The organism is Bacteroidota bacterium (genome assembly GCA_016706255.1).
Classification (GTDB): domain Bacteria; phylum Bacteroidota; class Bacteroidia; order Chitinophagales; family BACL12; genus UBA7236.
The window spans coordinates 1-41,893 of record JADJJZ010000027.1 but is presented as its reverse complement, the minus strand read 5'-3'; the positions used below and the strand labels follow the sequence as shown (position 1 = coordinate 41,893).

The window sequence follows — 41,893 nt, the reverse complement described above, 5'->3', positions numbered from 1 at the left end:
CTATGAAACAAAAACCATCGGTGCAATGATTTTCAGAATTGCGTGTAACGCTTGTAATTGCAATCATTTCATTTTCACTATCAACGAACAATTAAATAAAAATCATAATGAATAAATTAATCTTAACTTTGCCGTAGGTCTTATTGCTATATAGTTGCTGGCATCCACAGACGAGAAATTAAGTGCTCAAACCAGAAATTGTTGAACGTCATGATCATCATCACGATGACGAAAGTGAAGCCATCGAACTTAAATTGGTGAAAATAGCAAGTGGATGCCAATAAGCTAACTCATATCAGAAACCTGGAAAATGATGTTGTTTTCCTTAGGGGTCGAGCAAAAAGGTTACAAATCATTATCGAAAAACTACAATCAAACATTGACGTTTACTCCTCAAATGCACTATGAAAGGCAAAGCCCACGATGAATTGCAAAAGTTTCTTTTCCATATTTGATTTGGTAAGAGAACTTTCAGAAGCTAAAACGGAACCGAAGCAACTCAAGCAATTTGAAAATATTCAAATTTCATTCACAACATTTAATCAATACTTCCAATGAACATAAAAGAATTACATACACAAGAAAAACCAGTTTCCAGCAACTCTTTCAAAAGTGAACTGGGTAACGCAACAGCTATTCAAATTTTGCAAAGCGAAAAATTAAAAGGAGCATATCACCAAAACACCAGCACTTTGATTTGCGTTGAGGGGGAAGTGATTTTGAAAAATGAAAAAGGAATAAAAGAAACACTATTATCAGGCGACTTTGTAACATTGAACCAATGGTAAAACATTGGGTTGAAGGAACAATTGAAAGTCAATTAATTCTCATTAAGTAAAAAATTTGACAAATGAAGTTAGCGAATATTCACAAACATTATGTTGCTCGTTATTGTAATAGAGGCTTTCAATCTGCACAAGCACAAACTTGGACTTTGCAACAATGTATTGACACCGCACAGGTTCATAACAAAATCTGCAAATGAGCAGAAACAGTATGGCTATTGGCGAACAAAGAGAAAAGAAGCCAAAGCCAATTTAATCCCAAAAGTAACAGCCAATGCGGATTACAAGTATTTTACAAACCTGCCTTATCAGCTTTTACCTGTGAATGCTTTTAATCCTGCACTACCTGAAGGTGAATACAGAGCAATGCAGTTTGGCGTTCCGCACAACATCAACGCAAACTTGCAACTCTCAATGCCATTGTATAATCCACAAGTTTATGGTGCTATACAAACAACAAAAATCGCTTCGGAATTGACCGACTTACAGTATCAAAAAACGGAGGAGCAAATCTATTTTGAAATTTCCAATTTGTATTACAATGCCCAAATCTTGCATCATCAATTGGCATTTATTGACAGTAATCTGATTAATGCAGAAAGACTTAAAAAATATGCAATTGCTCAATGAACAATTGCTTGCCAAAGGAACAGATGTAAGCAAGGTAAAATTGCAAGTATCACAATTAACCACCCAAAAGGAAACCATCAAAAGCAAATACGAGCAGGTTCTAAATGCGTTGAAATTTGCTATGGGTATTTCCATTGAACAAAATCTGCAAATTGAAGCAAACATTCAATATCAAAACACAAATGAATATTCAACTTCATCAACCTTAGATATTCGAATAATAAAAACTCAAAACCGCTTATTGTCGAGTGAACTCAACACACTCAACAAATCAAGGTATTTGCCATCGCTAAATCTGGTTGGAATGTATGGAACAACGGGCTTTGGTTATAACGGACAACCTGCTTCTTTTCTTGATTTTTATCCGATTGGTTTTGCAGGTATTCAATTGTCCTATCCACTATTTAACGGAACGGTTACACTTCGAAAAATAAATCAGAAAACGCTTGAACTCCGAAACAATGAACTTCAATTTGGATTGCTTACCGAGCAAAACAATATGCAAGTTGAAAATGCCAAAATACAAAGAGAAGTCGCTAAAAAAACGGTAGAAACCACAACCGAACAAATACAATTGGCACAAACAATCTATGAGCAAACCGTTCTTCAACAGAAACAAGGAACGGCAAGTTTAACCGATGTTTTGCTTGCAGACAATGCTTTGCGTGAAGCACAACAAACCTACCTATCTGCTGTAATTGATTACCTAAAAGCAGATTTAGAACTAAAAAAACTCACAGGAAATATTTCAACAACCAAATAATTATCACAATGAATACAAAATCATCAATCCTAAAAAAAGCACTCTACGTCATCATTCCGTTGGCGATAATTGCCATTGTGGTAATTAAGTTGAAAACAAACAAGGAAATTACGCAGAGTAAAGTCTATCAATACGATAAAGAAGAAGCTATAAATGTTCAAGTAGATACATTGCAACTTGAAAATGTGAATGCAGAATTTTCTTATTCAGGCACATTTGAGCCCAACAAGGAAACAAAAATAAGTGCCGAATTACAAGGGAAAATTAACACCATTTTAGTTGATGCTGGAAGCGTTGTAAGTAAAGGTCAAACTTTAATTCAATTGGATAATTCATTGCTGAAATTGCAACTGCAAACTATTGAAGTGCAAATAGAAGGATTGGAAGCAGATGTAAATCGCTATACCATTTTGGCTAAAGCAGATGCCATTCAAGGTGTTCAATTAGAAAAAGCAGAATTAGGTTTGAAATCTGCAAAAGTTCAGAAAGCGACTTTGTTGGAGCAGATAAACAAAACGACCATCAAAGCACCTTTTAACGGAGTAGTTACTGCAAAATTAAGTGAAGAAGGAGCTTTTGCTGCACCGGCGTTCCATTGCTCCAAATAACGGACATTACAACTTTAAAATTCACCGTAAATGTTCCCGAAAAAGATTTAAGTCAGTTCAAATTAAATCAAAGCTATTCGCTTACGGCAGATGCCTATTCTGAAATTCTATTGACTGGAAAAACTACTATGATTGGCAGTAAAGCCAATATGGGCAGTAGTTTTCCTGTTCAGTTTACGGTAAATAACACATCGGACTTGAAAATAAAATCTGGGATGTTTGGTAAAGTTTTACTCAAAAGCGAAACGTCTGGAAAGGGAATTATCATACCCTCATCTGCTATACAAGGCACAGATAACCAACCACAGGTTTATGTTTTGCAAAATGGCAAAGCAATTTTGCAAAATATCACTATTTTAAAAAAGATACAGAACAAAGCAGTTGTTTCAAATGGATTAAATGAAGGTGATGTAATTGTAACGAATGGCTTCATCAATCTTTTTGATGGGGCAAATGTAACTGTTAAATAAAATCAGCGAAAAATGAATATTACAGAAATATCAATCAAACGTCCTTCGCTGATTATAGTGCTTTTCAGCGTATTTACTTTATTAGGATTTATCGGGTATAAAAATTTGAGTTACGAATTGATGCCCGACTTTAATCAGCCCGTAGTTGTAATTAAAACTGTTTACCCTGGTGCCGAACCAAACGAAGTAGAAACATCCGTTTCACGAAAAATAGAAGATGCTTTATCCAACTTGGAGGTGTAGATTACTTGGTTACAAAATCATTGCCCAATGCTTCTATCATCATAGCCAATCTAAAATATGGGACAGATTTGGATAAGTCAATGCAAGATGCACAACGCTACATTGACAACATTCGCAAAGATTTACCACAGGATATTTTAAGTCCTGTAATGAGTAAAGTTTCGCCAAATGATTTGCCGATAATGTCTATCAGTGCAACAAGTGATTTGTCTGCCACAGAGTTTTATCAAAAAATGAAAGATGATTATCTGCCCCAAATTCAACAAATAAAGGGTGTAGCAGAGATTACTGTTTTAGGTGGAGAGGAAAGAGAAATACAAGTAAAAATAAATCAGGACAAACTGAAATTGTATAAAATATCAATGGTTCAGGTTGTTGAAGCAATTAATCGTTCTGGTTTAGACTTGCCTGCTGGAAAGGTGCAAACCGAAAAAGAAAGTAATTCAGTTCGTTTAACGGGAAAATTCGCATCTATTGAGGATATTAAAAATGTCCAAGTCGCTATGCCTGTTTTAGGAAGTCCAGTTTATGTAAAAGACATAGCAGATGTAATTGATGGTATAAAAGAAACAACTTCCATCAGTCGCTACAACGGTAAAAACGGCATTGGTTTAATGCTGAAAAAACAAGGAGATGCAAACGCAGTAGATGTTTCAAAAGCAGTTCGGGAGAAATTTCAATCTATCGAACAACAAAATGCCAGTTCGGGTGTAAAATTTATTATTGCAGACGATAGCACCGATAACACGATTGCAGCCGTTAATTCCGTTGTTTTTGATTTAATCTTAGCGGTATTATTGGTGTCGTTAGTGATGCTTTTATTTCTGCGAAGTTTTAGAAATTCTTTAATCGTTTTGGTAGCTATTCCAACATCTTTAGTTACCGCATTCGCTGTGATGTGGCTTTTGGGTTACACCTTAAACTTAATGACCTTACTGGCAATGTCTTTAATCATTGGTATTTTGGTTGATGATGCCACCGTAGTTTTAGAAAACATACAAAAGCACTTAGACAAAGGAAAAGACAAACGAACTGCTGCAATGGATGGTCGTATGGAAATTGGCTTTGCGGCATTGTCAATTACATTAGTTGACGTAGTGGTATTTTTACCAATTCTTTTTTTACAAGTGTTTGTTGCTGATATGCTCAAGCAGTTTTCGGTTGTAGTAGTAACTTCTACTCTCACCAGTTTATTGGTTGGTTTTACTTTAACGCCTTGGATGGCTTCTCGTATTGGCAAAAAAGAAGACTTACAACCTACCAATTTTTTCAATCGCTTTTTACTATGGTTTGAAATTCAATTAGAAAACTTTAATGAATGGTATGGTCGAAGATTAGAATGGGTATTGAGCCATAAATTAGCTTTTACAGGTATCGTTATTGTGCTTTTTGCAATGACTTTAGGCATTATGAAACAAGGAATTATTGGTAAAGAATTAATATCAACAGGAGACCAAGGTAAATTTAGAATGGCTTTAGAGTTTGATAAATCCACATCTATACAACAGAACAACTTAATTGCTCAAAAAATTGAAACATACATTATTCAACAACCCGAAGTAGCAACAGTATTCAGCAATATTGGCGGACCAAGCACTGGGATTGGAAGTTTGGGTGTAGGTTCTGCAAACAAAACAGAATTTACCATTCAATTAAAATCTAAAAAGGAACTTAAAAATGTGCCGACCGAAACATTTATGAAAAAACTTAGAGAAGACCTAAAGTTAAAATTTCCAAGTATAAATTATTCAATGGCAGCTTTAGGTTTAATACCTCGTTCAGCTCCTATTGAAATTACATTGAGCGGAAGCAATTTAGATTTGGTGATGAAAACGGGTGATGAATTGAAATCGGTAATTGAAAAAATTCCCGGAGCAGATAATGTTCGCTTGTCCGTTGAAGCAGGTAGTCCCGAATACAAAATAATTCCAGACAAAGATAAAATGCAACGATTAGGTTTAACAACCGCTTATGTTGGATTGAACCTAAGAACTGCATTTACAGGTAATGAAGATGCAACGCTTACTGAGAACGGAACAGAATATCCTGTAAGAATTTGGTTAGACGAATTTAACCGACAAAACTTTGAAGATGTTCAACAACTTTCGATCATTAACCCAATGGGAATACCAGTTGAAGTTTCACAGTTTGCAAGCGTAGAGCAAGACAATTCTCCGTCATTGTTAGAACGAAAAGACCGACAACCAGCAGTTACTTTAACAGCAGACGCATTAGGCAGACCATCAGGAACTGTAGCAGACGATGTAGTTGCTTATCTAAAAGAAAATCCATTGCCAAACGGAATACAAATGACTTGGGGTAGCGACATCAAAAGACAGAATGATAGTTTTGGAGCATTGGGTTCCGTTTTACTCATTTCATTTTTGCTGATTTACTTGATTATGGTAGCACTGTATGACAGCTTTGTTTATCCATTTGTGGTATTGTTTTCTATACCAGTTGCAGCAATTGGTGCGTTTTTCGCTTTGAATTTGTCATTAAGTAATTTGAGTTTATTCGCCTTACTCGGTTTAATTATGCTAATGGGCTTAGTGGTAAAAAACGCTATTCTAATTGTGGATTTTACTAATCAATTAAAAGCAGAAGGTAAACATTTTAAAGAAGCCTTAATCATTGCAGGAAAAGGTCGTATGCGACCAATCCTAATGACAACTCTTTCAATGGTTGTTGGTATGCTTCCCATTGCAATGGCAACAGGAACAGCAGCAGAATGGAAAAACGGTTTGGCTTGGGTAATCATTGGCGGACTTCTATCATCTTTAATTTTGACCGTGTTTTTAGTGCCAATGGTCTATTATTTAGTTGACACAGCGAAAGAAAAATTAGCAAAAGAAATTAGTCATCGCACAGGTGTAAGCACATTTGCAATTCGCACAAGCCAACGCACAGATCAAAAATTGCAAAAGAGCTTACACCTTTATCACCCAAAGAAAAATTATTTTTTAAAATTTCCTTCCCTTCTAAAATTTTTAAAACCGCTACTCACAGCCGACACAAACAGGCCCATTCGCAACTCGACAATGACAGCGAAACTCACAGCGGACAATGACTTTACAACCTCGACAGACAGAAGGCCAGCTTATAACAGCGGTTTGGCAAAAGTGGCGGTTCAGTGCTTCGTATGACATTTTTTCGTATAATTGAAGTGAGGTTCTTCGTATGAAGTTTGGTGGTAAAAATCGCCACCTTCGCCAAGCCGCCAACCGTTAAAGACTTACCTTCAGGTTGTTACATTATTTCAATTACAAACCCTTCTGGTAAAAAATACATTTCACAATTTATCAAAATGCAATGAAAAAAATGATTAATATTTCCCGAATTATTGAATATTCAAAGTTTTCTGCAATTTTCATTTTATTTAAACCGGATGCAAATGCGCAGGTAATATACACCGATATTGACCCTGACTTTATATTTGATGAAAGCCCTGAAGGAAGCTGGTTGGATATTGATAATAACGGCAGTTTGGATTTTGGACTACAGAATTATTCATTTACGGTTTATTCGTTCTCATTGCAAGAAACCTACACATTCAAATTCTTGCAGGTGTTTAGATATAATTCAATGAATGGCCTAGCGGGTGATGAAAGTAATTATCCATTTGCCTTATACGGTGGCGAAATAATAAATTATGAATTAAATTGGCAAAATTCCTTAATTCAGCTTCTAGCTACAAATCGATACCACTCTGGTATTCCATTTGACAATTGTTCAAATTGCAATTGGTATAATGAATCTATTATAGAAACTATAGATCACTATTTAGGGATACGATTTATTGACTTCGACAGCAATTTACATTATGGCTGGATTCGTTGCGATGTAATTGACTCTGGCCGGACATTAATTGTAAAGGATTACGCCTACGAAGTTGAACCTGATTATCCAATTGTTGCAGGTGCGACATGGCATTATACTGACATTCATGACGCATTTAGTTCTGGTTCATATTCAATTTATAGTTGGGGCAAAAACGTTTATATTCATTCGACAGAACAAACATTTAATGAATTTAAAATTGAAAACCTGACGGGAGAATTAATATTGACCGGAATAATTAATAATCAATATCAGATAGTTGAATTAAATCATTTACCAGCGGGAGTTTATATTGTAACAATTCATAATAACTTTAAACAATATACTGAAAAAATCATACTCTAGTAGCCTGTAAACCACAGGTTATAACATAGGCTTTGACAAAATTTGTTTTTGTGGGGCAGAGAGGTAGAATAACCTTTCTGCCCTTATCAAAGGTTTAATAAAATAAGAACCGGGACTTTTCCTCTCCCACAAAAACAAACTTCGCAAAGCCCCGGTCGTTAAAGGCAATTTTAAGACCGAGTGTAACCGAACTAAACTGAATAAATATGGGAATGTTTTTATCATTATCAAGCGTTATTGGAAAGACACAGAACGAAGTTTGTGCCAGCTTGACGAATTATGCAAAATCAGTTAATGGTGGACTTCAACAAGAAAACCTCACTACCGACAATGACAATTGTTGCGTAATAGAAGAAGGTAATAATAACGTGACCGTTTTTTATCCGAACGGTTACCTTGAATGGGACAATTCATCCAAGTTTATATCCAAAGAATTAAAGACATCTGTTTTTTCATTTCATATTCACGATGGCGACTTGTGGATGTATGTTCTTTATTCTGACGGTGAAATTGTTGACCAATTTAATCCTATCCCTGACTATTGGGACAATGACATAAGTGACGAAGAAATTGAAAGTTGGAAAGGCAACGCTTTTGAAATTGCGAAATATATTCCAGGACTGAACTCAAAAGAAATTGAGAACTATATAACAAGATGGGACTTGGACAGCGAAGAAAATAATAAAGCATATCCTGACGATGAGTTTACAAACGAAGATTGGCAATTACTTGACTTTATGAAAAAATTAAAACTGCCTTATCCTCTTGACGACAACTTTCAACCCAAAGGACAAGTATATAAGCTGTGGACAAAAGAACTTCCTTTAAGACCAATTAGTAATTCAACAACATCATCAAAGACAAGAGAAGCAAACATAAACAAACCTTGGTGGAAACTATGGTAATCACTGATGAACAAATACAAAACTGCCTATAACACAACCTAAATCCCATTTGGGCATTCGGCTTCGGCTTTTGCAAAAGCGGTAGACAATTAGTTAATTTTCGCTTTGCAAAAGTCTATTAAACATTTATCTTTAAACTAACATTTCGGTAGACAAAGTTTCAAACTCCAAACGGGAATTTAGCTTGAAACCGTTAACGGTTATTGTAACGACACAAACCAAGAATAAAAATGCCAAGACTTTTGAAAATAATTTATCTCTGTTCAATAGTTCCCCTGCTGACTGGCAGTGCGACTTTTTTTTATTGGTTTTATAAACGGACTTGGTTTGCAAGAAATGTAGACATAGAATTATTTGCTTTTTTCACAATACTCGGATTTTTATTGCTTGCTTTAGTAACCATTATACTTTGTATTGTTTTTATAGTTAAAAATCGGACTGACTGGAAAAAGATAATGATTCCTATTGTAATTGTTGGGCTGACTGTTCCTGTAATTGACCTCTATGGAACATTGTATACTTCTCTTTCCGACCAAGCATTTGTTCGCATAATTAACGACACCGACAAACAAATCAATAGAATTTGGTCAGACAATTTTGAAATGACCTATTTTGAAAATAAACAGAATGATTTTGTAATATCATTTTATCCCGTTTACACATACGACTGGACAACTGAGAATTCACTTGGGTTTAATTATTATATTAACACAGTCAACATTGACTTAAAGCAAAAAAACGACTCCATTGTAACATATAATTTGCCAGAATTTTCAAAGGGCGACTGCGAGACAATTAAACTGACTGAAATTATCAATGGTAAATAAACAACGAACCGCTAACAAGCACATTTGCGACAGCGGGGCGACGCCCACCTCAGAATAATTTTCGATAACCTAAAACTTCGTATTTTTATTAAAGATTTTCGATTGCCTTCCCCGCCGTCGCAAATCTGCAAAACGTTAAATCCAATTTTGTGTATAGAGAAGCAGAATTAAAAATATGGTAGTGAAAAGCAAAAGGAAGCCCTGGTTAAAATGGTTAATCATTTTTTTAGCAATTATTTTTGCGATTATAGACTTTTATCCTGAATTTAATGTGCCGCAATTTAGGTATACAGGCTCTGATCCAAATCATTTTGTTTGGAATATTGGTTATCCTTTGGCTCTCTTTATTTTTGATAATGAAAATTCTCCCTTTATATTTGCTGGGCCTGTGTTTTTTATTGCTTTACCTATACAAATCTTAATAATAATGGCGGTGCATTTTGCAAGAATTTTAATCAAGAAAAACAACCGCTAACAAGCACATTTGCGACAGCGGGGCGACGCCCACCTCAGAATAATTTTCGATAACCTAAAACTTCGTATTTTTATTAAAGATTTTCGATTGCCTTCCCCGCCGTCGCAAATCTGCAAAACGTTAGCCGTCATTGTACCGAAACTGACGACAGAACTAAAACTTACAAAATTTATTGATAAGTATAAAGAAATGGAAAATAAAAAACTTGATATAAAATTAAGGCCAACAGAAATTGAAGATTTGGACACTTTATTTCTGTTTCAAACGGACACAGAAGGTGGATATTTAGCAGCATTTATGTCAAAAGACCCAACAGACAAAACAGCATATATCGACAAATGGTCATAGTTATTATCCAATCCAACAATAAATAGTCAGACAATTATTATTGACAAAACTATTGTTGGAAGTATTGCAAAGTTTGTAATGGAAGGCGACACCGAAATTACATATTGGATAGACAGGAAATTTTGGGGCAAGGTATTGCAACAAAAGCATTAAACGAACTTCTTACAATTGAAACAATTAGACCAATTTTGCCTCACAAAAGGTTTTAGAAAAAAATGGATTTGTAAAAGTTGTCACTGACAAAGCTTTTGCAAATGCACGACAAGAAGACATTGATGAGTATATTTATAAATTGACTGAATGAAAACCACACCAGTTTTTTTACAAGAACTAAAAACATCGTTGCCCAAAAGCTCTTATGAACAAAGAAAAATGTGGGCAATCTATATTTTAGAGAAGAACATAGACTTAAAAGAACTAGCAGAACTATTAAAGTACGAAAAAGAGATTGCTACTAAGTTTTTATGGATGCTTAGTGATATTGGAATTTTAAGCCCTAATAGATTATTGAGTGAGCTTTCTTATTTATTGACTTTATGTAGTACCATTAACCAAGATTACAAAACTTATTTTGCCTCATATTGGTTATATGTAGGTGTTCCATCTGAAAATGAAGGTGAAGCAATAGACTTATTATTTCAATTTATAGTATCACCCAAAACGAATATAACTGTTAAGTCAAGGTCTGCTTTAGTTTTGTTTAATCTTACAAAAAAATATCCTGAACTCAAAAATGAGTTGAGGTATTCTTTAAAAGACCAGTTAAATAAATACTCAAAAGACTTTGACAAAAGAGTTGCAAGAATATTAAAGCTAATAGATGAATGACAAAAGAAAAACAACGAGCCGCTAACATCGGTTTTGCGAAATTGGGGCTGATGTACTAAATTTTAGCATTGGAATTCTATTGAGCATTTGTGCTAATTTGAACATTTGTACTTTGAATTCCCCAACATCGCAAAGTTGAGAACCGTTACCGGTCATTGTATGGCAACATAAACAGACAGAAAATAATAATAACTAAAAACAAAAAATATGACAACAATGGAAACATCTTACAAAAATTGCCAGTCATGCGGAATGCCTTTGAAGCGGGACGAAAAAGGCGGAGGAACAAATGCCGATGGAAGTATCAGCAAAATGTATTGTTCTTATTGCTTCGAAAAAGGAGAATTCACTTATAAAGGAACTGATGTAAAAGAATTTCAAGAATTGAACAAACAAAAAATGATGGAAGGTGGACATTTCAAATTCACATCATGGTTATTTACCAGAGGAATGAAGCGTTTGGATAGGTGGAAAAACAAATAACCAATAAAAAAACTGTGAACATCAGACAGTTTCATCTCGACAACTTTATTTTCGCGGAAACTTGCGTTCTCGGAAAGCGGACAATAACGAAAAACAAAACAACGTGGACCTTCATATATAATTTCAGGAGAACCCAGCTTTGAAAATTGGATTCGAATTAATGGAATAATGTGGAATTTTGATATTAATTTCCGACTGCATTATAATTGATTGGCAGCAGTTAACAAAGTTTTACACAATTGCGGCTTTGATTTAAATTGAATATATTTGTTTTGCAGGACGCTTTTCTTTAGCGGGAGTTTCGTTTTTAGATTCCGCTGCTGCGTAAAGCCCTTAGCGTTATAAGCCATTTTAAAAATACCAATCACTATGAAAAACATTCTAATTTTATATTTTTTGTCCCTTATTTCAATTGCTGCATTTGGTCAATTAGAAGATGATTTTTACATACTTAATTTTGATGACTCCTTAAATTTACAACATTTAACTATTGATACATCTTCAAACCCAAATAACATCTGGCAGGTTGGTTTGCCCCAAAAAACAATTTTTTCAAGTGCGTTCTCACCGCTGAATGCTATTGCAACTGATACTTTAAATGCGTATCCATCAAATGACACATCGAGTTTCATTTTGACAAATATCGCTTCCGGACTTGGTTTTACTTGGCCACATACAGTAATACTTTCGGGACAATATTTTGTTAATTCGGATACCTTAACAGATTTTGGAATTATTGAAATGTCGCCTGACAATGGCAATACATGGATTGATTTAATAAACGATACTATTAACGCTTATGCTATACAGTGGAATGTAACAAAGCCAACTTTGACAGGAAATTCAAATGGTTGGTTAAATTTTTATGCGAACATCGCCAATCTTGGACCTATCTTTAACATACAAATTGGAGATACAATATTATATCGTTTCACTTTTATAAGTGACAGCATTCAGACTTTTAAGGACGGTCTTATGTTTGATGATTTTCATTTTGAAGATTATGCAGAGGGAATTGAAGAAATTCAAAATGACAACTTAATATCGGTTTATCCAAATCCTGTTAATGACCAACTATCGATAAAGATAAATAAAATTAGTTCTTCTCAGACAATTCAAATCACAAATTATCAAGGCCAAGTGGTATACGACAATAAATATTTTCAAGACAGTTATATTGATACGAAACATTTAAACAGTGGTTTGTATTTCTTAAGATATTCAGACACAAAATCATTTACAGTAAAGAAATTTGTGGTGAATCATTAATAGTGTGCTTATGGACAGAAGAAAAACGGCTTATAATAGCCGGTGCAAGAAACTTCTATGTGCCATTTGTGCAAGGTTCAACATCAGTAATTCTATTGAACTTTAGTGTAAAAATCCCCCACATCGCCAAGCCGAAAAATGTTAGCTGAAACCCTACGACCAACTTTTGGGGCATCACCAAATAAGCATCTCCTCACAAAAAAACAAAGCAAAAACATCCCCAAAAAGGGGCTGTTTTGTTATTTATAGCGCATCAACTGACTTTTTCAGCTTTGAAAAGTGTGAATGATGTAACTATTCTCTGTAATTATAAAATGCTCGAGAACACTAATAGTATCAATTTTGTATAGTTGAAATTTTACAATAAAATGTAATATCACTAAACAAAATAAAATATGAACAATACAGAAAATCTAAACAATAAAGAAGCAATTGACAAATTGAAAAGTTTGGTCGATGATATAATGGTTTGTCTCTTTTGCACCAATTTGAAAACAGACGATGGCGCTACTTGCCGACCTATGTCCGCAATAAAAGTTTGCGACCAGGGCAATATTTGGTTTTTCAGCGAAAAGAACAGCGATAAAAATAAGGCCATTGCAGCAGATAAAATTGTGCAACTCTTTTTTCTCATCCTGCAAAGAGCAGTTTCTTAGTTGTAAACGGTGAAGCAGAAATAATTTTTGATAAGAAAAAAATTGAAGAACTATGGACTCCTCTTGCCAAAACTTGGTTTAAAGAGGGTAAGGACGATCCTAATATTTCTATAATTAAGGTTATCCCAACTACAGCTTACTACTGGGATACAGACGGGAACAAATGATAAACTTCTTAAAGATGGTAGCATCGGTTTGTTACAGGAACAAATTTAGTTACTAGTACAGAAGGTGAATTAAAGGTTTAATTAAAATCAAAAGCATTTTCTCATTTCACAAATAATTAATAAGAACAATTATATATTTATATAATGAATAACTGAATTATCAATTGGTGATTGAAACTCAGTAAAGAATTTTAATTTAATGGCAGCAACAAAAAGGTTACCCACTGCATGGAAATTCATCATTGCAATTATACTATGCGAAAGTGTAGGAATAATCAGCGGACTTTTAGCAAGTGCAAACAACAACCCATGGTTTGACGCACTAAACAAACCAACATGGAATCCACCTGCATATCTTTTTGGGCCGGTGTGGACAACGCTATACTTACTCATGGGAATTTCATTAGGCATAATTTGGAATAACAACTCAACCGAACCAAACAAACGTAAAGCTTATTTCTTATTTGCACTACAACTATTTCTTAATTTTTGGTGGAGTATTATATTCTTTCACTTTCATTCCCCTGCATTCGCATTACTAGATATTATTATAATGGTGGTTATTATCATAATCACCATATTTACTTTTTCTTCGTTTTCAAAACTTGCTGCTTGGTTGCTTGTGCCCTATATTTCATGGGTCTCATTCGCCACGATTTTAAATTTTACGATATGGAATTTAAATCATTGAAATTTTGGGCAGTAATTTTATAATCCAAAACAAATCCACTGTACTTTTTCACAAATTTATTTTTTACCACTGCACTGGCTGAGTGCAAACTTGCACCAAGATCACTTCGGAGTGTAAGAAGGGCTTCTGCTATTAGGGGTTTAGCAAAAGTGGCGGTTTAATGCTACGTATGAAGGTTTGTGGTGAAATCGCCACCTTGGCCGAGCTGCGAAACGTTAACAACAAGCGCAAAATCAATCATCCGACAATGAAAATATTTTTGTATACAAAGGAAATTACATTCATTTGAACTATTTTTGTGTTGCCAGGTAGCGTGTCAAAATCTTATGAAAAATATTGACAAAAACAGTTTAGAAAATGCATATCGATTATTCGAATCGAATGACATCAATAACATAGAAATCGGCACGACTAAAGGTTTAAAAGAAATACACCGTTATTTGTTTGATGGCTTATACGATTTTGCCGGTGAAATCCGAAAACTTAATATTTCTAAAGGTGCTTTTAGATTTGCAAATGCATTGTATCTTAAAGAAATTCTCGTAAAAATTGAACAAATGCCTGAAAGCTCTTTTGAAGAAATTATTGCTAAATATGTCGAAATGAATATTGCACATCCATTTATGGAAGGTAATGGCAGATCAATGCGCATTTGGCTAGATATGATTTTAAAAAAGCAGCTTAAAAAAGTTGTCAACTGGCAATTTATTGACAAAACTCTTTATTTACAATCAATGGAGAGAAGTCCAATCAATGATTTGGAATTAAGAACGCTGATAAAGGGAAATTTAACCGACCAGGTCGATAATAGAGAAATTATTTTTAAAGGAATTGAACAGTCATATTATTATGAAGGTTACGAAAAGGGCGAACAATAACGTCTTCCGACACAATGCAAACTAAAACTTCGATAGACAGCAGAGCCACTGCTTAAAGGCGCTTGGCAAAAAAGCGGGTTCAGTGTTTAAATGAAGCCTTGTGCTTCGTATCATGTTTCGTGCTGGCAGACAGTTTAGTGCTTCGAAATTCGCTTCTTCGCAAAGCCCGAAATCGTTATAAACCATTTTAGGAAACACTAAAACTAAAAATATCAGACATTTGCAGAATGAATGATAACGATACCAAAAGACTTTCAAGACTTGTTGCGATTTTAACACAGTTGCAAACAAGACGACTTGTAACATCTACTAAACTTGCTGAAAAATTTGGCGTTAGCACAAGAACAATTTATAGGGATTTAAAAGCATTAGCACAAGCAGGTGTTCCGGTTTTGACAGAAGATGGTAAAGGTTATACTTTGATGGAAGGTTACAAAATTCCACCAATTATGTTTAATGAGAACCAAGCAAACGCATTAATTCTTTCAGAACAATTGGTTTTAAAAAATAAGAGACAGTTCATTAATTAAAGATTATGGCGAAGCCATTGACAAGATAAAAGCAGTTTTAAGACAAACCGAGAAAGACAAAGCTAACTTACTTTCATTAAGAACAAAATTTGCGAAACTTGATAATTATGAAATAAATAGCAACATATTATCTTCTTTACAAACTGCACTTACCAATTTTTATCTTGTAAATTTTGAATACATCAACGCAAAAAATAAACAAAGCAAAAGAACTGTTGAGCCTTTTGCTTTATTAAACATCTCAGAAGGTTGGTTGTTGGTTGCCTATTGTCGTCTGCGAAAAGAATTTCGCTATTTTCGGTTGGACAGAATTCAAAAACTGCATGTTCAACGAGAAAATTTCACACCTCATAAAATGACGCTACAAGAGTTTTTTGAAAAATATCACGACCAATAAACACCCTTGACATACTGTTGTCACAAGCTCATTTTACTTTTGTATTGTAATAATTAAAAAAGAAATAAAATGAGTATCAAAAATTAATTTCAAGCTATGCGGCTTACAATTTAAGTGCTAATCAGCAATTTGTAAAATGGTTAAACAACCAATCAGAAGAACAACTTCAAAAAGATGTTCAATCTAGTTTTAACGGTATTCTTCAAACATTAAACCATATTTGGGCTATTGAAGAAATGTGGTGTACTAACCTCTTCAAAAACACGGATGCCGTAAATCGATATGGTATAAAAGACCTAAAACCCAAGGAGGTATTTGAAGGATTACTAAATAGATCGTCAATTATTGCTGAGAAAGTAAACCAATTAACAGAAGAGGAATTATCTGAAAAAGTGCATATCAAAACACCTTGGTTTGAAGCAAACCTTACACTTGTAGAATATCTGCAACATTTATTTAATCACGGCACGTATCATCGTGGGCAAATTGTAACAATTGCTGGTTTGACTTTACTGAAATACCCTCAACAGATTTTCTATTTTTCTCTATAATGACTTCTAACAAATAAACTTTATAGAATTTTGACCAAGACAGTATCATTTTACTTTGGTGTGATAGTTTAATGCTCAAGAAGCAGATACTCCTTTGCTTTCGTCAATATAAAAAAGTGACGGTCAAATTTTTTAGTTTTGATTTGAGCATTGGCGGTGGGTATGAAATGTCCTTTTTTTATCTGTTTGCTTTCATGAAAATTACTAGTTTACCTCGAAACAGCTGAAAACGCAACAAAGACGGAACCGAATCTTTGTGTAAAAAACTCGTTGAATTTGTTTCAAAATGTTAGGAGCAGTGCAACTCAAGGCAGTCATTTTTTGTATAGTTAGGTTTTTTTTGTGACAGGGTAAAGTGGGTGGGATGCTGACTTTTATGACATTAGTCAAGTGGTTCACCTTAGCTGCATTTTTGTAATTTTGATAAAATGTGACATTTTTGGGGTTCACGGCATACCTTGAATTTGCGGGTTATGGCGTTGAACTATTGAATAACGCATATTTTTGGCAATCAAATTTTGGGCAGCATCTTACTTTATTGCGTAAATAATGCTGAATGGGAGAAATTTGTGTAATGAGGTTGTGTATATAACGCTGTTACAGGGCATTTTAAGGAGACCGACAATGAACACAGAAATAAGACAAGGACAATTTGAGGTAATTGACAGCTTTGCGATTAGACGCAGGAATGAATTTTATTTAATCGGAAAATTAAAAGAAGGTACAGTGCAAGAAAATTGGTTCATAAATGTGCCATTTAACCAATCACTTTCAATGACCTTTAGAATTAAAGCGATAGAAGATGTTGAAATTTCAAGTGAAGATAATAAATACAAACTGCTCATAGTTTCTGGCGACAATGAAATCATTGGCCTATTACTCGGACTCAAAATAGAGAGCGAATATTTAAATATTACAATTGAAGGACAAGATTAATGAAAGGTTATCTATACATAGACAATGATAATATTGGAGAAGTGAATTTTTCAATCATAGATGAAAGTATGGGTGGAATTGGCGGTAACTTAATTGCAAACCATAATTACAAAAAATATCAGCCGACTATCCAACAACATTTTGAGAAGCAAGGAATTTCTAACATAGACAACTTTAATTTTCGAATTATTCTTGAGGATAACACAGAATTAAAACCGGAAGGTGGCATTGGTGTGACTGACTCCGCTGACTTTGACGAAATTTATGTTGAATCTACTGGGTTGGACTTATCAAAATTTCCAAAATGACAATGGACAAAAAAACGTCCTATAACAGGACATTTGCAATAGTCGGGTTTTCGCCATGGTCAGCTTTATGTTTAAAGAAAGTTCGTATCTTCGAATGAAACATTTGTGACGAAATTCCCTCTCATCGCAAATCTGCAAAAAACATTGTGCGTCATATAAATAGAGATTCAATGAAAAAAGAGAATTCATCATTTTACGGAATAAAATGGTTTACAGGTATTGCGTTTTGTTTTTTTATAACGTCTTGTAATGGGCAAGCGAATAAAACTGATAAACAAAATATAATAAAAGAAAAGGGAACAGATATATTTCCAAATTTCAACAATCAGATAAGTGACGTTGTAAGGACTATTTTTCAAGATAGCAAGGGAAACATTTGGTTTGGAGCCCAGGGGGGAGCGTTCAAACTAGCTGGCGATTCGTTAATTTATATTGATAGCATTAGAAGCGAATCAGGCGGAAGAGTAACAATTAAAGACATTGCAGAAGATAAAGATGGGATAATTTGGTTTGGACATACTGATGGTATTAGCAGTATTGACGGTACATCTGTGACCAATTATTACGAATCAGATGGCTTAATAAGCAATGATGTTTGGTGCATTGAGACGGATGTCAATGGTAATGTTTGGGTTGGGACCATAGAAGGTGTTTGTATTTTTGATGGAAAAGTATTCAATAATTTCGACCTGCCGGAAGGGAAGATGGATACAACTGTTGGTGTATCAAGTACCAAAATGATTCATAGTATACTTGAAGATAGTAAGGGAACAATATGGTTTTGTACTAATGCAGGTATATTTTCATATACAAATAAAAATTTAAAGAATATTTCAAACGAAGTAGGTGTTCCAACAAATTTTGTTAGCAAAATAGTTGAAGACAAAAAAGGTGGATTCTGGGTTTCGACTTCAAAAGGACTTTTTTATCTCAAAGAGAATATCCTTACCAATATTTCAGAATTGCATTTTGAAGAAAGCAAAGGAACAGGCAGTATAATTGTGGATTTTAAGGGTGATACCTGGTTTAACTGCTCTCGCAGTATATACAGATTAAGTGGTGAGAAACTCACTGAATATCGAATAGAAGAAGGAAATTATGGTCCGCTGACTTTTCAAATTTACGAAGACCGGCAAAGACGACTTTGGTTTGTGGGGTATGGTGGAGCATATCGTTATGAAAATGACAGATTTATAAATGTTACAAAGAACGGACCTTGGTAAAAAATAGGAACGCATAACAGCACCTTCAAGAAATTGGCGTTTCAATGCCTCATATGACAGTTTTTTGGTTAATCAAACATTATTTTTTAAATAAAGTCTTGCCGGTAAAAGTCCCGCCCTTCGGGTAGCTGCAACACAGTAGCTGTCATTGCAAAAAGACACAGAACGAACCCACGACAGAACCAAAGAATTGAAAAAACAGTAATTTGGCATAGAAAAATCAAAACGACAATGGATATAAAATTTGAAGCCGGAATTAATATTGCGATTAAAATTCCGAAAAGTAAAGTACGACCAAACGGTTGCTTTTTACAAAAATATTTTGAAGTTAGAAGTTGAAGAGAAGCCAATTGACAACCCTACCATTTCCAGAACTCATGAAGTAAAGTTTGGTAATATTGTTATTTGGTTAGACTGCGTTGACAACTATACACACTCAGAAACCTGGTTGCAGCTTACTGTTCCAGACGTAGCAGACGCGACAAGTTATTTGCTATTGAATGGCGTTGAGACGTGTGACGAAATTGAAAAACTTCCTAAGAATATGCATTGGATTCAGGACCCAGCAGGAACAGTTTTTAATTTACAAGGGAGATAAACAGATTAATATCAAGGCAAAAAACAACGAACCGCTAAAAACAGATTGGCAAAATGGGGTTTAGTGCTTAACTACACGATGAGACTGCTGAAAAATTACAATTAATAGCAATTAGTGGAGGAGAGAATGAAATAATTCATCCATTTCGTATTGCGATAAGATTGTTTACTTCGGAAACTTATGAAATAAATCACTGGCCATACATCTTAGGCAAAAATAAAATAAAAGACTTATGATAGAATGTTATCTTATATCGATTGAAGAAATGAAGCTACCGCAAACAGCACATTTACACTCGGCGGGGTTTCATATTTTGGAGCTCAGCGGCGGCTGATGGTTACAAAAAATTTGTATCTTCGAAAAACGGTTTGCGTTTGAATACCCGTCCATCGCAAATTTGCAAATAGTTATAGCCAATTTTAAAAAGATATTAATATGGACTACAAACTGAGTGACTATGTAAAAAGGCTTCGCTCAAACAAAAATCAATTGTTTAGGGACTTAAAACCAAGAGACCGAATTGTTAAAATAATTGAAACCTATATTTTACCAGAAATTTCTTATTTAGGCTACTCATTTGTTAAAACAAAAATGCAACTTGAACGTAATGTTGGAAGTTTTAAACAAGTTGTATGGTTTAGAACAAATAGTAAAAATTACAAAGATGAAGTTGTTGAATTTGCAATTCATTTAAAGGTCGAGAATGAAGAATACTCCAGAATTCGAAAAACATATGACTATTCACCTGATTATTATTACCACAATGACAATTCAAATTTAGCTTTTATTGCAGAGACGGTAGAAAATCTAAGTGAGTGGGAAAACCAACGAGATGAATATTGGTATTCATTACATCTTAATGACAATATTGAAATAGTAAATGAAATAATTAAAAATATTGTTTCTACAACTTCAACATACCTTGACGAAAACTCAGACTTTGAGAAGTCATTAGCATTCCGTGTAAATAAATTCCACCGTCTAGACTACATGGCCCTGTTGTATATACCTGATATTCTCATCTTATCCAAAAAATTAAACAGGATTAATATTCAAAAAATGATACTAGAGAAGTTGATGGTTCAGTGGTTAATGAATTTGGGGTATCCTATTAAGTGCTGTGCAGGCAGACAGTTCTGTGCTTCGAAATCGCCAACTTTTAGTAGTTGTAAAATGTTAGCTGGCGACATACTAACATCAAACTGACTGCAGGAAAGAAACAGAATTAAAACATTCGACAACATGAATACCGACCTAGTTTTATACTACAAAGACAGAGCAGAAGAATATGAGAAAATATATTCTAAACCAGAACGCCAAGAGGATTTGAAAAGTGCAGCAACAATTTTGCAAGAAATTTTTGCCGACAAACAAGTATTGGAAATTGCTTGTGGAACAGGTTATTGGACAGAGAAAATTGCTGTAACGGCAACTTCTATTTTGCGACCGACATCAATGAATCTGTTATTGAAATTGCTAAGAAAAAGATTTCTCAAGCAAGCAAGTTTCGTTTGGAATTGCTGACATCTACAATTTTTCTGGCAATAATAAATTTGAAACTTTGTTTGGCGGGTTTATTTGGAGTCATGTTTTACTGCAAGACCTTGACAACTTTCTTACAACAGTAAACAGGTTGGTTTCTCCTGGTGGCACAGTAGTTTTTATGGATAACAATTTTGTTGAAGGGAGTAATCTTCCTATTACAAAAAGGGACGAACAGGGCAACAGCTTTCAGACAAGAAAGCTTGAAGACAACACTACCCATTTAGTTTTGAAAAACTTCCCGACAGAAATATTTTTACAACAGAAACTTAAAGACATTGGCGGTGAAATTAAGTTTTTCAACTTGACTTATTATTGGATAATATGCTACACTACTAAGACAAATAATAGAAATGAATAAACAGAATTTGTAATTCCAGGCTGTCGCAATCAGGATGGGAAGTTGCACGAACACATAATAGCAGATTTGCGCTAAGCGGAGTTTCGTGCTCGGCAGATCAGCCGCGACTGATGGTTATAGAAAATTTGTATCTTCGAATGAACATTTATTATAAAATGCCAGCACATCGCAAATGTGCGTAACTGTAACAACTGACCCAAAGCCATCATATGGTATGAGTCACAGTATGGGATATAGTATTCAATTTTATTCACCTACAACAAAATACTTCTGTTCAAGACTTCAAGATTATTATTGGGCGACAGACAAGGACAATCATCCTAAAACAAAATTATGGCAATTAGTGACCAACAAGCTGAAAGATATCAAACAAGAATAACGGCACATAACTGCGTATAAAAGCAACAATATGATAAACATTGGCATTAAGATATTATTCAAAACAACAAATTTAATTTTGGTTCTTTTGACACTTCAATTCTCATCTTGCACAGGACAAGTGAAAGAAAAATCTGTTACTGATACATTGGAGAATGAAGTAAACACACAACCAATCACTGTAAATCAAAGCACAGTCTTTCCGCAAATTCATACCAATTTAAATGGAATGGTTAGTGAGTTTGTAAGGTCAATGTATCAGGACAAAAAAGGGAACTATTGGTTTGGAACAAATGGAAATGGTATTATCCATTATGATGGACGAATACTTGAAAAAATCACAATTGAAGGTATCAGTCCACATTTTAGGGTTTTAGAGATTGTAGAAGATGAAGTAGGTAATATTTGGTTCGGAACATCCGAAGGACTTATAAAATACGATGGCGTAAAATTTAAAACATTTTCATTCAAAGAAGGACTGCCAGGTGTGAATCCGGAAATTTGGGGTTTATTAATTGACAAAAACGGACTTATTTGGGTTGGGGCGACAGGCGGAGTTAGTCATTTTAACGGGGAAAAGTTTATACCTTTTTCGTTGCCAGTTTCAAAAGTCGAAAATGCAAAACCGATGCTATCTGATAAATTGGTTTTTAAAATCATTGAAGACAACAAAGGAAATATGTGGTTTGTTACTGATGGGAATGGAATTTTTAAATATAAAAATGGAGTATTTATTCATCTAACAGCTAAAAAAGAACTCACCGATAATAACGCTGCAGATATTTTAGAAGACAAACAAGGAAATATATGGATTGGAACTTTTAATGGCGGTGTGAGCAAATTTGATGGTAAAACATATACCAACTTCACAAAGGCTGGAATTATCGCAGGTGTAGAAGCTTATAATTTTTATGAAGATAGCAAAGGGAATATTTGGTTTACGGCTGAAGGTTATGGTGTTTACCGTTATGATGGCAATAATTTCAAGCAATTCACAACAGATGATGGTTTAACCTCCAATGTCACACTTAGTATTCTCGAAGATAAAAAAGGGCAAATTTGGTTTGGAAGTTGGCAAAGGACTATGCATTTTTGATGGAGAAAAATTCGTGAATGCTAAAGACAAGGAAACTTGGACGAACTAAAAGTATTGGACTGAAGTTCGCAATCTACTGATCAATTGGGACAAAAAAGTAATTAATGGTACGTGAAATTAAGAATAGGATAGAAATAACCACAGCAGAATAACAGCACATTTACAATAGGGTGGGTTTCGCGCACCGCAAATCAGTGGCGACTGATGGTTAGGAAAATTTGTATCTTCGAATAAACGTTTGTGTTGGAATGCCCGTTCATGCGTGGGCAACAGTAATCGGGCTTGCCATCTCATTATCTATTTGGATAAAAATAGATTTTAGAAAATCAATCTTATAAAAAAGGGTGGTAGAAACCCAGCCTGTAACACATTTGCAAAAGGTGGATTTTTTATTCTGCTGAGAGATTTTTAGTTACTGAAATATTTGTAACTTCGAATTAACATATTTAGGAAAACACCCAACCTTTACAAATATTCAAAAATTAATAGTGTTTTAATGAAAAGATTAACGACCTTATTAATATATACCCTAACAGTCTTGTCAACGCTAATTGGCCAAACAGTTAGACCGGAAATTGAGAAAATCGTAAACGGTATTGCCAAAGATAATGTGCTGAAAAGTGAAGGAGTTGGATATGCAGGAATTAGGACCGATCAATGGGACAGATATATTGCTTTAAAGGAGCATGCAACTAATGAAGAACTTATAGCACTTACAGATCACAAAAATGGTGTAGTACGTTGTTATTCTTTTGAGGCGCTGGCAACAAGAAAGGATTCAAATATTTATTCGGTTTTAATTAAGCATTTAACAGACACTGCAATTATTCCAACTTTTCAGGGTTGTTAATTAGTTCTTTAAGTGTTGGCGATTATTTTCTTGAAGTTGTAACACCACAACATGTTAATTTAGATGCTTATAAACTTACAGAAATTGAAAGAAAAAATTGATAGTATTATAATATTCGGTAAAAATGTCAAACTAAATGCTAAATCTGAAGTTTTAAAAAAAATAAAACCTGAACCACATTACTATAATAGAATACGTGAAATATTAATTAACGAAAAAGATGATAATGCACTTATTGCACTTTCAAAATTTCAGCAACAACAAGATAAAGAATTTATAATTGAACGACTCACGTCAAACAATCAAAACATTCAATATTATGGATTACAAGCTGTAAAATATTTTCCGGATAGTGCATTTTTTACTTATTTGTCTGCCATTCATTCCGATGAAATTAAGAAATCCACAGGCTTTAACCACTCGTTGATTAGAGTATTATATCTAGCTATAGTTCAATATAAAAACCCACAATCAAGAGAACTTTTAGAGCTAACTTTAAACACGACATCCAAATTGGCATTTCAGTATCATTCAGAATATATCTGGTTAGCACTCGAATTATACCCGGACACTATTTATGACGGAATACAACCAAGTTTAAGCATCTCACCATATCGGAAAAGAGAATTACAATTTTGGTTTGAAAATGAGGATAGGTAAACGGAAAAAATAAAACAGGCGATTTGTTTGGTTTAATATGCTAATAAAACTTCTTAGATCCACGTAATAAACTAATCCTTTTTTAAATATTGTGTAAGTTGCATAATTACGGCTTCTTTATCTGTGCGTAACAATTTGGCAAACTCTTTTGCTTGTGGTGCAATCGATAAATATTTATCAGATCAGAATATCATTTCAATCAGCATTGGTAATAAATCTATACCTTTTGTTCTATACAACATCCGCAAAATTATTTTCATAAAGGCGCATGCATTTAAGCGTTTGATGATAATAAAGCGGGAATTCTCTCCATTAATACGCCATCGCCCCTTGAGGCACGGTTATTGGGCATTTATTGTTTCATTAAAATATTATTATGAACAATCAAAAACAATTCGGGGTCTGGATGGATGGCCATAACGCGACAGTAGTAGGTGGCGGAAATACAGAAGACAGCCCATTAATGATAATTGCTCACATAAAAGGGGAAACGAATTCCCCAAATTCGAGCGAAAAAACCTCAAACAACCATGAGCAATCTATACAATTAAAATTTTTTAAAGAAATAGCATCACATTTGGTAAATGCTACACATGTGCATGTTACAGGTACAGGACAAGCCCAGGAACAATTTATCCATTTCCTATCTACGACTCCTCAATTTAAGAATAGCAAAACCGAAGTGTCTACTTCGAATAAAATGAGTGATGAAAAGCTTATTGAATTCATGACCGGCAAGTTCTAATATTTACTTTGGCAACAGCAAAATTTGAAACAATATTGCTGTTGCTTTATTTAATAGTTATCTGACCCAATAAATAAAGAATGACAATAGCAAACCTATTCTTGCACATTCATTCATAATTTTCACTCCTTCACAATTTTAACCGAATCCAAAACCCCATCACCATTTTTAATCTGCGCAATATATAATCCGTTTGGAATTGAGCTGATGTCAATTTTATTTACACTCTGAGCCGTTAAATTTGTTGAATAAATTTGTTTACCGGTGATATCGATGATAAGTATATTATTATCATTGGAATTAATGTTTGAGCAATCAACAAATACAATTCCGTTACTTGGGTTGGGATATACATTTATTCCCAATTCGTTTGTTATCTGATTGATAGCGGTTATTTCGGGCGTTAAAGAATCACATGGCATGGATTCGTTTATTTGAACATCAATTGCGTCATCGGCATAACAACGCAATCCGTTTGGCGGAAAAGAATCATCTCCACCATAATATAAAAACATATAACCTAGTGGGCCCATTGTTTCAACAATCGTGTTTGATGTATAAAACAAATCGTAATCAAAATTGATATGGGTATGAATGGTTTTCAATAATACCCCATCATACAATTCCATAGTTACCGAATCAACCTCAATCAAAGTGGAATCACCGAAGTTGTAATACACATCATGGGCAAACCAATCTGCACCACTGAAATCATAAACGAGTTTAAATTTATCTCCAATTAAAAAATAAACCTTTTCGTTGTTTTCATAAACATAATATTTTAACTCACCTTCTAAACCGCCGGTGGGGTTTACAAAACTAAATTTTAATTCCCTGCAATTTATTCCGCCGATATTGGTATCAGCAATACTTTCAACTTTGTTGTACCCGGTTATGTCCAAGGTGTCATCATAGTCAATATCGTAAATATCACTATAATACCAGGTAGCACCAATTGGAGCAAAATTATTTGTTTGGGAAAAACATCTATCAATAAAAAATATTGCTATAATTAAAAAGGTATAATTTTTCATAATTCATTAATTTTATTAAAATTAAGTGAGGAAATAATTAATAATTCATGTAACAAATAATGTTTACTTCTTAAACCTTCACTATATTGACGTACGAAATTTTATTGTTTTCATAAATTAATTTCATCAATAAAACACCTTTCACTTTGGAGTTTATATTTACTGTAGTTGCATAAACATTATTTGTCGAATATAATTCAACCCCATCAATACCGTAAATTGAAATTTGTGCAATTTTGGCATCGCTTTTCAAATTAAAATAAGATGAAAAAGGCATGGGATAAAGAGATAATTCATTTGAAACTGTTATTACTTCACTAAACTCAGCGCAACCATAAGGTGAAAATTGAATCAGACCAATATTTGGGTCTTCATAACAATTCAAATAGTTAGGAAAAGGATCTTTAACATAACATCCGGAATAGGGAAATAAATATTCTTTATTACCAAATATTTCATAAGCCTCTCGGGCAAAATCCCAGTAACCCCAATATGACTCTGAATGGAAAGAGCTTTTTTTGAGCGTAAGTCCGGCTATTGTTTCAACATTTACCGAATCAACTATAACATATGCTTCAGGCTCTACTCCGCAAATGATATCCTCATACCCCAAATAGTCGCCAATACCGAGCGGCCAAACATCGCCGGGCACAGCCGCAAAATTATATAAAATATGAAAAGAGGTATCCATCAACTCTCCGGCTAATGAATCTATCGCATAAAAAACAGTGTCTCCACTTTGATAAACAAAAATATCAGCTACTTTTTCTTCACTAAATGGATATAAAATTTTACTTTCAAGACGCTTACATTCCTGGCCAAATAAAATGGTATCCTGCTTTGACTCAAGATAATAATACATTTGTTCAAAGTCCATTCCATTCCACGCGAAACCATACCACCATTTCGCTCCAATCGGTGCAAATTCTGATGATTGTGCAATGCTTTGCCTATTTAATAAAAGAAGGAAAAATAAAATACCTGTTAATTTCATAGGAGGAGGTTTTGTATAATTGAGAAAATAAATATACAAAAAAATTTAAACTCCTACCTCAACATTGTCATTTGAAAGTCTGATTATTTCCAATAACACTTCATCAATTTCTTCTAACGAATTTACGGTTACCAGTTGGTTGCGGTATGATTTAATATTGGGAATACCTTTAAAATAATTTGTATAGTGCCTGCGCATTTCTAAAATACCCAATACCGGTCCTTTCCATTCAATAGATTTAATTAAATGCCTGCGACAAATATCAACGCGTTCGGCAATTGTTGGTGGTGATAATTCTTCACCCGTGGCCAAAAAATGTTTTATTTCACGAAACACCCAAGGTGCACCAATAGCTGCGCGCCCAATCATAATGCCATCTACCCCATAACGGTTTTTCATTGCCAATGCCTTTTGTGGCGAATCTATATCGCCATTGCCGAAAATGGGAATTTGAATGCGCTGATTATTTTTTACATCACCAATCAAGGTCCAGTCTGCCTCACCTTTATACATTTGTGCACGGGTTCTTCCGTGAATGGTAAGCGCTTTAATACCAATATCCTGCAGCCTTTCAGCCACTTCCATGATGTTTTTGGAGTTATCGTCCCAGCCGAGGCGAGTTTTTACGGTAACCGGCAATTTTGTGGCCTTTACAATCTCTGCAGTAAGCCGAACCATACGCGGTATATCCTTTAAAATACCGGCTCCGGCATCTTTACACACAACTTTTTTTACCGGACAGCCAAAATTGATGTCCAGCAAATCGGGGCCTGCTTGCTCAACAATTTCGGCGCAACCCTTCATTACTTCTATGTCTGCGCCAAAAATTTGAATGCCAATTGGCCGTTCAGCTTCGTAGAATTCGAGTTTTTTCAGACTTTTTTCGGCATTTCGAATCAAACCCTCAGTAGAAATAAACTCGGTATACATCAAATCTGCTCCCAACTCCTTGCATAATACGCGAAAAGGCGGGTCGCTCACGTCTTCCATGGGCGCCAACAGGATGGGAAAATCCGGCAATTTAATATCTCCTATTTGAGGCATGCGGGTGCAAAGTTAGTGCGAAAGTGGTTAAACAGGGTTAAAGCGCTTGTCGGATGCTCGTATTTACCTATTTTTACACCTTTAAAGATTACCCATTGAAAGGTAGCATCAAGTCAATTCCATGGTACGGTAAATTATTAATTTTATTAGGCATATACCTGATAGGCGAAACCATTTTTGCCATGGTTGCGGTTGAAATAATTAATGCCGTATTTCCGGGTATGGATTTTTTAAATTTTATTACCGGATTCGAAAAAATTACTTCCAGCGACAGCGTGACTTTACAACAGGAACGCGCATTAAAAATTTATCAGTTTACTACTTCAGTCGGTCGGTTTATTTTAGTTGCCTGGATTTACATTTATTTATGCGGAGAAAATTTTTGGAGTTATTTATCGCTCGACAAAAAAATAAAATCTGTTTCCATTGGCACCATTATTTTAATTGTAATGGCATCAGGTGCAATTATCAGCGTAATTAATGAATGGAATCAAAATTTGCATTTACCCGCTGCATGGAATGAAATGGAAAGTACCATGCGCTCACTCGAAGAACAAGCTAAAGTGCAAACAGAAGTTTTTTTGCGAACAACTGTATTTGGTGGATTTCTTTTGAATGTTTTGATTATTGGATTTCTTGCCGCAATTGGTGAGGAGATTTTTTTCAGAGGCATATTACAAAATATTATATTTCGTGCAGCTAAAAATGCACACCTGGCAATTTGGATCAGCGCATTTTTATTCAGCTTTATACATTTTCAGTTTTTCGGATTTTTTCCAAGACTGCTCATGGGCGCGTTGTTAGGGTATTTATATTTTTACAGCGGAAGTTTATGGAGTGCCATATTAGCCCATTTTGTCAATAATATTGCTACTGTTATTGCGTATTACTTATTGAACAAGGGTTTGATTGAAGATAATATTACAGAAGAAACCAACATCTGGGCCGCATTAATATCAATTCCTTTTGTATTTTTATTGCTGCGGTACTTTCAACGAACTGAAACGCCTTTAAGTTTAGCAGATGGAAAAAGACTGGATGATGGTGTATTCGACGACAGACAATCTGAAAGCATTATACATAAAGGAGATGCTTGAGGAACAAAAAATATTTGTTGTTTTGTTCGATAAATTAATTCACCCTTACGGAGAAGGAATATTATCCGGAGAAATATCGTTATACGTCCATTTTAAACAAGCTGAAGAAGCACTTGACTTTATTTATAACTTACCCGAATGAAAAATTTAGCGTTACGAATAATAACAGGATTACTTGGTGCAGGCGTTATTATAGGCAGCATATTTTTAGATGCGTGGGCATTTGTTATTGTATTTGGTTTGATTGGCACTGCAACTCATGTTGAATATATGCGAACTGTTAGCAATCTTTCTACAAAAAAACCGATTTTCGAAATTGTTTATGCAATTCTGGTTGGTTTAATATTTTTTATAATTCTAAACAAATATTTTTTTGATGCTCGGTTTATCAACTTGCTTGGGGGTTTAAATATTGCTTTTTTAGCGGGATTTATAATTGCGGAAATATTTTATAATCGTGACAATCCGTTTCAACATATTGGATTAAACATATTGGGCATTATTTATATTCCGATGGCATTCGGCCATTATATCAATTACGGATTAGAGGAGGATGTCATAAACACTTGGTTCGCCGTAGGACTACTTTTTATGGTTTGGTTTAACGACTCATTTGCCTATTTCGCGGGTCGCCTTTTTGGCAAAACGAAGCTATTTGAACGCATATCTCCTAAAAAAACTTGGGAAGGCTTTTGGGGAGGAATGTTGATGACTATTGTCTGCTCAGTAATTTTAAGTGTGTTATATGACGACCTAACCCTGTTTCAATGGATGGGTTGGGCAATAATTGTATCGCTGAGCGCCACTTTGGGCGATTTAGCCGAATCGCTGCTGAAACGGAGCATACATATTAAAGACAGTGGCAGCATTTTACCCGGCCATGGCGGGTTTCTGGACCGTTTCGACGGGTTTGTGATAGCAGTGCCATTTTCAATAGCCTATCTCTGGGTTTTGAACTTCTTTAACTTAGTTTAGGAACCCCGAACAAAAATGACGTATAAATTGTATTACCTTTGCATCCCTATTCAATAGGGAAACTATACTATGCTAAGATTCATTCATAAAGAAGGTCGTAACATTATTATCGCTTTTTTGGCCTTTTTAGTCGCTTTAAATTTTGCCACGCACTACTTTTTACCGGAAGAAAGACTGTTCAACACCCTCATTTTAATCGCCTCTTTGGGTGGTATTTTGTTTGTGATGATGTTTTTTCGCAACCCAAAACGCCGTCTTTTTATTGAAGAAGGCGCCATTATTGCTCCTGCGGATGGTAAAGTTGTGGTAATTGAAGAAACTACCGAAAACGAATATTTTAAAGATCGCAGATTACAGGTTTCGATTTTTATGAGCGTGAAAAACGTGCATATTAACCGCACACCAATCAGCGGACAAGTAAAATACTTTAAATACCATCCCGGAAAATACCTGCTTGCATGGGACCCAAAATCTTCTACCGAAAACGAAAGAACTACGTATGTAATTGAGGATGAGGATGATAACATGGAAATTTTAATGCGCCAGATTGCAGGAACCGTTGCACGACGCATCAAGTTTTATGTTGAAGAAGGTGATGAAGTTACCCAGGGCTCTGAATTCGGGTTTATCAAATTTGGTTCAAGGGTAGACTTATTTTTACCACTCGATTCAAAGGTTGAGGTGAATATCGGAGAAAAAGTTAAAGGTGGACAAACCGTTATTGCGCGTATTGCCAGAACCAAATAATTGTATTATTTTTATCCTATAAAATAAATTTGTTACTATGAAAAAACTATTTGCTTTCGCAGTTATAATCGCTTTTGGTGCTTCGGTATCTTTTGCTCAAACTGCTGCTCCAACTTCTAATACAACAACAGCAACCGAACAGGCAACTCCTGTAATTAAAGCTGCAGATGTTACTACCAACACCGTAAAATGTTCATCTGAAACAAAAACAGGTGCATGTTGCAGTCATGGTGCAAGCAAAGCTGAAGCAGCAACTTCAACAGAAGCATCAAATTCAACATCAACCGAAGCAGCTACAACTTCTGAAGCAGCAACTACCGGTGAAAATTGCAAATCAGTTTCTGTGGGTGTAAGCGCCGCAAAACCTGAAGCAATGAAAGTTGATGAAACACCTGATAATTAAATTAAAAGAATATTTATAAAATAAAATCCTGCAGCAATGCGGGATTTTTTTATTTAAGGAAGTGCATATTTGTACAGAAAATTATTTCTGCTTACAGCACCGTTATCAATTCACCCAAATCGGCAATCTGACGGAAATTAAATTTGTTTTCACGGCCTTCGGTATTAAGCCAAACAAATTGCATTCCTGCATTTAATGCACCATGTCCGTCAACTTCAGGTGAGTCGCCAATATACATACACTGAGCAGCCTCTGCATTTATTGCATTTAAAGCATATTCAAAAATGCGAATATTCGGTTTTAATGCATTGGCAGCTTCTGCAGTGGTTACCGTATGGAAATAGTTTTTCAAACCTGTGTTCTCCAATTTAAAATATTGCACCTCATCAAAACCATTGGTAATAATATGCAACTGATATTTTTGTTTGAGATGATTTAATAAATTCAATGTATTGGGTAATAAATCGGTTTGTCTACGGGTGTGATAGATATAGTGATCGGCAGCTTCATTTGCTAAAACATAATTATTAATTCCGAAATCATTAAATGCAGCATAAAATCGATTTAACCGCACTTCATCTTTACTTACATTACCTAAAGCATACTGATTCCATAAATATTCATTCCTGAATTTATATTGCTGATGAAAATTATCAAAGTCAGGTATGCCTGCTTCCCGCAAATTAAATTTTTCAAATATTTCTGCAAGAATACGTTTCGAGTTTCCTGAAAAATCCCAGAGGGTATTATCTAAATCGAAAATAATATGTTTTAAGCCGGCCATATTAAAATTGAAGGGGATGAAATTGGTTATCTTGTTTTTCCATATTAAAACTTTTCGCTGCATCTGCAATACTTTTTGCAACCGGTATAAATTCGTAGTTTAAAGTTTCACGTATTTTTTTATTATCGAAAAACACTTTTTTATTTGCAATTGTTGCAGTTTGTTTTGTAACAGATGGTTCTTTTCCGTTGAATAATGATTTAATCCATTCTGCCCGCCACGCTAAGCCCGATAATGTTTTCCCTGCCAAAACCGTTGGACCCTGCACCTTTAAATTTTTTGCAATGTCGCCCAAAAATTGCTGATACGAAACATTTTCAGCATTTAAAATAAATCGTTCACCGGTAATTTCGCTTTCCATTAACCGGTAACAAATTTGTACCACATCACGAACATCAACATAACCGGTTACACCGTTAGTATAATATTTAAATCCGTTGTAAATAGTTGTAAATAATTTACAGGAACCACTATCCCAGTTTCCGGCACCAACAATTATAGATGGATTTACAATCACTGCATTTAATCCTTCAGCCATTGCACGCCACACTTCCCGCTCTGCAAGAAATTTACTGATAGAATAATCGGAGGTTAAATTTTTGCGGTCCCAGGGTGTTGCTTCGGTTACTACTTCATCTTTTTTCCCGGTTCTTCCCAATGCTGCTATGGAACTGATGTGCACCAGTTTTTTAATATTATTATCCAGCGCCAAATTCACCACATTTGCCGTTCCTTCTACATTTACCTGCATTAAATGATTGGCATTTTTTCCCACATATGAAATCACCGCAGCACAATGATAAATTTGTTCCACACCCTGCATGGCATCATCCAAGCTGCCAATATCATTCACATCGCCATCAACCCATTCAATTTTATTTGCAATATCAGCAACCAAACGCAAATTACTTTCAGGCCGTTTAATGGCACGCACCTGCTTGCCCTGATTTACAAGAAAACGACATAAATAACTGCCCACTAATCCATTTGCTCCGGTTACTAATATCATGATTGAAAGGTAATCAGATGTATTGACATTATTTTATTTTTTTAATTCCGTTTCGTATTCGGTAAAATATTTCACCTCCGCTTACAGCAACAGTTGCTCCTGTTACCGAAGGTAAAAAATTTGGTTGATTTAATAATCGCAACGCCCCCATTAAACACATTGCCAGCGATTCTTTAAATTGAATAATTTCAGTTGCCGGTAAATTTATTTTTATTTGTGCAGCTTCTTCAATGCTTCTAATTAAAAATCCGTTAAATGCGCCGCCGCCGGTAACTAATAATTTATAATCACTATTTATTTCTGCTTTATGTTTAATTATTACTGCTGCTATTTGTTGGGCGATATGTGCAGTTGCCGTTGCAAGTTTATCGTTAACAGGAATATCACAGGCGGCAATACGGTCAATAAAATATTTTCGTACAAAATGATTATCCAGCGATTTCGGATAAGGCATTTCAAAATAACTGCAGTTGTTTAATGCATCCAATAAATCGATATCAATTTTACCTGCTTCCGCCAGTTCTCCGTTTTCATCGTATTCTAGACCTACTGTTGATGCAATATAATTGAGTAATTGATTAGCACCACAAATATCAAAACCAATACGTCCGTTTTTTGTTTCGAAAGATATATTTGAAATGCCGCCAATGTTTAAGCAGGCATGATAATCCGAAAAAAACAATTTATCGCAAATCGGCACCAATGGCGCTCCCTGGCCGCCGGCATTAATATCCGCCTGCCGAAAATTATTAATTACTTTACATCCGGTTAAATCTGCAAGTAATTGTCCATCTCCAATCTGACAAGTTTTACCCTGAGCAGGAAAATGATAAACAGTATGTCCATGTGATGCAATAATATCCGGCTTGGATAAATTATTATCTCCCAAAAAAACATTTACCGCTTTTGCAGATAACTCAGCAAAAAATTGATGTTCGTATTTATAATCATTAAAAATATCGGGAACAATATTGCGCAGTTTTAATTCCTCACTTTCATTAAACGCAATTGTATCTGCAGCAATAATTTTAAATTGAAAACGACTACCGGTAATTATTTCGCAATAAGCAATATCTAACCCATCGAGTGAACTTCCCGACATTAATCCAATTATGTTCAACTTTTTTTCGGGTATCAAGATTTAATTTTTTCGCAGGGTCACAACATAATTTGCAACCAGTTGAATTTCTTCAGGTGTAAGCTGACTTTTCCAAGCCGGCATGGCTTTTCTGCCTTCTGCAACTACCTGTGTAACTTCACCAACATTAAGTGCTGAAATTTTCAGGTTTGCAGCACCACTTAATCCAAGATCGCCCTTACTGCCGTGGCATAATTTGCAATGTTTAATATAAACCTGTTCGCCGAGTTACAACAGCAGCAGGAGTTGCAGGGTTTGATTTATCAGATTGTGAGCAACTTGCAAATGAAAGTGCTGAAATAATTACAAAAAAATAAGTAGCTTTTCATGCTGAATAAAATTCAGTGCAAAGCTACTTATTAAAGTATTAAGTTGTATGAGAAATTACCTTACTAAAGTAATATTTCCTTGTCGTTGAATTAAAACTCCATCCATATCATAAGCGCGAACCAGGTAGATATAAGTACCGATTTCCGCTTCATCATTTCCTACCATACCATTCCAACCACCATTAATATCGCTTGTTGTAAATACAATTTGTCCGTAACGGTTATAAATGGTGTATTCCAGCAACTCACTTACTTCGTGATTCAACACAAAAATTTCATCGTTATAACCGTCGCCATTCGGTGAAAATGCATTAGGCACTTCCACAATGGTATATTGTGTCACATAAATGGTAACATCATCAGTTTCTGAACAACCATCAGGGCTTGTTACGGTTAATGTAAATGTTGTTGTTTCAGTTAATTCTACAGTAGGATTATTTACTGTAACACTGGAAATACTTGCCGGTGTAATAATCGGATTACCTGCCAACCAGTAAAAATCACCCACACCTGAACCATTTAACTGGAAGGTTTCAAGATAGGCTACAGTGTCATCTTCACCTGCATCAGCAAATGGTAATTCACCGATATAAATATCCTGCATCAAAGTATCCGAACAACCGTTAGCTGAAAAAGCGATTAAAGTAACAGTGTACGTTCCCGGTGCTCCATATAAATGACTTGGATTATCTTCTGCCGAAGTTGAACCATCACCAAAATCCCAGGCATAACTACTTATTGATCCTGTTGTAATGGTTGATTATTATCGAATTCAGCTTCAACGTTCTGACAAACATCATCCACATCAAAGCCACATCAGGTCCGGGTTCTACGAGAATATCATAGGCAATACTAGATTCACATCCTTTATCTGTTTGCACGGTGAGTGTAACGGTATATGTTCCACCATCTGCATATTCATGTTCAGGATTTTCATCCGTTGATGCTGAACCATCATCAAAATCCCAATCCCATGCATTTATTTCGCCTGCTTCAGTTGAAGTAGAATTGTCATCAAACACAACAGGTGTTCCTGAACATCCTGCAGAAAAATCATAAGCTGCGGTTAATGTATTGTAAACACCAACAGCACCTAAAGCAGTATCTGCACAAGTAAAGCCAGGGTTAACAATCAAGGTCACATAATACATTCCTGTATCAGCATAAATATGTGTAGGGTCTACTTCAGTTGAAGTACCGCCATCACCAAAATCCCAGAAATAAGAGTCACCGCCGGTGCTGAAATTATCAAATTCAACCAAAAAATCTGTGCAATCTAAAAACACTGCAGTGGAATCGATATCATTAAAAATAACATCTTCAATAGATAACTGTGCAACAACTGCCGGTGTACATGCCACAACGTTGAACTGAAAATCACGAATGTGATTACCTAATAAAATGCCATCGCGATATTCTTCACAAACAACACCAACCACATATCTTCCTTCTGCAATTGCAGTTCCGGTTAATAAGCCTGTTATTGGATCAACATTAAAGCAGGTGCTGCAGTAATAGGATTAAATTCATCAAAACCTGCTGCATAAACAACACCAACATATGGTGGGTCTGATGCAATAGTTGGAGCCGAGCACCCGGGTCGGCACCATCATAAGGCCAGAAAATGAATATGCTAATGAGTCGCCATCAATATCAGTTGCTGAATGATCAAAAACAATTGGGTCATCTAAACAAATTACTGTTGGTGGTAAATCATTAAAATAAGGTGAATTATTACATTCAGCCGCTGAATTTGGCGGAATTTCCTGTGTACATGTTGCACCTGAATCTTCAGGAGCATTCAGGTTTACGATACCTGCATTACGGCAACATCTTTGGTAAACCAATAAATAACCTACTTCAGAGGCAGCCAGTGTAATGGTTTTAGTATAAATGGCCTGTTCAACACAAATATCATCGGGTGCATCCAAACAAGGGTTATCCGATTCAGCAGGAACATCCGATAATACCGGAGCGCTTAAAGTAAAATTTGTAACGTATTCACCATCTTGTGTAAACACGGTCATGTAAGCCGGATTATCAAAAGGGGTAAGACTGGTACAATCGCGATATAAAATTAGGGTAACCAGATATTGGTTTTCACCTATACATTCATATTTGATTTCACCACCAATTATATGCGAAGCATTAACCTGTTGAATACATGCAAGCATCGGGATGAGGAGGAGCAAAAGCCTGAGGTTTTTTCATTGCGCAGTTTGGTTAAGGTGTTAAAGTTAAGAAAATAAATTTTACCGTAATAGGGTTACACTTCCGCTTAATGCCTGTTGAATACCATCACAAATAGTAATCAAGCGGTAAATGTAGGATCCTATCTCTTGTTCACGACCTGACCCGTCGGTGCCGTCCCACCCGTTTTCCAGATCTGTCGTTTCAAATATAATGTCTCCCCAGCGATTATAAATTTGCATTGTAATCAGCTCTCATCTCCTGAAGTTACAAAGCGAAATCTATCGTTTACCCCATCGCCATTGGGAGAAAATGCATTCACAGTTACATAATGAAAACAACTTGGTATTATATATACCAATGCCGTATCAACGGCCGTACAACCCGATTCGTCGGAAGCCGTAATAATATATTGCACCGTTTCGTCGGGCATCGAAATCGGATCAGGAATAAAAGCATCCGTTAATCCTGTGCGGACTCCATTCATAACTAATTCCTCCGGTCGCATACATCTGAACCGGATGATTACTATAAACTATTGTATCAGGGCCTGCAATCAGGTTTGGTGCAGGTAAAACATTTACTATAACAAATGCAGTATCACTCGTACATTCATCTGAAACAATTACTGCATATTCAGTGGTAGTTGTCGGCCAAACATAAGGTGACTGCTCAGTTGCCGATGAAATATGTGTAGCAGGCAACCAGTTGTAATAGGTTCCACCGTCGGCAAATAATTGTATGCTGTCGCCTTCACAAATGGTCACATCGTTAATTTCAGTTGCTATTATGGGTAGAGGAACAATTAGAGTATCAAAAAGTGTATCTACACAACCATAATTACTCGTAACAATTAACGCAACAGGGTAAGCTCCGGCTGTATCAAAATAATAATCAAAAGATTCCGCATTTACAGCCCCGCCATCGGGTGTAATCCACTCCACATCGGTGATTTCACTAGTTCCAATAATTACAGAAGCATTTGAAACTGTACCGATTTGGTCTTCACAAACATTATCGAAAGTTAAAAATGGGAAAGGTTTTGGGTAGATGGTAATGGTGTCAATCACTTCCAGCTCACAGCCTACCGAATTAGTCACGTTAAAAATGATCATATAATCGCCGGGCCATCGTAAGCATAAAATGGGTTTTGAATTGAACTCGCCCCCCATCACCATAATTCCATGACCAGTTGGTAAGATTTCCGTATACCGTAGTTGAGAGGTCGGTAAATGCCACTTCAGTTTGAGCGCAGGTGTTATCAAAACTAATTGCAGCTTCAAAACCGGGATAAATTAAAACCTGAATATAGTCGGTATCTGAACAATCGGAACCGGGCAAAATTACCAGCATAACTTCGTAAGTTCCTGTATCCGGAAATATAAGTGGGAAATTTTGGGTAGATGTATCCGTTGTGATGCCATCAACTCCAAAGTCCCAATAGTAATCATCTGCCCCAAAACTATAATTTTCGAATGTTACGGTATAATCTGAACAATTTCTATAACATTCGGTGCATTAGCCACTGCAGTAGGCTCACAGTCGGTAACGTTAAACTGAAAATCGCGGTAATGGGTGCCGATTAATACGCCGCCGCGGTATTCTTTACCTCTACCCCAACAACATATTGCCCAATCATATCGGGGTTCCTTCCATAAATCCGGTAACATTATTTATGGTAAAAGCGGGTCAGATGAAATGGGATAGCCTTCGTTAAACGGTGGCGTAAAAATACCTCATTAAATGGTGGAGCCGGCGCTGGGTCCAGTCGGCACATCGCAAGTTGCTCGAATAAAAGGTGTAAATGAATACACTAATTGGTCGCCGTCAGGGTCAGTAGCAGCATGGTCAAATTCAAAGGGAAACCTGCGCACAATGAAACGGGAGGTAACGTATTAAACCGTGGACTGGAATTGATAATAGCGCCGGGTCTGGAATATGGGTTGTATATGTTGCGCCTGTAGCAACAGGTTCTTACAATATTGATAATAGTTGAATTTCGGCAACAGCGCTGGTAAACAGGTCGTAACCACCTGCCTTGGGTGGTAAATTCACTGTGGTTTCATAAATGGCTTCCTGCACAATAAATCGGGATAAACATTCATGCAGGGCTAACAATTGCGGGTCAATTAAGGTCGGCACCGGGAAATAAATGTCCAGTGTTTGAATCAAAACACCAAGACGCATCGTAGATGTAAATTTGCAGCGGATCGTCGTATGGCGCGGCTTCGAGTCGGCACAGTCGCGGTAAATTTTAAGTGCAATGTCGAAATTATTACCTGTAGTGCGGGTGTAAATAATTTCACCACCTTAATGTGAAAGGCAAAGACATTGCCCCACAGAACAGCCATGATAAAACATAAACCAATTTTTTTTTGCCCACATTTGCTGCTAAAGTTACTCCGTAAATGTTAAAATGGTTCATAATTATGTCATTTAGGCTATAAGACGGGGAAAAATCTTAAAAAGGTTTAACCGTTGATTATCAGGGCAATTTTTATCTTAGTGCGCTTTTCAGGATAATATCTATCAAAGCAAGTTTATTTAAACCACGATGATGAAAATTTTTATTGAGTTTTTTATCGGAATGCTGGTTATTTCGGCTTTGCACAATCTACCTATCCGGTAAACGGGTCAGATGAAAGGGATAAGGTATATGCATTTGTGCATGCAACATTAGTAATTGACCCAACAACAACCAATGATGCAACCATTGTTGATTAAATCAGGAAAATTGTTACTGCAGGTACAAGTGTTTACATTCCGTCAGATGCCGTGATTATTGATTTAACAGGAAATATATTTATCCTTCATTTATCGATTTCATTGAGGGTATGGAATTCCCGCAAAGAAATCCTGATCGCGGTCCTGGGGACCACAAATGGTAATAATATAACACCAATGCTAAACTGGAATCAGGCCGTTACACCTGAGTTTCAGGCATTTACTGTTTTTCGCCTGATACCGCTTCCAGGAGGAAATTTCGTGGAGCGGTTTTGAAATAGTTTAACACATCGTGAAGATGGCATTATGCGCGGAACAGGTGCTTGTTTTTATTAGGTGACGAATCTTCCGGAAAATGGTGTTGAAAGAAAAAGTGAGCATCATTATTCATTTTTGAAAGGTGGTTCAACACAGGACTATCCTACATCGGAAATGGGCAGTATTGCATTACTGCGACAAACATTTTATGATGCAGATTGGTATGAAGGGTGGAGATAAAGCTGAAAAATGTTTCATTGCTGGCAATCAATAATCAGCAAAACATTAGTTCAAATTTTTGGCGCGACTGAAAACTGGAAATACGGCGGATAAAACCGGTGAAGAATTGCTTTCAGTTTGTCAGTAAAGTGTAGTGCAAATGAGTACCAACGAGTGAACGAAATCTAGCAAGGTGGTGGAGCTAAGATCGTTAACTATTCCGTTAATTCATCCAAAAAACCCCGTGATAAAGAAGAATCCTTAAGTTGATGTAAAATTGCTTAAATATATCAGATTTTAAAACATTGGGAAATGGCAACGCCAACCAAAGATGTTAAGTTTGAACCAAATCTCCAGTATTTCTGGCATCTGACGGTCTGAAAATAAAGCTGATTTTTTAACTGCCTTATAGTAAAGCTTGCTTTCGTCAGCGGCACGCGCTGGAAAATGCAGCTTTACAGGTGCAATTAGTCTCATTGCCATTCCTGCAAACAATTAATCAAAACAATTGTATAATTTTAGCTTGGGTGGAAAAACTTTCACAGAATCCAGAATATTACTTCCTAAATATTTTAATGTGGAAACGCCGTAATTTATGAAAACTGGGTGAATGGTCAACAATATATTGGGAAAGCAAACCCTGAAGCTGCTGATGCGTGGTGTATATAGAAATTGCCAAAGTGCTGGTAATCGTGTGTGTGAACGTAGTTATCAGTGGCAAGTTGATAACTTGAATATGTCCAATTAAAAATACTTTATCACACTAAAAGTAACGAAATATTTGATGCAACATTACAATATCATTTAGTGATGAAGTTGAGTTGGGTCCAGAATAAGGGGCTTTGCTGGAATGTTGATAAAAATCTTCTGGTGGCAAAGCGATGTTAACGGTAATACTAGCTGAATGGATTGCGCCGTTGGCAACAACGCATGTTTAAAAAAGACGACAATTTAAAACGAGACACCACTCCTTGCGATAAAAGTGATGTATCCGCTCACGTGAAGGCTTAAGTGGCTGGGTAGCACCAAAACAAACAGGATATTCTATAAAAATCGTGTTCAACAGTTTGACAAGCGAAAAGAAGGTACTTTAAATAATTATGATGTATTGACATCATATGGAAAATTATTAAAATCGGAAAAATATTGCTGCAAAAACGCTTTGGGGTAATTGATGGAACCGCAAACATTTAACAGCGGGAATTATAGATGAACACTCACATTGCTGCTTTACATCAGGTAAAATGAAGGAACCCAATCAATAAGTGCTCTAGTGCGCATTAATGATGCAATTAATTGTGATGATATTAATATTTACTGACAATTAAGCGGTGGTGAACCAGCGCACATGTTATATTTCCATATGGATCGGCAACGCCATTGGCGGACAAACACAATTAATTAAATTAAGATGGGGTTTAATAGCCTGAGTAAAATGAAATTTTAGTTGCGCGACGGCTTTATCAAATCTGCTTTGGGGTGAAACGCAAAAACAAAGTAATTGGGGCGATGATAATACGATTCGTTTCCCGCAATCAAGAATGGGTGTTGAGCAGGTTTTG

The 41,893-nt window shown here is 35.5% G+C and carries 45 protein-coding genes and 9 pseudogenes; 36 read left to right on the top strand and 18 right to left on the bottom strand.

What is annotated here, in order from left to right:
• Positions 1-554 precede the first annotated feature (554 nt).
• The 30 genes and pseudogenes from IPI65_17750 to IPI65_17605 all read left to right on the top strand — a co-directional run bounded on the left by IPI65_17750 (position 555) and on the right by IPI65_17605 (position 25,386).
• The gene (locus IPI65_17750) at positions 555-788 is read left to right on the top strand and encodes a hypothetical protein (protein ID MBK7443274.1); all 234 of its coding nucleotides are present in this window, start codon (positions 555-557) and stop codon (positions 786-788) included.
• A 62-nt stretch (positions 789-850) separates the two neighbouring features.
• Positions 851-2,178 (top strand): annotated as a pseudogene (locus IPI65_17745) (TolC family protein).
• Positions 2,179-2,186: 8 nt separating this feature from the next.
• Positions 2,187-3,256: pseudogene (locus IPI65_17740) on the top strand (efflux RND transporter periplasmic adaptor subunit).
• Positions 3,257-3,268: 12 nt separating this feature from the next.
• Positions 3,269-6,345: pseudogene (locus IPI65_17735) on the top strand (efflux RND transporter permease subunit).
• Positions 6,346-6,811: 466 nt separating this feature from the next.
• Positions 6,812-7,684, top strand: a complete 873-nt coding sequence (locus IPI65_17730) for a T9SS type A sorting domain-containing protein (GenBank protein MBK7443273.1) — start codon at positions 6,812-6,814, stop codon at positions 7,682-7,684.
• Positions 7,685-7,890: 206 nt separating this feature from the next.
• Complete coding sequence (locus tag IPI65_17725; protein MBK7443272.1) at positions 7,891-8,589, top strand: hypothetical protein; 699 nt, start codon at positions 7,891-7,893, stop codon at positions 8,587-8,589.
• Between the two features lie 242 nt (positions 8,590-8,831).
• The gene (locus IPI65_17720) at positions 8,832-9,416 is read left to right on the top strand and encodes a hypothetical protein (GenBank protein ID MBK7443271.1); all 585 of its coding nucleotides are present in this window, start codon (positions 8,832-8,834) and stop codon (positions 9,414-9,416) included.
• 181 nt (positions 9,417-9,597) lie between these two features.
• Positions 9,598-9,891 carry a hypothetical protein gene (locus IPI65_17715; GenBank protein MBK7443270.1) on the top strand — a complete coding sequence of 98 codons (294 nt, stop codon included), beginning with the start codon at positions 9,598-9,600 and terminating at the stop codon, positions 9,889-9,891.
• Between the two features lie 189 nt (positions 9,892-10,080).
• Positions 10,081-10,543, top strand: a pseudogene (locus tag IPI65_17710) (GNAT family N-acetyltransferase).
• Positions 10,540-11,067, top strand: a complete 528-nt coding sequence (locus IPI65_17705; GenBank protein MBK7443269.1) for a hypothetical protein — start codon at positions 10,540-10,542, stop codon at positions 11,065-11,067. The pseudogene IPI65_17710 and the gene IPI65_17705 overlap by 4 nt, the downstream one beginning before the upstream one ends.
• 216 nt (positions 11,068-11,283) lie before the next feature.
• Positions 11,284-11,550 (top strand): zinc ribbon domain-containing protein, encoded by a 267-nt coding sequence (locus IPI65_17700; protein ID MBK7443268.1) that lies wholly within the window; start codon positions 11,284-11,286, stop codon positions 11,548-11,550.
• 369 nt (positions 11,551-11,919) lie between these two features.
• A complete protein-coding gene (locus IPI65_17695) occupies positions 11,920-12,819 on the top strand; it encodes a T9SS type A sorting domain-containing protein (protein ID MBK7443267.1) in 900 nt (299 codons plus the stop codon).
• Positions 12,820-13,214: 395 nt separating this feature from the next.
• On the top strand, positions 13,215-13,475 hold the full coding sequence (locus IPI65_17690) for a pyridoxamine 5'-phosphate oxidase family protein (GenBank protein ID MBK7443266.1): 261 nt from the start codon (positions 13,215-13,217) through the stop codon (positions 13,473-13,475).
• Positions 13,439-13,642, top strand: a pseudogene (locus tag IPI65_17685) (pyridoxamine 5'-phosphate oxidase family protein). Before IPI65_17690 ends, IPI65_17685 begins: the two are co-directional and overlap by 37 nt.
• A 199-nt stretch (positions 13,643-13,841) precedes the next feature.
• Positions 13,842-14,333, top strand: a complete 492-nt coding sequence (locus IPI65_17680) for a tryptophan-rich sensory protein (GenBank protein ID MBK7443265.1) — start codon at positions 13,842-13,844, stop codon at positions 14,331-14,333.
• Between the two features lie 326 nt (positions 14,334-14,659).
• Positions 14,660-15,211, top strand: coding sequence for a Fic family protein (locus IPI65_17675; protein ID MBK7443264.1), 552 nt, complete (start codon positions 14,660-14,662; stop codon positions 15,209-15,211).
• Between the two features lie 227 nt (positions 15,212-15,438).
• Positions 15,439-16,138, top strand: a pseudogene (locus tag IPI65_17670) (YafY family transcriptional regulator).
• Between the two features lie 86 nt (positions 16,139-16,224).
• Positions 16,225-16,689, top strand: a complete 465-nt coding sequence (locus IPI65_17665) for a DinB family protein (protein MBK7443263.1) — start codon at positions 16,225-16,227, stop codon at positions 16,687-16,689.
• Between the two features lie 624 nt (positions 16,690-17,313).
• Entirely contained in the window at positions 17,314-17,625 is a 312-nt protein-coding gene (locus IPI65_17660) for a hypothetical protein (GenBank protein MBK7443262.1), read from the top strand.
• The gene (locus IPI65_17655; protein ID MBK7443261.1) at positions 17,625-17,933 is read left to right on the top strand and encodes a hypothetical protein; all 309 of its coding nucleotides are present in this window, start codon (positions 17,625-17,627) and stop codon (positions 17,931-17,933) included. Before IPI65_17660 ends, IPI65_17655 begins: the two co-directional genes overlap by 1 nt.
• Positions 17,934-18,103: 170 nt before the next feature.
• The gene (locus tag IPI65_17650; GenBank protein MBK7443260.1) at positions 18,104-19,156 is read left to right on the top strand and encodes a hypothetical protein; all 1,053 of its coding nucleotides are present in this window, start codon (positions 18,104-18,106) and stop codon (positions 19,154-19,156) included.
• A gap of 231 nt (positions 19,157-19,387) precedes the next feature.
• A pseudogene (locus IPI65_17645) lies at positions 19,388-19,754 on the top strand (hypothetical protein).
• 435 nt (positions 19,755-20,189) lie between these two features.
• Entirely contained in the window at positions 20,190-20,960 is a 771-nt protein-coding gene (locus IPI65_17640; protein ID MBK7443259.1) for a hypothetical protein, read from the top strand.
• A 36-nt stretch (positions 20,961-20,996) separates the two neighbouring features.
• On the top strand, positions 20,997-21,278 hold the full coding sequence (locus IPI65_17635; protein ID MBK7443258.1) for a hypothetical protein: 282 nt from the start codon (positions 20,997-20,999) through the stop codon (positions 21,276-21,278).
• A 37-nt stretch (positions 21,279-21,315) separates the two neighbouring features.
• Positions 21,316-21,657, top strand: coding sequence for a hypothetical protein (locus IPI65_17630; GenBank protein MBK7443257.1), 342 nt, complete (start codon positions 21,316-21,318; stop codon positions 21,655-21,657).
• Between the two features lie 172 nt (positions 21,658-21,829).
• Entirely contained in the window at positions 21,830-22,036 is a 207-nt protein-coding gene (locus tag IPI65_17625) for a hypothetical protein (protein MBK7443256.1), read from the top strand.
• Between the two features lie 87 nt (positions 22,037-22,123).
• Complete coding sequence (locus tag IPI65_17620; protein MBK7443255.1) at positions 22,124-23,131, top strand: hypothetical protein; 1,008 nt, start codon at positions 22,124-22,126, stop codon at positions 23,129-23,131.
• A 496-nt stretch (positions 23,132-23,627) separates the two neighbouring features.
• The gene (locus tag IPI65_17615; protein ID MBK7443254.1) at positions 23,628-23,981 is read left to right on the top strand and encodes a hypothetical protein; all 354 of its coding nucleotides are present in this window, start codon (positions 23,628-23,630) and stop codon (positions 23,979-23,981) included.
• Between the two features lie 84 nt (positions 23,982-24,065).
• The gene (locus tag IPI65_17610; protein MBK7443253.1) at positions 24,066-24,641 is read left to right on the top strand and encodes a hypothetical protein; all 576 of its coding nucleotides are present in this window, start codon (positions 24,066-24,068) and stop codon (positions 24,639-24,641) included.
• Between the two features lie 370 nt (positions 24,642-25,011).
• A complete protein-coding gene (locus IPI65_17605) occupies positions 25,012-25,386 on the top strand; it encodes a hypothetical protein (protein ID MBK7443252.1) in 375 nt (124 codons plus the stop codon).
• A 122-nt stretch (positions 25,387-25,508) separates the two neighbouring features.
• Here the strand turns inward: IPI65_17605 and IPI65_17600 are convergent, their stop codons facing one another.
• The 3 genes from IPI65_17600 to dusB all read right to left on the bottom strand — a co-directional run bounded on the left by IPI65_17600 (position 25,509) and on the right by dusB (position 28,458).
• Positions 25,509-26,420 (bottom strand): T9SS type A sorting domain-containing protein, encoded by a 912-nt coding sequence (locus tag IPI65_17600; protein MBK7443251.1) that lies wholly within the window; start codon positions 26,418-26,420, stop codon positions 25,509-25,511.
• Positions 26,421-26,490: 70 nt separating this feature from the next.
• Positions 26,491-27,414, bottom strand: a complete 924-nt coding sequence (locus tag IPI65_17595) for a T9SS type A sorting domain-containing protein (GenBank protein MBK7443250.1) — start codon at positions 27,412-27,414, stop codon at positions 26,491-26,493.
• A gap of 45 nt (positions 27,415-27,459) precedes the next feature.
• Entirely contained in the window at positions 27,460-28,458 is a 999-nt protein-coding gene (dusB, locus tag IPI65_17590; GenBank protein MBK7443249.1) for a tRNA dihydrouridine synthase DusB, read from the bottom strand.
• A 53-nt stretch (positions 28,459-28,511) separates the two neighbouring features.
• On the opposite strand from dusB, the gene IPI65_17585 reads away from it, so the two are divergent.
• From IPI65_17585 to IPI65_17565, 5 genes are all read left to right on the top strand, one after another.
• Positions 28,512-29,555, top strand: coding sequence for a CPBP family intramembrane metalloprotease (locus IPI65_17585; GenBank protein MBK7443248.1), 1,044 nt, complete (start codon positions 28,512-28,514; stop codon positions 29,553-29,555).
• Positions 29,497-29,697, top strand: a complete 201-nt coding sequence (locus IPI65_17580) for a DUF2007 domain-containing protein (protein MBK7443247.1) — start codon at positions 29,497-29,499, stop codon at positions 29,695-29,697. Before IPI65_17585 ends, IPI65_17580 begins: the two co-directional genes overlap by 59 nt.
• A complete protein-coding gene (locus tag IPI65_17575; GenBank protein MBK7443246.1) occupies positions 29,694-30,530 on the top strand; it encodes a phosphatidate cytidylyltransferase in 837 nt (278 codons plus the stop codon). The genes IPI65_17580 and IPI65_17575 overlap by 4 nt, the downstream gene beginning before the upstream one ends.
• Positions 30,531-30,599: 69 nt before the next feature.
• Entirely contained in the window at positions 30,600-31,277 is a 678-nt protein-coding gene (locus IPI65_17570) for a phosphatidylserine decarboxylase family protein (GenBank protein ID MBK7443245.1), read from the top strand.
• Positions 31,278-31,314: 37 nt separating this feature from the next.
• Positions 31,315-31,680: a hypothetical protein gene (locus IPI65_17565; protein MBK7443244.1), complete on the top strand. Its 366-nt coding sequence runs from the start codon at positions 31,315-31,317 to the stop codon at positions 31,678-31,680.
• A 91-nt stretch (positions 31,681-31,771) separates the two neighbouring features.
• Here the strand turns inward: IPI65_17565 and IPI65_17560 are convergent, their stop codons facing one another.
• The 14 genes and pseudogenes from IPI65_17560 to IPI65_17495 all read right to left on the bottom strand — a co-directional run bounded on the left by IPI65_17560 (position 31,772) and on the right by IPI65_17495 (position 39,317).
• Positions 31,772-32,464 (bottom strand): noncanonical pyrimidine nucleotidase, YjjG family, encoded by a 693-nt coding sequence (locus IPI65_17560; GenBank protein ID MBK7443243.1) that lies wholly within the window; start codon positions 32,462-32,464, stop codon positions 31,772-31,774.
• 1 nt (position 32,465) lies between these two features.
• Positions 32,466-33,473 carry an NAD-dependent epimerase/dehydratase family protein gene (locus IPI65_17555; GenBank protein ID MBK7443242.1) on the bottom strand — a complete coding sequence of 336 codons (1,008 nt, stop codon included), beginning with the start codon at positions 33,471-33,473 and terminating at the stop codon, positions 32,466-32,468.
• Positions 33,474-33,501: 28 nt separating this feature from the next.
• The gene (locus IPI65_17550) at positions 33,502-34,575 is read right to left on the bottom strand and encodes an anhydro-N-acetylmuramic acid kinase (GenBank protein ID MBK7443241.1); all 1,074 of its coding nucleotides are present in this window, start codon (positions 34,573-34,575) and stop codon (positions 33,502-33,504) included.
• Between the two features lie 39 nt (positions 34,576-34,614).
• The gene (locus tag IPI65_17545; protein MBK7443240.1) at positions 34,615-34,821 is read right to left on the bottom strand and encodes a cytochrome c; all 207 of its coding nucleotides are present in this window, start codon (positions 34,819-34,821) and stop codon (positions 34,615-34,617) included.
• A 174-nt stretch (positions 34,822-34,995) separates the two neighbouring features.
• Complete coding sequence (locus IPI65_17540) at positions 34,996-35,547, bottom strand: gliding motility-associated C-terminal domain-containing protein (GenBank protein ID MBK7443239.1); 552 nt, start codon at positions 35,545-35,547, stop codon at positions 34,996-34,998.
• 42 nt (positions 35,548-35,589) lie between these two features.
• Positions 35,590-35,694: pseudogene (locus tag IPI65_17535) on the bottom strand (PKD domain-containing protein).
• Positions 35,695-36,073: 379 nt separating this feature from the next.
• A pseudogene (locus tag IPI65_17530) lies at positions 36,074-36,424 on the bottom strand (PKD domain-containing protein).
• A gap of 45 nt (positions 36,425-36,469) precedes the next feature.
• A complete protein-coding gene (locus tag IPI65_17525; GenBank protein MBK7443238.1) occupies positions 36,470-37,132 on the bottom strand; it encodes a hypothetical protein in 663 nt (220 codons plus the stop codon).
• Positions 37,133-37,192: 60 nt separating this feature from the next.
• Positions 37,193-37,372, bottom strand: a complete 180-nt coding sequence (locus IPI65_17520; protein MBK7443237.1) for a gliding motility-associated C-terminal domain-containing protein — start codon at positions 37,370-37,372, stop codon at positions 37,193-37,195.
• A 5-nt stretch (positions 37,373-37,377) separates the two neighbouring features.
• Positions 37,378-37,617: a hypothetical protein gene (locus tag IPI65_17515; protein ID MBK7443236.1), complete on the bottom strand. Its 240-nt coding sequence runs from the start codon at positions 37,615-37,617 to the stop codon at positions 37,378-37,380.
• The gene (locus IPI65_17510) at positions 37,574-38,230 is read right to left on the bottom strand and encodes a hypothetical protein (GenBank protein MBK7443235.1); all 657 of its coding nucleotides are present in this window, start codon (positions 38,228-38,230) and stop codon (positions 37,574-37,576) included. Before IPI65_17510 ends, IPI65_17515 begins: the two co-directional genes overlap by 44 nt.
• Position 38,231: 1 nt before the next feature.
• Positions 38,232-38,483, bottom strand: coding sequence for a hypothetical protein (locus IPI65_17505; GenBank protein MBK7443234.1), 252 nt, complete (start codon positions 38,481-38,483; stop codon positions 38,232-38,234).
• 125 nt (positions 38,484-38,608) lie between these two features.
• Positions 38,609-38,800, bottom strand: coding sequence for a hypothetical protein (locus IPI65_17500; GenBank protein MBK7443233.1), 192 nt, complete (start codon positions 38,798-38,800; stop codon positions 38,609-38,611).
• A 304-nt stretch (positions 38,801-39,104) separates the two neighbouring features.
• The gene (locus IPI65_17495) at positions 39,105-39,317 is read right to left on the bottom strand and encodes a hypothetical protein (protein MBK7443232.1); all 213 of its coding nucleotides are present in this window, start codon (positions 39,315-39,317) and stop codon (positions 39,105-39,107) included.
• Positions 39,318-40,190: 873 nt separating this feature from the next.
• Between IPI65_17495 and IPI65_17490 the strand changes: the two genes are divergently transcribed.
• Positions 40,191-40,352: a hypothetical protein gene (locus tag IPI65_17490; protein ID MBK7443231.1), complete on the top strand. Its 162-nt coding sequence runs from the start codon at positions 40,191-40,193 to the stop codon at positions 40,350-40,352.
• A gap of 276 nt (positions 40,353-40,628) precedes the next feature.
• Here the strand turns inward: IPI65_17490 and IPI65_17485 are convergent, their stop codons facing one another.
• On the bottom strand, positions 40,629-40,814 hold the full coding sequence (locus IPI65_17485) for a hypothetical protein (protein MBK7443230.1): 186 nt from the start codon (positions 40,812-40,814) through the stop codon (positions 40,629-40,631).
• Positions 40,815-41,893 lie beyond the last annotated feature (1,079 nt).

What these genes read in the sequence shown, in the direction of transcription:
- IPI65_17675 (MBK7443264.1), top strand. Translation starts at nt 14,660, where the DNA reads ATGAAAAATATTGACAAAAACAGTTTAGAAAATGCATATCGATTATTC.
- IPI65_17495 (MBK7443232.1), bottom strand. Translation starts at nt 39,317, where the DNA reads ATGCGTCTTGGTGTTTTGATTCAAACACTGGACATTTATTTCCCGGTG.
- IPI65_17520 (MBK7443237.1), bottom strand. Translation starts at nt 37,372, where the DNA reads ATGCAAATTTATAATCGCTGGGGAGACATTATATTTGAAACGACAGAT.
- IPI65_17505 (MBK7443234.1), bottom strand. Translation starts at nt 38,483, where the DNA reads ATGCTGGTAATTTTGCCCGGTTCCGATTGTTCAGATACCGACTATATT.
- IPI65_17705 (MBK7443269.1), top strand. Translation starts at nt 10,540, where the DNA reads ATGAAAACCACACCAGTTTTTTTACAAGAACTAAAAACATCGTTGCCC.
- IPI65_17585 (MBK7443248.1), top strand. Translation starts at nt 28,512, where the DNA reads ATGCTCGTATTTACCTATTTTTACACCTTTAAAGATTACCCATTGAAA.
- IPI65_17500 (MBK7443233.1), bottom strand. Translation starts at nt 38,800, where the DNA reads ATGTTACCGGATTTATGGAAGGAACCCCGATATGATTGGGCAATATGT.
- IPI65_17570 (MBK7443245.1), top strand. Translation starts at nt 30,600, where the DNA reads ATGCTAAGATTCATTCATAAAGAAGGTCGTAACATTATTATCGCTTTT.
- IPI65_17680 (MBK7443265.1), top strand. Translation starts at nt 13,842, where the DNA reads ATGGCAGCAACAAAAAGGTTACCCACTGCATGGAAATTCATCATTGCA.
- IPI65_17725 (MBK7443272.1), top strand. Translation starts at nt 7,891, where the DNA reads ATGGGAATGTTTTTATCATTATCAAGCGTTATTGGAAAGACACAGAAC.
- IPI65_17575 (MBK7443246.1), top strand. Translation starts at nt 29,694, where the DNA reads ATGAAAAATTTAGCGTTACGAATAATAACAGGATTACTTGGTGCAGGC.
- IPI65_17555 (MBK7443242.1), bottom strand. Translation starts at nt 33,473, where the DNA reads ATGATATTAGTAACCGGAGCAAATGGATTAGTGGGCAGTTATTTATGT.
- IPI65_17750 (MBK7443274.1), top strand. Translation starts at nt 555, where the DNA reads ATGAACATAAAAGAATTACATACACAAGAAAAACCAGTTTCCAGCAAC.
- IPI65_17660 (MBK7443262.1), top strand. Translation starts at nt 17,314, where the DNA reads ATGAACACAGAAATAAGACAAGGACAATTTGAGGTAATTGACAGCTTT.
- IPI65_17615 (MBK7443254.1), top strand. Translation starts at nt 23,628, where the DNA reads ATGAAAAGATTAACGACCTTATTAATATATACCCTAACAGTCTTGTCA.
- IPI65_17640 (MBK7443259.1), top strand. Translation starts at nt 20,190, where the DNA reads ATGGACTACAAACTGAGTGACTATGTAAAAAGGCTTCGCTCAAACAAA.
- IPI65_17690 (MBK7443266.1), top strand. Translation starts at nt 13,215, where the DNA reads ATGAACAATACAGAAAATCTAAACAATAAAGAAGCAATTGACAAATTG.
- IPI65_17595 (MBK7443250.1), bottom strand. Translation starts at nt 27,414, where the DNA reads ATGAAATTAACAGGTATTTTATTTTTCCTTCTTTTATTAAATAGGCAA.
- IPI65_17550 (MBK7443241.1), bottom strand. Translation starts at nt 34,575, where the DNA reads ATGTCGGGAAGTTCACTCGATGGGTTAGATATTGCTTATTGCGAAATA.
- IPI65_17565 (MBK7443244.1), top strand. Translation starts at nt 31,315, where the DNA reads ATGAAAAAACTATTTGCTTTCGCAGTTATAATCGCTTTTGGTGCTTCG.
- IPI65_17730 (MBK7443273.1), top strand. Translation starts at nt 6,812, where the DNA reads ATGAAAAAAATGATTAATATTTCCCGAATTATTGAATATTCAAAGTTT.
- IPI65_17655 (MBK7443261.1), top strand. Translation starts at nt 17,625, where the DNA reads ATGAAAGGTTATCTATACATAGACAATGATAATATTGGAGAAGTGAAT.
- IPI65_17580 (MBK7443247.1), top strand. Translation starts at nt 29,497, where the DNA reads ATGATGGTGTATTCGACGACAGACAATCTGAAAGCATTATACATAAAG.
- dusB (MBK7443249.1), bottom strand. Translation starts at nt 28,458, where the DNA reads ATGCCTCAAATAGGAGATATTAAATTGCCGGATTTTCCCATCCTGTTG.
- IPI65_17635 (MBK7443258.1), top strand. Translation starts at nt 20,997, where the DNA reads ATGAATACCGACCTAGTTTTATACTACAAAGACAGAGCAGAAGAATAT.
- IPI65_17625 (MBK7443256.1), top strand. Translation starts at nt 21,830, where the DNA reads ATGTGCGTAACTGTAACAACTGACCCAAAGCCATCATATGGTATGAGT.
- IPI65_17700 (MBK7443268.1), top strand. Translation starts at nt 11,284, where the DNA reads ATGGAAACATCTTACAAAAATTGCCAGTCATGCGGAATGCCTTTGAAG.
- IPI65_17485 (MBK7443230.1), bottom strand. Translation starts at nt 40,814, where the DNA reads ATGGCAATGAGACTAATTGCACCTGTAAAGCTGCATTTTCCAGCGCGT.
- IPI65_17560 (MBK7443243.1), bottom strand. Translation starts at nt 32,464, where the DNA reads ATGGCCGGCTTAAAACATATTATTTTCGATTTAGATAATACCCTCTGG.
- IPI65_17515 (MBK7443236.1), bottom strand. Translation starts at nt 37,617, where the DNA reads ATGAATGGAGTCCGCACAGGATTAACGGATGCTTTTATTCCTGATCCG.
- IPI65_17650 (MBK7443260.1), top strand. Translation starts at nt 18,104, where the DNA reads ATGAAAAAAGAGAATTCATCATTTTACGGAATAAAATGGTTTACAGGT.
- IPI65_17600 (MBK7443251.1), bottom strand. Translation starts at nt 26,420, where the DNA reads ATGAAAAATTATACCTTTTTAATTATAGCAATATTTTTTATTGATAGA.
- IPI65_17695 (MBK7443267.1), top strand. Translation starts at nt 11,920, where the DNA reads ATGAAAAACATTCTAATTTTATATTTTTTGTCCCTTATTTCAATTGCT.